General features: G+C 68.6%; 58 protein-coding genes and 2 pseudogenes (2 of these 60 running past the window's edge). 28 read left to right on the top strand and 32 right to left on the bottom strand.

All coding sequences use genetic code 11. From position 1 onward, the window contains the following. Together ACZ50N_RS00565 and ACZ50N_RS00560 are read right to left on the bottom strand one after the other, a co-directional pair. Positions 1-681: the 5' portion of an ABC transporter permease gene (locus ACZ50N_RS00565; RefSeq protein ID WP_464474326.1), read on the bottom strand. It extends 189 nt beyond the left edge of the window; the window shows 681 of its 870 coding nt (coding positions 1-681); its start codon is at positions 679-681; the stop codon falls past the left edge of the window. Between the two features lie 66 nt (positions 682-747). Beyond that, entirely contained in the window at positions 748-1,836 is a 1,089-nt protein-coding gene (locus tag ACZ50N_RS00560) for an NAD(P)-dependent alcohol dehydrogenase (RefSeq protein ID WP_464474325.1), read from the bottom strand. Between the two features lie 200 nt (positions 1,837-2,036). Here ACZ50N_RS00560 and ACZ50N_RS00555 point away from each other — a divergent pair, with 200 nt between their 5' ends. Together ACZ50N_RS00555 and pntB are read left to right on the top strand one after the other, a co-directional pair. Next, positions 2,037-3,560: a Re/Si-specific NAD(P)(+) transhydrogenase subunit alpha gene (locus ACZ50N_RS00555; protein ID WP_464474324.1), complete on the top strand. Its 1,524-nt coding sequence runs from the start codon at positions 2,037-2,039 to the stop codon at positions 3,558-3,560. A 3-nt stretch (positions 3,561-3,563) separates the two neighbouring features. After that, the gene (gene pntB / locus ACZ50N_RS00550) at positions 3,564-5,003 is read left to right on the top strand and encodes a Re/Si-specific NAD(P)(+) transhydrogenase subunit beta (protein ID WP_464474323.1); all 1,440 of its coding nucleotides are present in this window, start codon (positions 3,564-3,566) and stop codon (positions 5,001-5,003) included. Between the two features lie 123 nt (positions 5,004-5,126). Here pntB and ACZ50N_RS00545 read toward each other — a convergent pair whose 3' ends face one another. The 3 genes from ACZ50N_RS00545 to ACZ50N_RS00535 are packed head-to-tail and all read right to left on the bottom strand — an operon-like array spanning position 5,127 to position 8,521. After that, positions 5,127-6,320: a sensor histidine kinase gene (locus ACZ50N_RS00545; protein ID WP_464474322.1), complete on the bottom strand. Its 1,194-nt coding sequence runs from the start codon at positions 6,318-6,320 to the stop codon at positions 5,127-5,129. Between the two features lie 6 nt (positions 6,321-6,326). Next, positions 6,327-6,965, bottom strand: coding sequence for a response regulator (locus tag ACZ50N_RS00540; protein WP_237165413.1), 639 nt, complete (start codon positions 6,963-6,965; stop codon positions 6,327-6,329). Between the two features lie 38 nt (positions 6,966-7,003). Continuing rightward, positions 7,004-8,521: an FAD-dependent oxidoreductase gene (locus ACZ50N_RS00535; RefSeq protein ID WP_464474321.1), complete on the bottom strand. Its 1,518-nt coding sequence runs from the start codon at positions 8,519-8,521 to the stop codon at positions 7,004-7,006. Positions 8,522-8,606: 85 nt separating this feature from the next. On the opposite strand from ACZ50N_RS00535, the gene ACZ50N_RS00530 reads away from it, so the two are divergent. After that, positions 8,607-9,863, top strand: coding sequence for an acyl-CoA dehydrogenase family protein (locus ACZ50N_RS00530; RefSeq protein ID WP_464474320.1), 1,257 nt, complete (start codon positions 8,607-8,609; stop codon positions 9,861-9,863). After that, the gene (locus ACZ50N_RS00525) at positions 9,863-10,663 is read left to right on the top strand and encodes a tyrosine-protein phosphatase (protein WP_464474319.1); all 801 of its coding nucleotides are present in this window, start codon (positions 9,863-9,865) and stop codon (positions 10,661-10,663) included. The genes ACZ50N_RS00530 and ACZ50N_RS00525 overlap by 1 nt, the downstream gene beginning before the upstream one ends. Here the strand turns inward: ACZ50N_RS00525 and ACZ50N_RS00520 are convergent. The 9 genes from ACZ50N_RS00520 to ACZ50N_RS00480 form a co-directional block, all read right to left on the bottom strand. Beyond that, on the bottom strand, positions 10,660-11,007 hold the full coding sequence (locus ACZ50N_RS00520; protein ID WP_046364295.1) for a hypothetical protein: 348 nt from the start codon (positions 11,005-11,007) through the stop codon (positions 10,660-10,662). The genes ACZ50N_RS00525 and ACZ50N_RS00520 overlap by 4 nt on opposite strands. A 512-nt stretch (positions 11,008-11,519) precedes the next feature. Further along, positions 11,520-12,005 carry a DUF456 domain-containing protein gene (locus ACZ50N_RS00515; protein ID WP_046364284.1) on the bottom strand — a complete coding sequence of 162 codons (486 nt, stop codon included), beginning with the start codon at positions 12,003-12,005 and terminating at the stop codon, positions 11,520-11,522. A 6-nt stretch (positions 12,006-12,011) separates the two neighbouring features. After that, positions 12,012-12,419 carry a PPOX class F420-dependent oxidoreductase gene (locus tag ACZ50N_RS00510; RefSeq protein ID WP_048425083.1) on the bottom strand — a complete coding sequence of 136 codons (408 nt, stop codon included), beginning with the start codon at positions 12,417-12,419 and terminating at the stop codon, positions 12,012-12,014. A gap of 13 nt (positions 12,420-12,432) precedes the next feature. Next, positions 12,433-13,131 (bottom strand): haloacid dehalogenase type II, encoded by a 699-nt coding sequence (locus ACZ50N_RS00505; RefSeq protein ID WP_464474318.1) that lies wholly within the window; start codon positions 13,129-13,131, stop codon positions 12,433-12,435. Then, positions 13,128-14,090 carry an NADPH:quinone oxidoreductase family protein gene (locus ACZ50N_RS00500; protein WP_464474317.1) on the bottom strand — a complete coding sequence of 321 codons (963 nt, stop codon included), beginning with the start codon at positions 14,088-14,090 and terminating at the stop codon, positions 13,128-13,130. The genes ACZ50N_RS00505 and ACZ50N_RS00500 overlap by 4 nt, the downstream gene beginning before the upstream one ends. A 7-nt stretch (positions 14,091-14,097) precedes the next feature. Beyond that, the gene (locus ACZ50N_RS00495) at positions 14,098-14,961 is read right to left on the bottom strand and encodes an SDR family NAD(P)-dependent oxidoreductase (protein WP_046364287.1); all 864 of its coding nucleotides are present in this window, start codon (positions 14,959-14,961) and stop codon (positions 14,098-14,100) included. 12 nt (positions 14,962-14,973) lie between these two features. Beyond that, a complete protein-coding gene (locus ACZ50N_RS00490; RefSeq protein ID WP_464474316.1) occupies positions 14,974-16,383 on the bottom strand; it encodes an aldehyde dehydrogenase family protein in 1,410 nt (469 codons plus the stop codon). A 71-nt stretch (positions 16,384-16,454) separates the two neighbouring features. Further along, positions 16,455-17,384: a class I SAM-dependent methyltransferase gene (locus tag ACZ50N_RS00485; RefSeq protein ID WP_464474315.1), complete on the bottom strand. Its 930-nt coding sequence runs from the start codon at positions 17,382-17,384 to the stop codon at positions 16,455-16,457. A 35-nt stretch (positions 17,385-17,419) separates the two neighbouring features. Continuing rightward, the gene (locus tag ACZ50N_RS00480) at positions 17,420-18,055 is read right to left on the bottom strand and encodes a TetR/AcrR family transcriptional regulator (protein WP_048425082.1); all 636 of its coding nucleotides are present in this window, start codon (positions 18,053-18,055) and stop codon (positions 17,420-17,422) included. A 139-nt stretch (positions 18,056-18,194) separates the two neighbouring features. On the opposite strand from ACZ50N_RS00480, the gene ACZ50N_RS00475 reads away from it, so the two are divergent. From ACZ50N_RS00475 to ACZ50N_RS00465, 3 genes are read left to right on the top strand one after another with little or no spacing between them, the layout of a single operon-like run. Further along, positions 18,195-18,758 (top strand): TetR/AcrR family transcriptional regulator, encoded by a 564-nt coding sequence (locus ACZ50N_RS00475; protein WP_464474314.1) that lies wholly within the window; start codon positions 18,195-18,197, stop codon positions 18,756-18,758. A 49-nt stretch (positions 18,759-18,807) separates the two neighbouring features. Continuing rightward, positions 18,808-19,272, top strand: a complete 465-nt coding sequence (locus tag ACZ50N_RS00470; RefSeq protein ID WP_240431116.1) for a hypothetical protein — start codon at positions 18,808-18,810, stop codon at positions 19,270-19,272. 44 nt (positions 19,273-19,316) lie between these two features. Further along, a complete protein-coding gene (locus ACZ50N_RS00465; protein ID WP_464475739.1) occupies positions 19,317-21,422 on the top strand; it encodes an FUSC family protein in 2,106 nt (701 codons plus the stop codon). Here the strand turns inward: ACZ50N_RS00465 and ACZ50N_RS00460 are convergent. Next, positions 21,411-22,385, bottom strand: coding sequence for a pirin family protein (locus ACZ50N_RS00460; protein ID WP_464474313.1), 975 nt, complete (start codon positions 22,383-22,385; stop codon positions 21,411-21,413). The two genes, ACZ50N_RS00465 and ACZ50N_RS00460, sit on opposite strands and share 12 nt — an antisense overlap. A 42-nt stretch (positions 22,386-22,427) precedes the next feature. Next, positions 22,428-24,197: a phosphoenolpyruvate--protein phosphotransferase gene (ptsP, locus tag ACZ50N_RS00455; protein ID WP_464474312.1), complete on the bottom strand. Its 1,770-nt coding sequence runs from the start codon at positions 24,195-24,197 to the stop codon at positions 22,428-22,430. Positions 24,198-24,239: 42 nt separating this feature from the next. Between ptsP and ACZ50N_RS00450 the strand changes: the two genes are divergently transcribed. The 5 genes and pseudogenes from ACZ50N_RS00450 to ACZ50N_RS00430 form a co-directional block, all read left to right on the top strand. Then, positions 24,240-25,019: a DeoR/GlpR family DNA-binding transcription regulator gene (locus tag ACZ50N_RS00450; protein ID WP_046364645.1), complete on the top strand. Its 780-nt coding sequence runs from the start codon at positions 24,240-24,242 to the stop codon at positions 25,017-25,019. Then, positions 25,016-25,993, top strand: coding sequence for a 1-phosphofructokinase family hexose kinase (locus tag ACZ50N_RS00445; protein WP_048424890.1), 978 nt, complete (start codon positions 25,016-25,018; stop codon positions 25,991-25,993). The genes ACZ50N_RS00450 and ACZ50N_RS00445 overlap by 4 nt, the downstream gene beginning before the upstream one ends. 24 nt (positions 25,994-26,017) lie before the next feature. Then, on the top strand, positions 26,018-28,054 hold the full coding sequence (locus ACZ50N_RS00440; RefSeq protein ID WP_464474311.1) for a PTS fructose transporter subunit IIABC: 2,037 nt from the start codon (positions 26,018-26,020) through the stop codon (positions 28,052-28,054). 41 nt (positions 28,055-28,095) lie between these two features. Further along, complete coding sequence (locus ACZ50N_RS00435; protein WP_046364643.1) at positions 28,096-28,353, top strand: HPr family phosphocarrier protein; 258 nt, start codon at positions 28,096-28,098, stop codon at positions 28,351-28,353. A gap of 182 nt (positions 28,354-28,535) precedes the next feature. Further along, positions 28,536-29,160, top strand: a pseudogene (locus ACZ50N_RS00430) (S8 family serine peptidase); the annotation flags it as partial. Here the strand turns inward: ACZ50N_RS00430 and ACZ50N_RS00425 are convergent. The 3 genes and pseudogenes from ACZ50N_RS00425 to ACZ50N_RS00415 form a co-directional block, all read right to left on the bottom strand. After that, positions 29,143-29,502: pseudogene (locus ACZ50N_RS00425) on the bottom strand (ESX secretion-associated protein EspG); the annotation flags it as partial. The pseudogenes ACZ50N_RS00430 and ACZ50N_RS00425 overlap by 18 nt on opposite strands. Beyond that, positions 29,502-29,783, bottom strand: a complete 282-nt coding sequence (locus tag ACZ50N_RS00420) for a type VII secretion target (RefSeq protein ID WP_464474310.1) — start codon at positions 29,781-29,783, stop codon at positions 29,502-29,504. The gene ACZ50N_RS00420 and the pseudogene ACZ50N_RS00425, both read right to left, overlap by 1 nt. Positions 29,784-29,827: 44 nt before the next feature. After that, the gene (locus ACZ50N_RS00415) at positions 29,828-30,958 is read right to left on the bottom strand and encodes an EspA/EspE family type VII secretion system effector (RefSeq protein WP_464474309.1); all 1,131 of its coding nucleotides are present in this window, start codon (positions 30,956-30,958) and stop codon (positions 29,828-29,830) included. A 284-nt stretch (positions 30,959-31,242) separates the two neighbouring features. Here ACZ50N_RS00415 and ACZ50N_RS00410 point away from each other — a divergent pair, with 284 nt between their 5' ends. Further along, positions 31,243-32,388: a MinD/ParA family ATP-binding protein gene (locus ACZ50N_RS00410; RefSeq protein WP_464474308.1), complete on the top strand. Its 1,146-nt coding sequence runs from the start codon at positions 31,243-31,245 to the stop codon at positions 32,386-32,388. Between the two features lie 12 nt (positions 32,389-32,400). Here ACZ50N_RS00410 and ACZ50N_RS00405 read toward each other — a convergent pair whose 3' ends face one another. Further along, positions 32,401-33,129, bottom strand: a complete 729-nt coding sequence (locus tag ACZ50N_RS00405) for a transcriptional regulator (RefSeq protein ID WP_464474307.1) — start codon at positions 33,127-33,129, stop codon at positions 32,401-32,403. A gap of 313 nt (positions 33,130-33,442) precedes the next feature. Between ACZ50N_RS00405 and ACZ50N_RS00400 the strand changes: the two genes are divergently transcribed. Continuing rightward, positions 33,443-33,736 carry a WhiB family transcriptional regulator gene (locus ACZ50N_RS00400; RefSeq protein WP_046364638.1) on the top strand — a complete coding sequence of 98 codons (294 nt, stop codon included), beginning with the start codon at positions 33,443-33,445 and terminating at the stop codon, positions 33,734-33,736. Positions 33,737-33,877: 141 nt separating this feature from the next. Here the strand turns inward: ACZ50N_RS00400 and ACZ50N_RS00395 are convergent, their stop codons facing one another. Beyond that, positions 33,878-35,422: an acyl-CoA carboxylase subunit beta gene (locus tag ACZ50N_RS00395; protein ID WP_464474306.1), complete on the bottom strand. Its 1,545-nt coding sequence runs from the start codon at positions 35,420-35,422 to the stop codon at positions 33,878-33,880. A 118-nt stretch (positions 35,423-35,540) separates the two neighbouring features. Between ACZ50N_RS00395 and ACZ50N_RS00390 the strand changes: the two genes are divergently transcribed. The 4 genes from ACZ50N_RS00390 to ACZ50N_RS00375 are packed head-to-tail and all read left to right on the top strand — an operon-like array spanning position 35,541 to position 37,594. Continuing rightward, a complete protein-coding gene (locus ACZ50N_RS00390) occupies positions 35,541-35,984 on the top strand; it encodes an EVE domain-containing protein (protein ID WP_046364637.1) in 444 nt (147 codons plus the stop codon). Continuing rightward, entirely contained in the window at positions 35,981-36,955 is a 975-nt protein-coding gene (locus tag ACZ50N_RS00385) for a pirin family protein (RefSeq protein WP_464474305.1), read from the top strand. The genes ACZ50N_RS00390 and ACZ50N_RS00385 overlap by 4 nt, the downstream gene beginning before the upstream one ends. Before the next feature lie 7 nt (positions 36,956-36,962). Then, positions 36,963-37,265: a GNAT family N-acetyltransferase gene (locus ACZ50N_RS00380; protein ID WP_464474304.1), complete on the top strand. Its 303-nt coding sequence runs from the start codon at positions 36,963-36,965 to the stop codon at positions 37,263-37,265. After that, positions 37,262-37,594 (top strand): GNAT family N-acetyltransferase, encoded by a 333-nt coding sequence (locus ACZ50N_RS00375; RefSeq protein ID WP_073684535.1) that lies wholly within the window; start codon positions 37,262-37,264, stop codon positions 37,592-37,594. Before ACZ50N_RS00380 ends, ACZ50N_RS00375 begins: the two co-directional genes overlap by 4 nt. Positions 37,595-37,597: 3 nt before the next feature. On the opposite strand, the gene ACZ50N_RS00370 is transcribed toward ACZ50N_RS00375, so the two are convergent. Then, complete coding sequence (locus ACZ50N_RS00370) at positions 37,598-38,095, bottom strand: pyridoxamine 5'-phosphate oxidase family protein (protein WP_046364648.1); 498 nt, start codon at positions 38,093-38,095, stop codon at positions 37,598-37,600. A gap of 192 nt (positions 38,096-38,287) precedes the next feature. Here ACZ50N_RS00370 and ACZ50N_RS00365 point away from each other — a divergent pair, with 192 nt between their 5' ends. The 3 genes from ACZ50N_RS00365 to ACZ50N_RS00355 all read left to right on the top strand — a co-directional run bounded on the left by ACZ50N_RS00365 (position 38,288) and on the right by ACZ50N_RS00355 (position 40,067). Continuing rightward, positions 38,288-38,494: a DUF3072 domain-containing protein gene (locus ACZ50N_RS00365; RefSeq protein ID WP_046364633.1), complete on the top strand. Its 207-nt coding sequence runs from the start codon at positions 38,288-38,290 to the stop codon at positions 38,492-38,494. A 122-nt stretch (positions 38,495-38,616) separates the two neighbouring features. After that, positions 38,617-39,315, top strand: coding sequence for a cutinase family protein (locus ACZ50N_RS00360; protein ID WP_046364632.1), 699 nt, complete (start codon positions 38,617-38,619; stop codon positions 39,313-39,315). A 332-nt stretch (positions 39,316-39,647) separates the two neighbouring features. After that, positions 39,648-40,067 (top strand): ChaB family protein, encoded by a 420-nt coding sequence (locus tag ACZ50N_RS00355; RefSeq protein WP_464474303.1) that lies wholly within the window; start codon positions 39,648-39,650, stop codon positions 40,065-40,067. Here the strand turns inward: ACZ50N_RS00355 and ACZ50N_RS00350 are convergent. Both ACZ50N_RS00350 and ACZ50N_RS00345 read right to left on the bottom strand, forming a co-directional pair. Continuing rightward, positions 40,064-40,333 (bottom strand): YdeI/OmpD-associated family protein, encoded by a 270-nt coding sequence (locus ACZ50N_RS00350; RefSeq protein WP_046364630.1) that lies wholly within the window; start codon positions 40,331-40,333, stop codon positions 40,064-40,066. The two genes, ACZ50N_RS00355 and ACZ50N_RS00350, sit on opposite strands and share 4 nt — an antisense overlap. Positions 40,334-40,337: 4 nt before the next feature. After that, the gene (locus ACZ50N_RS00345) at positions 40,338-40,967 is read right to left on the bottom strand and encodes a pyridoxamine 5'-phosphate oxidase family protein (RefSeq protein WP_110798018.1); all 630 of its coding nucleotides are present in this window, start codon (positions 40,965-40,967) and stop codon (positions 40,338-40,340) included. 517 nt (positions 40,968-41,484) lie between these two features. Here ACZ50N_RS00345 and ACZ50N_RS00340 point away from each other — a divergent pair. Continuing rightward, positions 41,485-42,552: a GGDEF domain-containing protein gene (locus ACZ50N_RS00340; protein WP_046364628.1), complete on the top strand. Its 1,068-nt coding sequence runs from the start codon at positions 41,485-41,487 to the stop codon at positions 42,550-42,552. A 97-nt stretch (positions 42,553-42,649) separates the two neighbouring features. Beyond that, on the top strand, positions 42,650-43,024 hold the full coding sequence (locus ACZ50N_RS00335; RefSeq protein ID WP_131705554.1) for a hypothetical protein: 375 nt from the start codon (positions 42,650-42,652) through the stop codon (positions 43,022-43,024). Positions 43,025-43,066: 42 nt separating this feature from the next. Here ACZ50N_RS00335 and ACZ50N_RS00330 read toward each other — a convergent pair whose 3' ends face one another. From ACZ50N_RS00330 to ACZ50N_RS00305, 6 genes are all read right to left on the bottom strand, one after another. Further along, the gene (locus ACZ50N_RS00330; protein WP_464474302.1) at positions 43,067-44,026 is read right to left on the bottom strand and encodes a dipeptidase; all 960 of its coding nucleotides are present in this window, start codon (positions 44,024-44,026) and stop codon (positions 43,067-43,069) included. A 22-nt stretch (positions 44,027-44,048) separates the two neighbouring features. Beyond that, positions 44,049-44,414, bottom strand: coding sequence for a DUF1801 domain-containing protein (locus tag ACZ50N_RS00325; RefSeq protein WP_073684544.1), 366 nt, complete (start codon positions 44,412-44,414; stop codon positions 44,049-44,051). A gap of 2 nt (positions 44,415-44,416) precedes the next feature. Beyond that, positions 44,417-44,827 (bottom strand): VOC family protein, encoded by a 411-nt coding sequence (locus ACZ50N_RS00320; protein ID WP_073684545.1) that lies wholly within the window; start codon positions 44,825-44,827, stop codon positions 44,417-44,419. A gap of 5 nt (positions 44,828-44,832) precedes the next feature. Continuing rightward, positions 44,833-45,213 carry a helix-turn-helix transcriptional regulator gene (locus ACZ50N_RS00315; RefSeq protein ID WP_110798022.1) on the bottom strand — a complete coding sequence of 127 codons (381 nt, stop codon included), beginning with the start codon at positions 45,211-45,213 and terminating at the stop codon, positions 44,833-44,835. Positions 45,214-45,306: 93 nt separating this feature from the next. Then, positions 45,307-46,053, bottom strand: coding sequence for a dienelactone hydrolase family protein (locus ACZ50N_RS00310; RefSeq protein ID WP_464474301.1), 747 nt, complete (start codon positions 46,051-46,053; stop codon positions 45,307-45,309). A gap of 82 nt (positions 46,054-46,135) precedes the next feature. Beyond that, a complete protein-coding gene (locus ACZ50N_RS00305) occupies positions 46,136-46,462 on the bottom strand; it encodes a rhodanese-like domain-containing protein (protein ID WP_236694376.1) in 327 nt (108 codons plus the stop codon). Between ACZ50N_RS00305 and ACZ50N_RS00300 the strand changes: the two genes are divergently transcribed. The 3 genes from ACZ50N_RS00300 (at position 46,403) to ACZ50N_RS00290 (ending at position 48,378) form a co-directional block, all read left to right on the top strand. Beyond that, entirely contained in the window at positions 46,403-47,134 is a 732-nt protein-coding gene (locus ACZ50N_RS00300) for an Lrp/AsnC family transcriptional regulator (protein ID WP_236694375.1), read from the top strand. The two genes, ACZ50N_RS00305 and ACZ50N_RS00300, sit on opposite strands and share 60 nt — an antisense overlap. Before the next feature lie 155 nt (positions 47,135-47,289). Next, complete coding sequence (locus ACZ50N_RS00295) at positions 47,290-47,625, top strand: winged helix DNA-binding protein (RefSeq protein WP_464474300.1); 336 nt, start codon at positions 47,290-47,292, stop codon at positions 47,623-47,625. Between the two features lie 108 nt (positions 47,626-47,733). Then, positions 47,734-48,378 (top strand): GNAT family N-acetyltransferase, encoded by a 645-nt coding sequence (locus ACZ50N_RS00290; RefSeq protein WP_464474299.1) that lies wholly within the window; start codon positions 47,734-47,736, stop codon positions 48,376-48,378. An 18-nt stretch (positions 48,379-48,396) separates the two neighbouring features. Here the strand turns inward: ACZ50N_RS00290 and ACZ50N_RS00285 are convergent, their stop codons facing one another. Then, a complete protein-coding gene (locus ACZ50N_RS00285) occupies positions 48,397-49,734 on the bottom strand; it encodes an aminotransferase-like domain-containing protein (protein ID WP_464474298.1) in 1,338 nt (445 codons plus the stop codon). Positions 49,735-49,819: 85 nt separating this feature from the next. Here ACZ50N_RS00285 and ACZ50N_RS00280 point away from each other — a divergent pair, with 85 nt between their 5' ends. Beyond that, positions 49,820-50,437 carry a DJ-1/PfpI family protein gene (locus ACZ50N_RS00280; protein WP_464474297.1) on the top strand — a complete coding sequence of 206 codons (618 nt, stop codon included), beginning with the start codon at positions 49,820-49,822 and terminating at the stop codon, positions 50,435-50,437. Positions 50,438-50,693: 256 nt separating this feature from the next. Next, the gene (locus tag ACZ50N_RS00275) at positions 50,694-53,837 is read left to right on the top strand and encodes a PGRS repeat-containing protein (protein WP_464474296.1); all 3,144 of its coding nucleotides are present in this window, start codon (positions 50,694-50,696) and stop codon (positions 53,835-53,837) included. 401 nt (positions 53,838-54,238) lie between these two features. Here ACZ50N_RS00275 and ACZ50N_RS00270 read toward each other — a convergent pair whose 3' ends face one another. Then, a protein-coding gene (locus ACZ50N_RS00270) for a hypothetical protein (RefSeq protein ID WP_464474295.1) crosses the window boundary here: on the bottom strand, positions 54,239-55,155 show its 3' portion. 862 nt of this gene lie beyond the right edge of the window; 917 of the gene's 1,779 nt are visible here — the last part of the coding sequence; its start codon lies beyond the right edge, outside the window; it ends in the stop codon at positions 54,239-54,241.

Here is a 55,155-nt window from a genome sequence, read left to right as displayed (position 1 = left end):
TGAGTACGCCATCCCGACGGCCAGCCGAATCCCGGTGAACGTCTCGGGCAGTGCGGACGGGATCACGACGTCGCGGATCACCTGCCGCCGTGTCGCGCCGAGAGCTCGGGCGGCTTCCTGCAGCGCGACGGGCGCGGCGACGACGGCGGCCGTGGTGGCCACGGCGGCGGGCGGCAGCGCGGCCAGCGCCAGCAGCGTGATCTTGGGCGCCTCGTCGATGCCGAGCCAGATGATGAGCAGGAAGAAGTACGCCAGCGGTGGCAGCGCGCGCAGGAACGTCAGCCACGGCTCCAGGACCGAGCGCAGCCAGCTCACCGAGCCCATCAGCAGCCCGAGCACGACACCGAGTGCCACGCCGATCACGACACCGGCGAGCACGCGGCGCAGCGTCATGTAGAGGTGCTCCCACAGCAGATAGCCTGCATAGCCACGGGTTCCGTCGTGCGTGGTGGCGACATCGAGGAACGCCTTCCACACCGTGGCGGGGTACGGAACGAACGTCTGGTTCCAGATGCCACTGGCCGCGGCGAGCTGCCACACCGCGCCGAAGACGATGACCGACAGCAGCGGCAATGCCGTACGCGTCAGCCGGCCCCGCCACCGACCCCCGCGCGAGCGCGCGTCAGAGTCGGGCGCCGCGGTGGCGGCGTCCTCGGGCGTGATGTCGACGAAAACAGACACCGGCAGATGCTGACGGACACGTCAGCACCTGAGAAGCGCTGTGCTCAGCGCGAATTTAAGTGCTGTTCACCAGGTGAGCACGGGTTTGACGACACCTCCGCTGTGCTGTGCAGCCAGCGCGTCGTTGACCTCGGTGTGCGGGAACGCCGTGATCAGCCGGTCGATCGGCAGCCGCCCGTCGGCATGGAGCTCGATCAGCCGTGGGATGAACGTCACAGGTACCGAGTCGCCCTCCAGGCAGCCGTGCACGGTCTTGCCGCGCAGCACGAGGTCCCGCAGGTCGATCGCCGGCACCCCGGCGCCCAGCCCGACCGCCACCGCCGATCCGCCGACGGCCAGTGCGGCGACGGCGTCGGCGAGGACGTCAGGCCGGCCCGTGGTGTCCAGGGCGTGGTCGGCCCCTCCGCCGGTGAGATCGCGCACGGCGCTCACGACGTCGTCGCCGGGCGCCAGGCTGGCATGCGCTCCGAGGCTTTCCGCGAGGGCGCGGCGCTGCGGGGACGGTTCGACCACCACCACGGTCTGCGCATCGGCGGCCAGCGCGGCCAGCAGTCCCGCCAAACCGACTGCGCCACCGCCGAATACGACCATCGAACTGCCCGGGCGCGGTCGCATCAGGTTGAGCACCGCACCGGCCCCGGTCTGGAAGCCGCACCCGAGGGGCGCCGCCACCACGGGATCGACGTCGGCGCCCACCACCACGGTGTTGTCCGGCGTGCTCAATGCGTAACCCGCCAGGCTGGACTGACCGAAGAAACCGTCGAGCACCCGCGCCTCACCTGCCGTCACGCGCGCCGATCCATCGGTGCGTTGTCCGAAACCGTTGAGGCGCAATGCGTCGCGGCAGTACGCCGGTCTGTCTGCCCCGCAGTTGCGGCAGCGGCCGCAGGACCGGAACGTCAGCACGACCCGGTCGCCAGGCCGTACCCCGTCGACCGCTTCACCCACCGCCTCGACGATCCCGGCGCCCTCATGACCGAGCAGCACCGGCCGGTCTGCCGCTCCGACAGCACGATTCACCAGGTCGGTGTGGCAGATGCCCGACGCCTCGATGCGCACCAGGATCTCGTGACCGCGCGGTTCGTCGACGTGAACCTCAGTCAGGACGAAGGGATCGGCGGGGTCGTAGGACAGTGCCGCAGTCGTCGTCGGCATCAGAACATCAGCCGTCGAACAGCGGGAAATGGGGTGCGACGGATCACCGGGCGAGGCTATCCCCCGCGCCTCCCCCATGCGGGGGAGACCCTGCTCCGGGTTGTGAGCTGCACGGGGAGTCTCTTTAGACTGTCAACCTCCACGTCCAGCGACGTGCCTTCGGCGGCACGGTGCGCGAAGCCTAGATCGGATCGACATCGATGATCATCGGGATACCGAGAGAGTCCCTGCCCGGGGAGACGCGCGTCGCCGCGACCCCGCAGACCGTCGGGCAACTGCTCAAGCTCGGCTACGAGGTAGCCGTGGAGTCCGGGGCAGGTGCGGCCGCCAGTTTCTCCGATGCGGCGTACACCGAGGCCGGCGCCACCATCGGTGACCCGTGGGCCGGGGACATCATCCTCAAGGTCAACGCCCCGAACGACTACGAGATCGCCCTGCTGCGCGACGGCGCCACCCTCATCAGCCTGATCTCCCCGGCACTCAAGCCTGAGCTGGTGGAGAAACTGTCCGCGCGGCCCGTCACGGTGCTGGCGATGGACGCCGTACCCCGCATCTCGCGGGCGCAGTCCCTCGACGTGCTGTCCTCGATGGCCAACATCGCCGGGTATCGCGCGGTGGTCGAGGCCGCGCACCGTTTCGGCCGGTTCTTCACCGGGCAGGTCACCGCGGCGGGCAAGGTCCCCCCGGCCAAGGTCCTGGTCGTCGGCGCCGGCGTGGCCGGCCTCGCCGCGATCGGCGCGGCGGGCAGCCTGGGCGCCATCGTGCGCGCCACCGACCCGCGCCCCGAGGTCGCCGACCAGGTCAAGTCCCTGGGCGGTGAGTACCTGGCTGTCGATCCGGCCGCGGCCGAGGTGTCGGCGACCGGATACGCCAAGGAGATGGGCGACGACTACAAGGCCCGCGAGGCCGAGCTGTACGCCGACCAGGCCAAGGACGTCGACATCATCATCACCACGGCGCTGATCCCCGGACGGCCCGCGCCCCGGATCATCACCGCCGACATGGTCGCCTCGATGCGGCCCGGCAGCGTCATCGTCGACATGGCCGCCGCCAACGGCGGCAACGTCGAGGGCACGGTCAAGGACCAGGCCGTCGTCACCGACAACGGCGTCACGATCATCGGCTACACCGACCTCGCCGGCCGGTTGCCTGCCACCGCGTCGCAGCTCTACGGCACCAACCTGGTCAATCTGCTCAAGCTGGTCACGCCGGAGAAGGACGGCCAGCTCACCCTGGACTTCGACGACGTCGTGCAGCGGTCGGTGACCGTCGTCCGCGACGGCGAGCTCACCTGGCCGCCGCCGCCGGTGCAGGTCTCGGCCGCGCCCGCCGCGAAGGCCGCCGAGCCCGTCGCGCAGAAGCCCGCGAAGGAACCGATGTCGATGGGCCGGCGGCTGGGCATCACGTTCGCCGCCGCGGCCGTGCTGTTCGCGCTGATCGCCCTGTCCCCCGCCGCGCTGCAGGTCCACCTGACGGTGTTCGCGCTGGCGATCGTGATCGGCTACTACGTCATCGGCAACGTGCACCACGCGCTGCACACCCCGCTCATGTCGGTGACCAACGCGATCTCGGGCATCATCGTCGTCGGCGCTCTGCTGCAGATCGGACACGGCAACCCCGTCATCACCGCGGTCGCGTTCGCCGCGATCCTGCTCGCCAGCATCAACGTCTTCGGCGGCTTCGCGGTGACCCGCCGCATGCTGGCCATGTTCTCGAGGAGCTAAGTCATGTTCACCCTGGAGACCGCGGCCACTGCCGCCTATGTCGTCGCCGCGCTGCTGTTCATCCTGGCGCTGGCCGGCCTGTCCAAGCACGAGACGTCGCGCGCCGGTAATTCGTTCGGCATCGCCGGCATGGCGATCGCGCTGGTCGCGACGATCGTGCTGGCGCTGGCCCGCCACATCGAGCCGCTGGGGCTCGCGCTGCTGGTGGTCGCGATGGCCATCGGCGCCGCGATCGGTCTGTGGCGCGCCAAGGTCGTCGAGATGACGGGCATGCCGGAGCTGATCGCGCTGCTGCACAGCTTCGTCGGCCTGGCCGCCGTGCTGGTCGGCTGGAACGGCTACCTGCATGTCGAGCGGGATCTCGCCGGCGCCGAGGCCGTCCAGCTCGGCAGCGAGGGCATGCTCGGCATCCACTCGGCTGAGGTCGTGATCGGCGTGTTCATCGGCGCCGTGACGTTCACCGGCTCGATCGTCGCCAACCTGAAACTGTCGGCACGCATCAAGAGCGCGCCGATGATGCTGCCGGGCAAGAACGCGCTGAACGTGGGCGCGCTGGTGCTGTTCGCGGCGTTGACGGTGTGGTTCGTGATCGATCCGCAGCTGTGGCTGCTCGTCGTCGTCACGGCGCTGGCGCTGCTGCTGGGCTGGCACCTGGTCGCCTCGATCGGCGGCGGCGACATGCCGGTCGTGGTGTCGATGCTGAACAGCTACTCCGGCTGGGCCGCGGCGGCGTCGGGCTTCCTGCTGGGCAACGATCTGCTGATCATCACCGGTGCGCTGGTCGGCTCCTCGGGTGCCTACCTGTCCTACATCATGTGCAGGGCGATGAACCGGTCGTTCATCTCCGTCATCGCCGGCGGTTTCGGGATCGAGGCCGGCCCGTCCGAAGACAAGGACTACGGCGAACACCGCGAGATCACCGCCGACGGCGCCGCGGAGCTGCTGTCCAACGCCAGCAGCGTGATCATCACGCCGGGTTACGGCATGGCCGTCGCGCAGGCGCAGTACGGGGTGGCCGAGCTGACCCGCAAGCTGCGCGAGCGTGGTGTCGAGGTCCGCTTCGGTATCCACCCCGTCGCCGGCCGCCTGCCCGGGCACATGAACGTGCTACTGGCCGAGGCGAAGGTGCCCTACGACATCGTGCTCGAGATGGACGAGATCAACGACGACTTCGACGGCACGTCCGTCGTGCTGGTCATCGGCGCCAACGACACCGTCAACCCGGCGGCGTCGGAGGACCCGGGGTCACCGATCGCCGGTATGCCGGTGCTGACGGTGTGGAACGCCGACAACGTCATCGTGTTCAAGCGGTCGATGGCGTCGGGCTACGCCGGCGTGCAGAACCCACTGTTCTTCCGGGAGAACACGCAGATGCTGTTCGGCGACGCCAAAGACCGGGTCGACGCGATCAACGCGGCGCTGGGAGCGACTCAGACGGTCTGACGACGATCAAGCGGTGAGAGACGAGCCGCGTTGTGGGGGCACCTCCCGCTTGCGGGGGAGAGTCAGACAATCACGGCCACGTCTGACGGATCGACGTTCTGTAGCCCGCCACTCGCACTTCCGCTACACAACGTCGATCGGTTCGCGTGGTGACGTGGCGACGATCCGGCTGCCGCGTCCGTCGGCCGACTCGATGTGCATCGATCCGCCCATCGCGTCGAACCGGGCCTGCAGCGAGCCGAGTCCAATGTGGCCGGCCGCCAGCGAGCGGCCGACGACACCGGGATCGAAGCCACAGCCGTCGTCGGCGACGGTCAGGATGACGCGGTCGTCGCGACGTACGAGGTCGACGTGCACCCTTGTGGCACCCGCGTGCTTGCCGACGTTGGTGAGCAGCTCACGGGCCGCCCGGTACATCAGCGTCTGCGACGCCGGGTGGCCGACCTCGTCGAGTTCGGCGATGACGTCGACGTCGTGGCGAGTCTGGAACTGCCGCAACAGCTCTCGCACGCCCGCGGTGAGGCCGAGCTGCGCGAGCACCTGCGGGTGCAGCTCCGACACCGTCGAGCGCAGCCCGGCGGCCGTCTCCTGCAGCGCGGTGTAGACGAGGTCCAGCGCGGGGTCGGCGTGACGCTCGCGGGCCTCGTCGAGTTCCAGCCGGGCGGCGAGCAGCGTCTGCAGCGGCCCGTCGTGCAAGTGCTCGGCGACCTCGCGGTTGTGGCGCTCGTCGGACTGCATCGCCTCGGACACCAGCTGCCTGCGCACCTCCTGCAGCGCGGTCAGCCGGGCCGCGCGCCAGGCCAGCACGAGGCTCAGCGCGGTGGTGGCCACTGCCATCCACACCATGAAGCCGAAGTGCGTGTAGACCATGTTGGGCAGACCGACGCGGTCATCACGTTTGGAGTAGAAGATCCACACCGCGAGGTAGCCGAGCGCCGTCACCCCGCCGAAGATTGCCGACAATCCGGGCCGGTCCTGGAACGCCACCGAGATCGGCAGCAGGAAGAACACCGGCAGAAGTGCCGCTGTCGCGCCACCGGAGACCAAACACAGCGCGATGATGACCGTCAGGTCGATGACGATCGACGTCCAGTCGGCCCAGCGCGGCACCGGACCGCGCACCACCGCGATCAACCACACCACGGCGCCGATCGCGTAGACACCGAGGATCGCCGCGTAGAGCTGTGGCAGCCAGTGGTCGACGTCCCAGATCCACACGAGCACGGCGATCAGAGCGATCAGGGGAAGGCGCAGCAGCGCCGAGACGCGCACCGGCTCGGCGGCCAGGAAGTCGCGCCAGAGGCGCACCCGCTCCATCTCGGGTCAGTCCAGCAGCTTGCGACGCATCGCCTCGGCGACCGCGGCGGCCCGGTCGCTCACGCCGAGCTTCTCGTAGAGCCGCTGGACGTGGGTTTTCACCGTCGACGGTGCCAAAAACAGCTCCTTGGCCATCGCGGGGATGCTGGCGCCACCTGCGATGAGCACGAGGACTTCTCGTTCGCGCGGGCTCAGCGCCGGGGCGTCGGGTTCGGCGCGCCGCCGGATCTCGCCCGCGAGTCCCGCGGCGAGGCTCGGCGCGACCACGTCGCGGCCCTTCGCGCAGTCGAGCACCGCGTTGACCAGTTCGCTGCGGGTCGACTCCTTGGGCAGGAATCCGGCCGCCCCGTCCTGCAGCGCCCGGTACACGATCGCCGATTCGTCGTGCGCGGAGATGAGCAACACCCGGGTGGGCAGCGCGTCGCGGACCACAGCGGCGGCAACGGCGGCGCCGTCCATCCCCGGCATGCGGTAGTCGAGCAGCGCCACCTGGGGCCGGTGCTCGCGGATGGCGGCCAGCGCGGCGGTTCCGTCGTCGGCCTCGGCCACCACCTCGATGGAGCCGCTGGACTGCAACGCCCGGACCACGCCGTCGCGGAACATCGGGTGGTCATCGCCGACCACCACGCTGACCCGCTCCGCCATGGCGATCAGCATTCCATAGCGAATCCCCGGTGGCTGAGCTATCGGGACGCCGTCAACCCTCGGGTGGCCGGGCCCTCGATGAGCGCGCCGTCGGGTGCGAACCGCGAGCCGTGCAGCGGGCACTCCCAGGCGAGGTCGGAGTCGTTCCAGTTGACGACGCCGCCCAGGTGCGGGCACACCGGGGAGACCGTGCGGGTGACGCCGTCGACGACGCTGGTGGCCGTCATCTTCCACGGCGCACCGCTGACCACGCCCTGGCCCTCCTCGGGGACCTCCGACGACGCGGTGAGCGGGGAGATCCACCCCTTGGCGAGCTGGAACCCGACCTCCATGTTGAGCTGCAGCGCGGTCGGGATGCCGGTGAGTTCGTGCGGGCTCCAGCTGGCGAACGCCGCCGCCCAGTCCATGCGGCCGCCGAGGATGCGGGACGACAGCGCGAGCGCCGCGGCCACCCCGTTGGTCATTCCCCACTTGTCGAATCCCGTTGCCACGAGGATGTTTTCCATCTTCGGCAGCAGCGGCCCGACGTAGGGCAGTTCGTCGATCGGGTGGTAATCCTGCGCCGACCAGTAGTGGGTCTGTACGGCGCCGGGAAAGTGCAGGGCCGCCCAACGCGCCAGTTCGGTGACGGCGTTCTTCGGGTGCGAGGACCGCCCGACGGTGTGGCCGGCACCGCCGACGATGAGCTTGTCGCCGGTCTCGCCGGGTGCATACCGCACCGAGCGGCTCGGCGAGTCGACCGATAGGTACATCGATCGGGTGATGTCGCCGGGAACGTCAAAAGCCATGCAGTAGGAGCGTTTCGGCTCCATGCGAGCGAAGAAGAAGCCGCGGTCGAGGACCGGGATCCCAGTGGCCAGCACGACGCGCTGCGCGGTGACGGTGTGCTCGGCGGCGCGGGTGTCCTGCTCGCCGGCGGTCCGACGCAGGGCCACCCGCAGCGGCCCGCTGCCCGACACCGAGGTGGCGCGCACCCCCTGCAGCAGGATGCCGCCGTGGCGTTCGAATTCGGTGACCAGGCTGGACAGGTAGGGAATCGGGTCGATCTGCGCCTGATCGCGCAGCCGCACCCCGCCGGCGAACGGGAACGGCACATCGGCCTCGTCGACCCATTGCGCATCCAGTCCGGCCTCGCGGCACGCCGCGTGGACGTCGCGCACCGTGCTGAGCCCCTGCGCGTTCTGTGCGTACGCGTGGTCGTCCTCGCGCTGGTAGCTGAGCCCGTGTTCCTCGCAGTGCCGCACGAGCCAGTCCCGGCCCTCGGTGTTGCCGGTGACATAGGCGCGCAACGTGTCGGTGCCGTGCTTTCCGGCGATGCTGGCCAGCTTGCTGCCCTGCAGCACGCTCACCTTGCCGGTGGTGTTGCCGGTCGTCGCCGCTCCCACGTGGCGGGCTTCGACCACGACCACCGACTTGCCGGCGCGCGACAGCAACAGCGCGGTGGTCAGGCCGGTGATCCCCGCGCCGACCACGACGACATCGGCGGCGGTGACGCCGTCGATCCCGCCGGCCGAGGTGGGGGCTTCCAGACGCCCGTCCGTCCATAGAGAAGGCATGGCGCGCCGGGTACCCGCGGCCTTTCCGGTCAAACGATGTCGCCTCGTCGCTGCTTGGTTTTACACGTGTCATATCGTGGCGGGCATGGACTTCGCGATGTCTGCCAAAGGGGCCGAATACCACGCGCGGTTGACCGAGTTCATGGTCGAGCGCGTCATCCCCGCCGAGGAGTCCTACGAGAGGTACCGCCGAGAGGCCGGTCCCGACGATCACACGGTGCCGCCGGTGGTCGAGGAGTTGAAGGCCGAAGCCAAGAAGCGCGGCCTGTGGAATCTGTTCCTGCCCGCCGAATCCGGGCTCACCAACCTCGAATACGCGCCGCTAGCGGAGCTGACGGGCTGGAGCATGGAGATCGGCCCGGAGGTCACCAACTGCGCGGCCCCCGACACCGGCAACATGGAGACGCTGCATCTGTTCGCCACCGAAGAGCAGCGCAAGGAGTGGCTCGAACCGCTGCTGGCCGGCGAGATCCGCAGCGCGTTCGCGATGACCGAACCGGCGGTGGCCTCCAGCGATGCGCGCAACATCGAGACCACGATGCTGCGCGACGGGGACGACTACGTCATCAACGGCCGCAAGTGGTGGATCTCGGGTGCCGCCGATCCGCGGTGCAAGATCCTGATCGTGATGGGTCGTACCAACCCGGATGCGGCCAGTCACCAGCAGCAGTCGATGATCCTGGTGCCTGTCGACACCCCGGGGGTGTCGATCGAGCGGTCGCTGCCGGTGTTCGGCTGGCAGGACCAGCACGGCCACTGCGAGGTTTCCTTCGACAACGTGCGAGTGCCGTCGTCGAACCTGCTCGATTCCGAGGGCAGCGGGTTCGCGATCGCCCAAGCCCGGTTGGGCCCGGGCCGCATCCACCACTGCATGCGCGCGATCGGCGTGGCCGAGCGGGCGCTGGCGCTGATGATCGACCGGGTGCAGAGCCGCGTCGCGTTCGGCAAGCCGCTGGCCGAGCAGGGCGTGGTGCGGGAGCAGATTGCATTGTCGCGCAACCAGATCGATCAGACACGCATGCTGTGCCACAAGGCGGCGTGGACTATCGACCAGGTCGGCAACAAGCACAAGGACGCCCAGCTGCTGGTCGCGCAGATCAAGGCGGTGGCGCCGAAGATGGCGTGCGACGTCATCGACCGCGCGATCCAGGTGCACGGCGGGATGGGCATCTGTGACGATGTGCCGCTGGCCCGCATGTACGGCTGGCATCGAGCGATGCGGCTGTTCGACGGGCCCGACGAGGTGCACATGCGCACGATCGCCAGAGCCGAGTTGGGCAAAGAGAAGTCGGCGCTGGCCGCGGCGGCATGCCGCCCGACGGGCGTGGCGGTGACCAGCTAGTGGCTTCGGCCGGCGACGAGCTGTCGGGCGCCTGGAACTTCCGCGATGTCGCCGAGCAGACCGGCATCGTGCCCGGCCGCTTCTTCCGCGCCAGCGAGCTGTCCAAGCTCGACGACGCCGGGCGTGCCGCGTTGAGCGGGTTCGGCGTGACCGACGTCGCCGATCTGCGCACGCTGCGCGAGCTGGAGCGTCATGGTCCCGGGCTGGTGCCCGACGGGGTCGACATCCATCATCTGCCGTTCGTCGAGACGACGGCGTCTGATGACGAGGCGCCTCACGAGCACGCGTTCAAGCGGATGATGACCGAGAAGTCCGACGGTGAGTCGGTCGCCGACGCGGCGGCGCGCTACATGACCGAGGAGTACGGGCGGATCGCGAGCGCTCCGCTGGCGCAGCGGGCGGTCCGCGAGGTGGTGACGCTGCTTGGCTCGGGGCGACGCGTGTTGGCGCACTGCTTCGCGGGTAAGGATCGCACGGGCTTCACGACCGCGGTGGTGCTCGAGGCGGCAGGCGTGGGGCGCGAGGCGGTGATGGCGGACTACCTGCGCAGCAATGAGGCGGTGCCCCAGCTGCGGGAGAGCATCCTGGCGAATCTGAGGGCCCGGGCGGCGGAGTCGCCGGAGGTGCTGGATCTCGCGGAGGCCCGGCTCACGGATTCGGTGCTGGGGGTGCGCGAGCAGTACCTGGCAGCGGCGCTGGGCACGGTGGATGACCAATTCGGTTCTCTCACAGGCTATCTGGAGGCCAGCGGGCTCACGGCGGCGGATCTGCAGCGGTTGCGCACGCAGCTACAGGGCTAGTCCAGGTAGAGCGCCACCCGGTCCCAGAAGTGTTCGTCGTCGCGGCCTGCGGCGATCCCAGCGCGGGCGCGCAATTCCATGGCGCGGCGGTGGATGCGTTGCTCGGTCGTCCGAGGCATCTCGGCCGGCGCGTACTTGCCGCGGCGGACCAGCCGCACGCGGCCCCGTTCGCGCTCCCACCGCAAAGCGTCGGACACCGTCTTGGCGGGGCGGCCCGCGACGGTGAAGCCCTGGTACTCGAGCGCGTCGAGCAGGTCGGGGATGGTCTGTGGGCCGACGCGGAACAGGTGGTCGGTGATGACGGACCGCAGGCCGATTCCGCGGATTTCGTAGAGCTCGGACATGAGCGCAATCTCGCACGGCGCACCGACAGTGCACGGCATCGCGCACGAGACGGAGTTACTCGCCGGCCCACCCCGAGCGACACTGTCGGCGGATACACAGCCCCTTTAACGAGACACCGACACTGTCGCTGACACTGGGCCACCGGCATACATGCCCGTCAGACCGTCAGATACACCCCAACCGCCCACACCACCGTCGCCAACAGCGCGCGGCATCGCGCGCGAGACAGAGTCATTCGCCGGCCCACCCCGAGCGACACTGTCGGCGGATACACAGCCCCACTAACCAGACACCGACACTGTCGCTGACGCTGGGCCACCGGCACACATGCCCGTCAGACCGTCAGATACACCCCAACCGCCCACACCACTGTCCCCGACAGCGCGCGGCATCGCGCGCGAGACAGAGTCACTCGCCGGCCCACCCCGAGCGACACTGTCGGCGAATACACAGCCCCACTAACCAGACACCGACACTGTCGCTGACGCTGGGCCACCGGCACACATGCCCGTCAGACCGTCAGATACACCCCAACCGCCCACGCGACCGTCGCCAACAGCGCCCCCGTCAACTCCACGCCCACCGACAACGCCACCCCTTTGACCGCGTGCACCGTCGACGCCCACGCACGCCTCAGATCGCCCCGCGACACCAGTTCAGCGCCGAACACCCCGCCGACGAAGCCGATCACCAGCCCGACGACCGGGATCACGAAGAAGCCGACGATGCCGGCCAGCGCCCCCACCACCAATACCGACGTCCGCACCTGGGCGTCGCGCATACGCCGCGCCGGCCACACGTACTTCACAACTGCCGCCGCAGCGAAACACGCCGCCGCGATGCCGAACGTCACCCACGCGACGGCCCCGCCTTCGACGAACGCCCACACCCCGATCGCCGCGATCACCAGAATCCCGCCGGGCAGGATCGGCACCAGGATGCCCACCAGACCCACCGCGATCACCAGCCCGACCAGGACGATGCCGGCAGCGCTCACGCCCGATCAGCCCGCCATCGGGGTGTTGACCTTGTCCGCCTCGATCGTCACGATCAGCCGGGTCTCATCCGGGTTGCCGCTGAAATAGGGATACGGGATGCCCAGGTATTTCTGCGACAACTCGTCGATGTGTTCTTTGCCGCCCTCGCTGGTCATCGACGTCACGCGGCCGCGCACCTCGTAGAACCGGGAGACGTTGTCGGGGTCGGCGACGTTGACCGCGATGCGCGGATCGCGCCGCAGGTTCTTCTCCTTCTGCATCCCGCCGACGATGTTGAGCACGACGTTGGCGCCGTCGGTGGTCACCCACGTCTCGGTGAGCTGCGGTGAGCCGTCGGCCATCAGCGTGGCAACGAAACACGGGCTCGGCTTGCCGAGCAGTTCGATCAGATCATCGGGCAATGCGACGGCCATGGTCACAATCCTCTCAAGCTCCGAGTTGCTCGGCGAGATCACCGAAATCATCTGCCACGACGTCGAATTCGTCGTCAGCAGGCTTGCGCAGCGAACGCTCGGGACCGTACTCGGCAGGCCGGAACACGAAGCCCGTGCGCAGACCGGCGCCTCGGGCCGCCTGCAGGTCCGACGGGTGCGCAGCCACCATCATCAGCTCATCCGGCGCCACGTCGAGGATGTCGGCACAGCCGCGATACGTCTCCGGGTCGGGCTTGTAGTGCCGGAAGATCTCCGCCGACAGCACGCAGTCCCACGGCAGCCCTGCGTATTTGGCCATGTTCGTCAGCAGAGACACGTTGCCGTTGGACAGCGTGGTGATGACGAATCGCTTCTTGAGCCGCGTCAGCCCCGCCACCGCATCCGGCCACGGATCCAACCGATGCCACGTCCGGTTCAGGTCGTCGATCTCCGCGTCGTCGACGTCGATCCCGCGGTCATTGAGCAGCTCCACGAGGCGCCCGCGATGCAGGTCGTCGATCCGGGTCCACGGCAGCTCCCCGCGGCGCACCCGATCCATCGCGGGGACGTAGCCGGCCCGCCAGTCGTCGGCGAACGCCGACCAGTCGTCGGAGATTCCATGCCGGGCGCCGAACGCCGCGAGTTCACGGGCCACGCTGGAGCGCCAGTCGACGACGGTGCCGAACACGTCGAACGCCAGCGCGCGAATCACGTTTCGAGAACCAGCTTCCCGTTGATCGCGCCGTCGGCCAGCTTCTGCAGCGCCTCCGCCCCGTTCGAGAGCGGAAACCGCACCGGCTCAGGGGGTCTCAGGCCCTGCGCCACCAGCTCGGCCAAGCCGGCACCGACCTCGGCCTGGGCGCTCGGGGTGCGTCTGACGAATTCGCCCCAGCCGACCCCGACCACGCTGACATTGCGCAGCAACAGCCGGTTCACCTTGACCGTCGGGATGCCGCCGGCCGCGAAACCGATCACCAGCAGCCGACCCTCGGTGGCCAGCGCTCGGACGGCGTCGTCGAAGGCGGACCCACCGATCGGGTCCACCACGACGTCGACTCCGCGGCCGCCGGTGTGCTCCTTGACCGCATCCAGCCATCCGTCGGTCAGCGGCAGAACGACGTCGGCACCGAGGGATTCGACGAACTCCACCGCCGACGGACGGTGCACCATCGCGACCACGCGAGCGCCAAGACCTTTCGCGATCTGCACCGCCGCGGTTCCGACGCCGCCGCCCGAGCCGAGCACCAGCACCGTTTCCCCGGCGCGCAGCGCCGCGCGACGCTGCAGCGCGAAATACATCGTGTAGTAATTGCCCAGCAGGGCCGCCGCGGCCGCGTCGTCCACGTCGGGCGGTGTGGGCACCACGCTGCCCGGGTCGACGGCCACCTGCTCGGCGTACCCGCCGAGCATCGTGAAGGCCGAGACCCGTTGTCCGACAGTCAGAGACGAACCCGCCGGCGCGGACCGCACCGTGCCTGCGACCTCCATGCCCGGCACGAACGGCGGATCCAGCCGCAGCTGGTACTCACCGCGCAGCAGCAGAAGATCCGGGAAGCACACCCCGGCCGCACGTACGTCGAGCACCACCTGCCCGTTGCCCGCGGGGTCTGGCATGTCCGTGTAGGACAACCCCGCGGGCCCGGACAACTCCTGCGCGACAAGCGCTTTCATGCAGTGCTCAGCCGAGGTTGAACGACGCGCGTTCGGCCGCGGACAGATCGGTGATCTCGCCCCACTTGCCCGCGACGTCGTCGACCGACGGCACCTCGGTGAACGTGACACCCTTGTTCTGGAACAGTGCCACCCGCTGGACCTTGCCGCCACCGACGATGAACACCGACGCGGTGTCGGGCACCTCCTCGGTGCACAGGTAGGCCACCACCGGGGCGACGTACTCGGGCGTCAGCTTCTCGAAGACCTCGGGCGGCAGGATGTCCTGCGTCATCCGGGTGGCCGCGATCGGGGCGATCGCATTGGTCTTGATGTTGTACTTTGCGCCTTCCTGGGCCAGCGTGTTGATCATGCCGACGAGGCCGAGCTTGGCAGCGCCGTAGTTGGCCTGGCCGAAGTTGCCGAACAGTCCGCTGGTCGAGGTCGCGACGACGACGCGGCCGAATCCGTTCTCCCGGAAGTGCGGCCACGCGGCCCGGACGACGTTGTAGCCGCCGTACAGGTGCACCTTCAGCACGGCGTCCCAGTTCGCGAACTCCATCTTGTGGAAGGTGCCGTCGCGCAGGATGCCCGCGTTGCTGACCACGCCGTCGACCTTGCCGAACTCGTCGACCGCGGTCTTGATGATGTTGGCCGCACCCTCGGGCTCGGCGACGGAGTCGTAGTTGGCGACCGCGCGCCCACCGGCGTCGGTGATCTCCTTGACGACCTCGTCGGCCATGTTGTGGCCGGCGCCGGTGCCGTCGCGTGCGCCACCGAGGTCGTTGACGACCACGCTGGCGCCTTCGCGGGCCAACGTCAGCGCGTATTCGCGGCCGAGACCGCCTCCGGCGCCGGTGACCACGACGACGCGATCCTGCACTCCTGGCATGTCTATCCCCTTTCAGAACAACCGACGGGCGAGCTTCCAAGCCTTCTCTGTATACGGGGGATAGATGAAGCCGCCGACGTCGGGTCGGGTCGTCTTGGTCATCACCGTCTTGCGGTGGCTGAACGTCTCGAACCCGTACTTGCCGTGATAGGCGCCCATACCGGACGGGCCGACGCCGCCGAACGGCAGCTTGTGGGTGGCGAAGTGGAACAGCAGGTGGTTGATCACCATGCCGCCGGCGGCGACGTCACGGATCACGCGCTCCCGCACGGCTTTGGTCTTGGTGAACAGATACGCCGCCAGCGGCTTGGGCCGCGCATTGACGAAAGTGATTGCCTCGTCCAGGGATCTGACGGTGACCACGGGCAGGATCGGACCGAAGATCTCGTCGGTCATCAGCGGCTCGGCGGGGTCGGGATCGACGACGACCGTCGGCTGGATCCTGATGTCGGCGGCACTCGAGCCGCCGCCCACCGCCACGGTGCCCTTGGTGGCCGCCAGTGCGTTGACCAGCCGGTTGAAGTGGCGCTCGTTGACGATGCGCTTGCCGCCGGGGTTACCGGCCTCGAACTCGTCGACGGCCGCGCGCAGTTTGTCGACCAGCTGGTCGCGGATGGACGCCTCGGCGAGCACGTAGTCCGGTGCGATGCAGATCTGCCCGGAGTTGATCAGCTTGGTCCAGGCGATGCGCTTGGCGGCGACGTCGATGTCGGCGTCGGCCGACACGATCACCGGGCTCTTGCCGCCGAGTTCGAGCGTCACCGGGGTCAGGTGCGCGGCCGCGCTCTCGTACACCTTGCGGCCGATCTCGGTGCCGCCGGTGAACAGCAGGTAATCGAAGCCCTGCTCGATGAGCTCCTGGCTGACCACACCGTCGCCCTCGATGACCGCGATCGCGTCGTTGTCGAGGTATCGCGGCACCAGCTCGGCCATCAGCGCCGACGACGCCGGTGCGATCTCCGACGGCTTGAGCACCACCGTGTTGCCGGCCGCGATGGCGCCGACGGCGGGGCCCAGTGTCAGCGCGAACGGGAAGTTCCATGCGCCGATGATCAGCACGGTGCCGTACGGCTCGTACTCGACCCAGCCGCGGCCGGGCAGCTGGGAGAACTCCAGCATCCGGTAGCGACGCTTCATCCACTTACCGACGCTCTTGGCGGCCGACGCAGCCTCACCGGCGGTGCTGGCAACGTCGGCCAGCCACGCCTCGAACGGCTTGCGGTCCAGGTCTTTGGCCAACGCGTCGGCGATCGCCGCTTCGTTCTCGGTCATCAACCGTTCGAGCGCTTGCAGCTGCTGTTTGCGCCATTCGACGCTGCGGGTGCGGCCGGAGGCGAAGGTGTCGCGGAGCCGGCGGACGGTGGCCGCGATGTCGGGGGTGTCGGCGCCCAGGTCGACGGGCACGGCGGAATCGGTGGTCATGAAGGGTCTCCTTGGTCTGACCGGCGAGTACCCCGAATCGTAGCCAACCATCCAGTTGGTGAACAGGCCGCTCAGAGTCGCTCTGCGGTGGTGAACGTCGAGAACGACTCGTTGTCACTGTCCTCGAGTTCCACATATCGGTTCAGTCGCCGCATCTCGTCCTGCGACGGGATCGCGTGTGCGCGCCAGCCGTGCGCGCCGAGCCAGTCGGCGACCTCGGCCCGGTCCGGGTCCTCGTAGGTGAGCTCGCTGATGTCCATCGGCTGCACGTCGAACTGGGCGGTGATCTTGGCGAACCGCTCGCGCATCCGCTCGCGGCGGTCGTCGGCGTGGACACCCATGGATTCCGCGGCGACGCGGCTGCCCGGGGCGCTCAGCTCGGTCACACGCTCGAACAGCAGATCCTGCGCCTCGGACGGCAGATACATCAGGAGACCCTCGGCCAACCACGCCGTGGGCTGGGCGGGATCGAAGCCGGCGCTGCGCAATGCGGCGGGCCAGTCCTGCCGCAGATCGATCGGCACGGCACGGCGGTCGGCGCTCGGCTCGACCTGGTGCGCGGCCAACGTCTTCGCTTTGTAGTCGAGCACTTTGGGCTGGTCGAGTTCGTAGACGGCGGTGCCGCTCGGCCACGGCAGCCGGAAGGCGCGCGAGTCGAGGCCGGAGGCCAGGATCACCACCTGACGGATGCCGGCGTCGACGGCCTCGGTGAAGAAGGCGTCGAAGAAGTGGGTGCGCACCGCCTGGTAGTTGTTCATGTTCTCGAACATCGCCGCGACCTCCGGGTCGGATGCGGCCACCGTGTCGAGGAATCCGTCGTCGAGCATCAGCTCCCACACCCCGGTGCCGGCGTCGGCGATCAGGATCTTGGCGTAGGGATCTCGGATGAGGGCGTCGTCGCGGCGGCTCTCCGCCGCCCGGGCGGCGGCGACCATGACGGCGGTGCTGCCGACGCTGGTGCTGATGTCCCACGTGTCGTCGTCAGTGCGCGCTGAGCTCATACTTCGGCAGTCTATCTATCGACTGCACGCCGGTTCTAGGAACCGAGATGCCACAGCTTGTTGGCGAGCAGGAGCTCGAGCTTGTGGACGACGGCGCCGAGCGCCGCCCGGTCCCCGACGAATCCCGCGTAGAAGCCCATGCCCCACAGCACCGCGACCAGCATCTCGACCAGGTGGTCGACGTCGGTGTCGGAGCTGAGCTCCCCCCGAGCGATCGCGTCGCCGACCGCCCACGCGACGAACGAGCGCGAGTTCTTCAGCGGATCGTGGTCGTCGCTGACCAGCTCGGGATGACGCTGGGTCTCCAACACCGAGGTGACCAGGAACGCCGCCGCGGAGCGATCCTCGGTGTCGACCTGCGTGGTGGCCGCGAGAAAGGCCGCCAGCCGGTCGACCAGGCCGGTGCGTTCGCGGGCGCGAGACACTCCGGTGCTGACGATCGTCGCGTTGGTCTGCTCGACGACTTCGCCCCACAACACACGCTTGCTGGCAAAGTAGTGATTGATGGCTGGTCGGGTCAGATCGGCCCGGACGGCGATCGCCTGGAACGTCGCGGCGTCGTATCCGAGCTCGCTGAACACCTCGCGCGCAGCCAGCAGAATGCGCTCCCGCGTCTCGGCGGCCTTCGCCGCGGGGGGACGACCTGGGCCTCTACTCGCCGTGTAAGGCACCCCGAAATTGTGCCACACGTCACCGGCAGTACCGGCACGCCGTCGTTTTCAGCCCCGCAGGGCCGATTCGAGCAAACTACGGACCACATTCTCCGGGTCACGGCGGTCATGTACCCGCGAGTCGATTTAGAGTTTGAACATGGGGGCAACGGGGTCACGGGAATTGTTTTTTCAGGCGGGGTTCGACGTGCTGGCCGAATCCGGGTACGGCGGGCTGAAGCTGGCATCGGTGTGCAATCGGCTCGGCGTCACCAGCGGGTCGTTCTACCACCACTTCGCCAGCTGGTCGGAGTACACGCGTCAGCTCGTCACGGACTGGCGGGACAGGATGACGGTCCGCGTCGAAGAGGTGGGCGACGATCCCGATCCGCGGCGCCGGCTGAACCGGTTGATCGAGGGCGGGTTGACGCTGCCGCACGGCGCGGAGGCGGCGATCCGCGTCTGGGGGTCGATCGATCCGCTCGTGCGCGACACTCAGGCCGCGGTGGACCGGCACCGTTTCGACGCGGTGTTCGAGTCGGCTTTGCAAGTATTGGGGCACAGACGGCAGGCTGAGCTGTTCGCATCGTGGTCGATCTACCTGCTCGTCGGGTACGAGCAGGCGCTTCTGCCGCGCGACCCGGAGGGATTGGAGTGGCTGGTGACCCAATTGCTCGAGAGTTTGGATGCCGGGCGGTTCGCGTCGGTGCCCGACAGTGACTGAAACGGCCGGCAGCGAGGTCGAGGAGGCGCCCGTCGAACACGTCGTGGCGATGCTGCGGGAGCGTCTCTACGGGGCCATCTCGTGTCTCGCCACGCTGGTGGTCCTGACGCGCTACACCGAAGACGACACCAGCGGCTGGGCCCGGATGCTCGATGTCGCGGTGACCATGGGTGGGTTGTGGGCGGCCAGCCTGTTGGCCGACTGGGTCGCTCACCTGGCCGTGCACGAGCAGGCGCCGCACGGTATGGAGCGCTGGCGGATCCTGCAGGCGTCGGGGCAGATCCTGCAGGCCGCGGCGCTGCCCCTGGCGGCGCTGGCGACCGCCGGATTCGGGCTTCTCGACACCGACACCGCCATGTGGGTCGCGAAATGGATCCTCGTCGGCGAGCTCGGGTTGATCGCGTTGCTGGCGGTACGCCGCACCCGGTTGCCCTGGTGGCAGCAAATCCTCACCGTCGCCACCCTGGTCGCGGTCGGCCTGCTCGTCATCGCCGTCAAGGTGCTCGCGCATTGACGACTGCGCCGACGCTCGACGTACGCGCCCGCATCGTTCGCCGGATGCATCAGCGCGATCCGGACAACGATGCGCTGCGCCGGGCTGTGCGGGCGGCGACGGTGGTGCCGATCGCCGCGGGTACGAGCTTCCTGATCGGCGGCGGGAACCCGCAGACGGCGCTGTTCACGCTGTTCGGTTCTGTCGCACTGCTGGTGTTCTCCGATTTCCCGGGCAATCGGCAGAACCGTGCCGTGGCCTATGCGGGCCTGGGCCTCAACGGGTTCGTGCTGATCACGCTGGGCACGCTGATCGCGCCGTATCCGTGGCCCGCGGTGGCGCTGATGTTCGCCCTCGGTGTGGCGGTGACGTTCTCGGGGGTGTTGAGCGAGACGGTCGCGGCCGGGCAGCGGGCCACGCTGCTGACGTTCGTGTTGCCGGCCTGCACGCCGCCCGGGCCGATCGGTGAGCGGCTGGCGGGCTGGGCGATCGCCCTGGCCGTCTGCGTGCCCGCGGCTCTGTTCGTCCTGCCGCCGCGCCATCACGGGCAGTTGCGGAGGCGCGCCGCGCGGGCGTGCCACACGCTGGCCGACCGGATCGAGGGCACGGCGAGCCCGGGCGATGTGCGCCGCGCGATGGACCGGCTGCGGGAGACGTTCCTGGGGGCCGATTTTCGGCCGGTCGGACTGACTGCGGGCAGCAGGGCGTTGGTCCGGGTGGTCGACGACCTCGAGTGGGTGTCCGATCGGGTGGGGCAGGACCCCGGGGTGACGCTGCGCGACCAGAAAGCGGTGGTGCATGTGCTGCGGTGCGCCGCGGCCGTGCTGCGGATCTCGCGCCGGCCCGCCAGGGACGTGGCTCGCATGGAGTTGGACGCAGCGCTCGAGGTGCTGCGCACCACCGCGCGGGGTCGCTGGCGGGAGGACCTCGACGAGATCCTCAGCGCTTCCGACGACGACTGCGCCGTCGAGTTGGGCCGTGCGTTGTTGCGTCGGCGCACCATCGCCGCCACGATCGGCGCGACGGGGCGCATCATCGCGGCCGCCGCGGCGGCGGACGCGCGCCCGGTGTGGGCCCGCGCTCTCGGGCTACGACTGCCGCCGACCGGTGCGTCGGACCGGCTGCTCCCGGAAGCCGCGGCGGCTGCGCAGATCACCTCGGGTTTCCTCGCCAATCGCGCGGTGGCGGTACGCAACAGCGTCAGGACGGGCCTCGGGTTGGCCATCGCGGTGGCTGTCACGCACATCTTCCCCGTCGAGCACGGTTTCTGGGTGGTGCTGGGGGCACTGTCGGTGTTGCGCAGCAGCGCTCTGTCCACCGGGACACGGGTCTGGCGGGCGGTGACGGGGACGGCGATCGGGTTCTTGCTCGGCGCCCTGCTGATCGGTCTGGTCGGGGTGGATCCAGTCGTGCTGTGGGTGCTGATGCCGCTCGCGGTGTTCGGCTCGGCCTACGTTCCCGAGATCGCCTCGTTCACCGCCGCGCAGGCCGCGTTCACGATGATGGTGCTGATCTTCTTCAACCTGATCGTGCCCACGGGGTGGCAGGTCGGGCTGATCCGGGTAGAGGACGTGATCGTCGGCGCGCTGGTCGGAGTCGTCGTGTCGGTTTTGCTGTGGCCGCGGGGGGCGTCGGCGTCGGTGACCCGGGCGATCGATTCGGCGCGGGCGATTTTCGCCGGCTACCTGTGGGCGGCCGTGCTGCGCATCACCCGCGGCGCGTTCGAGGAACGCAACGACGAGGTGGCCACGCTGAGCCATCGCGCGCTGGCGGCGTCTCGAGTCATCGATGATGCTGTGCGCCAATATCTTTCGGAGGGCGGTGGCGACTCAGATTTCCGGGCGCCGGTGGTGCGGTCGTTCCACCGGGCGATCCGGCTGCGCGCCGCGGCCGATCTGATCGCCGACATTCCGACGCCGCCGCCGCTCGCGGCCTACCCGGCGGTGCGCGAGGTCGTGGAGTCGCATGCCGAGGCGATCCGCGATCGAGTGATCGGCGGCACGGCCAGCTCGCCGCCACCGGTCAGCGACGACTTCGTGCGGGCTCTGCGCGCCGAGACGCGCGAGAAGGCCGCGGACAACGATCTCGGCATCTCGGCGGCGCTCCCGTTGCTCACCGTCGCCGCCCTGCTGGGCGAACTGGAGCTGATCTACCCCGCGTCAGCGGATTGACCGATGCGGCATCAGCGCGTTCGGCGGGATGGTCCCGAACCGGCCGGCGTTGAAGTCCTCGACCGCCGTGATGAGTTCGGACTTCGAGTTCATCACGAAGGGGCCGTACTGGAACACCGGTTCCCGCAGCGGGCGGCCGCCGAGCAGCAGCACCTCCAGCGCGGGGCGATGCGCCTCCTGGGTCGGCGCGGCTGACACGGTGATGCGGTCGCCGGGGCCGAGGACCGCCAGCTGCCCCTGTTCGATCGGGTGGTCGACGGGACCGACGGACCCGCGGCCGGAGAGCACGTAGACGAGGGCGTTGAAGTCGCGGTTCCACGGCACGTCGAGCCGGGCGCCGGGCTGAACGGTGGCGTGCGCCAACGTGATCGGGGTGTGGGTGGCTCCGGGGCCGGCGTGCCCGCCGACGTCGCCGGCGATCACGCGGACCAGCGCACCGCCGTCCTCGGAGGCGACCAGACCGACCTGCGGGCCCTCGATGGACTGGTACTTGGGGGCTGCGAACTTGTCGCTGCGTGGCAGGTTCACCCACAGCTGGATGCCATGGAAGAGGCCGCCGCTCTCGACCAGTTCGGCCGGTGGGGTCTCGATGTGCAGGATGCCGGAGCCCGCGGTCATCCACTGGGTGGCGCCGTCGGTGATCATGCCGCCGCCCCCGTGCGAGTCCTGGTGGGCGAAGCGGCCGTCGATCATGTAGGTCACGGTCTCGAAGCCGCGGTGGGGGTGCCAGTCGGTGCCGCGGGGTTCGCCGGGCTGGTACTCCACCTCCCCCATCTGGTCCATGTGGACGAACGGGTCGAGGTCGCGGGCGTTGACGCCGGCGAAGGCGCGGACGACGGGAAAGCCCTCCCCCTCGTAGCCGCGAGGGCCGGTGGTCACCGAGCGCACGGGTCGTTCGATATCGGCGGGCGTCGGCCCGGACAACCGGGGCAGAGTCAGGGTGTCGGCTGTGATTGCGGGCATGCTCTCCTCAACCGGACCGTAGTCCGATTCATTCCGTGGAACCTAGCCCAGCACCTCGAGCGCGGCGGCCCGCGCCTCGGCGGCACTGGCGGTGGCCAGCACGGCGTCGGCGGCGTCACGGCACTGCTCGAGCGTCACCTGTGCGAGTTTCGCCCCCACACCCTGCACTGCGGCGGCCGCTGCGGACAGGGACGTCACGCCCAGGCCGGTGAGCACACACGCGAGCAGCGGGTCGGCCGCGGCCTCGCCGCACACTCCGACCGGCTTGCCCGCGGCCGCTCCGGCGCGCACGGCCATCGCCACCAAGGCCACGACGGCGGGCTGCCACGGGTCGGTGAGAGTGGCCAGATCGGCGGACATCCGGTCGGCGGCCATCGTGTACTGCGCGAGGTCATTGGTGCCGATCGACAGGAAGTCGACGTGTTCGAGGATGCGGTCGGCCAGCAATGCTGCGGCCGGCACCTCGATCATGACGCCGGGGGTGAGACCGCGGCTGCGCACCTGCTCGGCGAAGTTCTGCGCCTCCAAGGCGGTCGCGATCATCGGCGCCATCACCCAGGGCTGCTGGCCGGTGCGCTCGGCGGCGGCGGCGATCGCGTCGAGCTGGTTGGCGAGCAGGCCGGGGTTGTTCTCGGCGATCCGGATGCCGCGCACGCCGAGCGCCGGGTTGGCCTCGTCGGGGTGGCCGGCGAACTTCAGCGGCTTGTCCGAGCCGGCGTCGAGCGTGCGGATCACCACCTTGTGGCCGGCGAACGCCTCGAGCACCTCGCCGTAGATCTGCGCCTGCTCGTCGACGGTGGGCTCAGCATCGGTGTTCAGGAAGCACAGTTCGGTACGGAACAAACCCACACCCTCGGCCGGGGTCTCGCGTGCGGCGCGGGCAGCAGCACCGTCCTGCACGTTGGCCAGCACCGCGACCTGATGGCCGTCGGCCGTCGCGCCCGGTCCCGTCCACCCGGCGGCCGCGGCGGCCACGCGTGCGGCGTCGTCCACGGCGGCTAGCGCCTCCGCCTCGTCGGGGGTCACGGTCACGGTGCCCCGGGTGCCGTCGACCAGCACGGTCGCGCCCGCGGGCACGTCGTCCAGCCCGGCGACCGCGACGACGCAGGGAATGCCCAACTGCCGGGCGATGATCGCGGTGTGGCTGGTGGGCCCGCCCAGCGTGGTGGCGAGCGCGACGATCAGTGAGGGATCGAGCCCGGCCGTGTCGGCGGGGGCGAGGTCCTCGGCGCATAGCACCGACGGCTCGTCGGGCAGCGGCACACCCGGTTCGGGCAGTCCGTCGAGCTCGGCGATCACCCGGTCGCGGATGTCGCGCAGGTCGGTCACCCGCTCGGCCATCAGGCCACCCAGCTTGGTGAACATGTCGACGAACTGGTCGATCGCCCCGGTCACCGCGCGGACTGCGGGCGCGCCGTCGGAGATGCGTTTCTCGGCGGCGCCGAGCCAGCCGCGGTCCTGCGCGAGGGTCGCCGTCGCGGCGAGGACTTCTGACGCCGCCCCGGTCGCGTGCGCAGCGCGCTCGCGCAGTCGGGTGGCTACGGTCGCGGCGGCCGCGCCAAAGCGTTCCTTCTCGGCGGGCCGGTCGGCCTCCGCGATGTCGGGCAGGGCGCCGACGTCGACCTTGGGCAGCGTGCCCGGGCGGATCACCGGTGCGTAGGCGACCCCGGTCACGACGGGGACCCCGTGCAGAACAGTGCCGGATGCGGTCGAGTCGGTGACCTGTGAGCTAGACAGAGACGTCGCAGTCATGTGAACCAGGTTACAACAAACCGTTGACAAGTCAACACGTTCAAGAGTAAAACCAAACATATCAACAACGAATCGCACATATCCCCACACAAACGGAGCTCCATGTACCCCGAAGAGCGTCAGCAGGCGATCGCCTCGCTGGTGATGGCCAAAGGCCGCGCCTCGGTGACCGAGCTCGCCGCGGCCTACGACGTCACCACCGAGACGGTGCGCCGCGACCTCGCGGTCCTGGACAAGGCGGGCATCGTGCGACGGGTGCACGGCGGCGCCGTGCCGGTGCGGGCGCTGCACCTCGTCGAGCCCGGCGTCGGCGAGCGCGACGTCACCCGCTCCGAATACAAGGATGCGATCGCCGCGGCGGCAGCCGAGTTCTTCCCGCTCAGCGGCGCGACCGTGCTCCTCGACGCGGGCACCACCACCATGCGGATCGCCGCGCACCTACCCACCGACCGCGAACTCGTCGTCGTCACCAACTCCGTGCCGATCGCCGCGCGCCTGGCCACCATGCCCACGGTGTCGCTGCAGCTGCTGGGCGGACGGGTACGCGGGGTCACCCAGGCCGCCGTCGGCGAGCAGACGCTGCGGGTGCTCGACACCCTGCGGGTGGACATCGCGTTCATCGGCACCAACGCCATCAGCGTGCGGCACGGGCTGTCCACTCCCGACAGCGACGAGGCCGCCGTCAAGCGCGCCATGGTGCGGGCCGCCAATTACGTTGTCGTCGCCGCGGATTCGTCCAAGGTGGGTCGGGAGGACTTCGTCAGCTTCGCACCCATCACCAGTGTCGACACCCTCATCACGGACCCGGAGATCAGCGCCACCGACCGGTCCGCGCTGACCGATCAGGGCATCGAAATCGTCTGCGCAGGAGACCAGCTGTGATCGTCACCGTCACCCCGAATCCGAGTATCGACCGCACGGCGTCGCTGCCGTCGCCGCTGACCCGCGGTGCGGTGCACCGGGTCACCTCGGTGACCGATCAGGCCGGCGGCAAGGGCGTCAACGTCGCCCGGGCGCTGACGCTCGCCGGCCTCGACGCCCTCGCCGTCCTGCCCGCAGCCACCAATGACCCGTTGATCACCGCACTGCAGGCCGCGGCGGTGTCCTTCCGTGTGGTGACCTCTGCCGAGCCCGCGCGGACGAATCTGACGATCACCGAACCCGACGGCACCACCACCAAGATCAACGAACCGGGCGCGACGCTCGACGCGGCGACGGTGACGGCGCTGACCGATGCGGTGCTGGCCGCCGCCGACGGCGCCGACTGGGTGGTGATGTCCGGTTCGCTGCCGCCGGGGATGCCGACGTCCTGGTACGGCGACGTCGTGGCGATGCTCGCCTCGTACCGCTGCCGAGTCGCCGTCGACACGTCTGACGCGCCCCTGGGCGCCCTCGTCGAGTCACTCGAGCGCGGCGCCCCCGACCTGATCAAGCCCAACGCCGAGGAACTGGCCGGCGTGCTGGGCCTCTCCCCCGAGCTTCTCGAAGAGGCCGTCGCACAGGGTGATCCGGAGCCGGTCGTGGCCGCCGCACGCCAACTCGTCGACCGCGGGGTGGGCGCAGTGCTCGCCACGCTGGGCGCAGAAGGTGCCGTGCTGGTCGACGCCAACGGCGCCTGGATGGCGACCCCGCCGCCGATCGTGCCGCGCAGCACCGTCGGCGCCGGCGACTCCTCGCTGGCCGGCTACATCCGCGCCGAAGTCGGTGGCGCCGTCTCCCCGCAACGGCTACAGATGGCCGTCGCCTACGGCAGCGCCGCCGCGGCGCTGCCCGGAACCACCCTGCCCTCGCCCGCCGAGATCGACCTGGCTGCCGTACACGTCGCGCCGATCTCTCCGATTCCCGCCACCCAGTAACACTCGACGACGAAAGTAGTCATCATGTCCAGCTCCACCACTGCACCGCCGATCATCACCTCCGATCTGGTTCTCCTCGACGTCGCCGTCGACGGTGACAAGCAAGCCGTCATCGAGCGGATGGCCGGCGCCCTCGGCGCGGCCGGTCGCGCAAACGACACCGACGGGCTCGTCGGTGCCGCGATGGCCCGCGAGCAGCAGTCGGCCACCGGCCTGCCGGGCGGCATCGCGATCCCGCACTGCCGCTCGCCTTACGTCGACACCCCCACCATCGGGTTCGCCCGGCTCAGTCCCGCAGTGGATTTCGGCGCCCCCGACGGCCCCGCCGATCTGGCGTTCCTCATCGCCGCGCCGGATTCCGGCGGCCAGGAGCACATGAAGCTGCTGTCGAGCCTGGCGCGGGCGCTGGTGCGCAAGGACTTCGTCGAATCGCTGCGCAACGCGTCCTCGGCCGACGAGGTCGTGAGCCTGGTCAACGCGGTGGTGAACCCGGCACCGGCCGCTCCGGTCGCTCCGGCTGCCGCTGCTCCCGCCGCTGCGCCCGCTGAGAAGCCGGCCACCAAGACGCTGATCGCCATCACCGCCTGCCCGACCGGCATCGCCCACACCTACATGGCCGCCGATGCGCTGGCCGCGGCGGCCAAAGAGGCCGGCGTCACGATGGTCGTCGAGACGCAGGGGTCGTCCGGCAGCACCCCGGTGCCCGCGGAGACGATCGCCAAGGCCGACGCCGTCATCTTCGCCACCGACGTGGGCGTCAAGGATCGCGGTCGCTTCGCCGGCAAGCCGGTGATTGCCTCCGGGGTCAAGCGTGCGATCAACGAGCCGGCCAAGATGGTCGCCGAAGCCGTTGCCGCAGCGGATGATCCGAACGCGCCGCGGGTTGAGGGGTCCGCGGCGACGGCATCGGCAGGGTCCGCACCCGGCGGCAACGTCGGGTGGGGAACCCGTACTCGGCAGATCCTGCTGACCGGTGTGAGCTACATGATCCCGTTCGTCGCCGCGGGCGGTCTGCTGATCGCGCTGGGCTTCCTGTTCGCCGGGTACGAGATCGCGAACAAGCCCGAGGGTGAGACGCAGTCGCTGGGCAACATCATCGCGCTCAACAACTCACTGACCAACCTGCCCAGCGGTGGCTTCGCCCAATACCTGGGCGCGATTCTGTTCAGCCTCGGCGGCCTGGCGTTCAGCTTCCTCATTCCCGCCTTGGCCGGCTACATCGCCTTCGCCATCGCCGACCGGCCCGGCCTCGCGCCCGGCTTCACCGCGGGTGCGCTCGCCGGCTTTGTCGGCGGCGGTTTCATCGGCGGCATCGTCGGCGGTGTGATCGCCGGGTTCGCCGCGCTGTGGATCAGCAATATCAAGGTGCCGCAATGGTTCCGCGGGCTGATGCCGGTCGTCATCACACCACTCGGCGCGTCGCTGGTGGTCGGTCTCATCATGTTCTTCCTCGTCGGCCGTCCGCTGGCCCTGATCAACACCGGCCTGACCAACTGGCTCAGCAGCATGTCCGGCACCTCGGCGATCCTGCTCGGCGTGATCCTCGGCCTGATGATGTGCTTCGACCTCGGCGGCCCGGTGAACAAGGCGGCCTACGCGTTCGCCACCGCCGGACTCGCCGCCTCGACCACCGCGTCGATCCAGATCATGGCCGCCGTGATGGCCGCCGGCATGGTGCCGCCGCTCGCCATGGCGCTGGCCACCACGATCCGGCCCGGGCTGTTCAGTGAGCCCGAGCGCGAGAACGGCCGCGCCGCATGGCTTCTCGGTGCGTCGTTCATCTCCGAGGGCGCCATCCCGTTCGCCGCGGCCGACCCGCTGCGGGTCATCCCGTCGATGATGTTCGGCGGCGCCATCACCGGCGCGCTGTCCATGGCGTTCGGAGCGACGTCGCGGGCACCCCACGGCGGCATCTTCGTGCTGTTCGCGATCGACAACAAGCTGGGCTTCGTCATCGCCCTGCTGGCCGGCACCGTCGCGGCCGCGATCGCCGTCATCGCGGCCAAGCAGTTCCTCAAGCCCAGTGCGGCGAAAGCCGAGCGCGAGCTCGTCGCCGCCTGACCATTACCGTCCACTCACCACCCACCGAAAGAGGAGAGTTCATGCCCACCAAGACCGTCATCGTCGGCTCGTCCATCGGACTGCACGCCCGACCCGCGGCGATCATCGCCGAGGCCGTGGTCAACGCCGGTGTACCCGTCACGCTCTCGGTCGACGGCGGTGAGCCGGTGGACGCCGGCTCGGCGCTGATGATCATGACCCTCGGCGCGGGCAACGGCGCGCAGGTCACCGTCGCCTCCGACGACGAGGCCGCGGTGAACACGATCGCCGAACTGGTGCAGAAGGACCTCGACGCGTAAGGGGCGCCACGCGCCAAAAGAAAGCGGAACGACCTCCCTCCGCGGGACCTTAGGCTTGCCCATGTGCCCGCACCGCAGACCTCTGACGTGACCTTTTGCGCCGCGATCGAGGCGGCGCTATGTTTGCTGACATCGGTACGTACCGTGCCGGTCAGCGAACAGGGAGCGGGGGGTGACCAGTAGTGCGGCGACTGTCTTCTCTGTTTGCTGCACTACTGCTGGTCGTTCTGCTGGCACCGCCCACCGCACAGGCCATCGAACCGCCGATCATCGATCCAGCCGCGATCCCTCCTGATGAGACCGGTCCTGATCAGCCGATGGAGCAGCGCCGGGTGTGTGCTGCGCCCACAGTCTTTCCCAATTCGAACTTCGCTGACCGGCCGTGGGCCAGCGACTACCTGCGGCTGGCCGACGCGCAGCGGTTCGCAACGGGAGCCGGGATAACTGTTGCTGTGATCGACACCGGGGTCAACGGGTCGCCGCGGGTCCCCGCCGAGCCGGGCGGCGACTTCGTCGATCAGGCCGGCAACGGCATGTCCGACTGTGACGCGCACGGCACTCTGACCGCAGCAGTGATCGCCGGTCGGCCCGCCCCCACCGACGCCTTCGTCGGCGTCGCTCCCGACGCCCGCATCCTGTCGCTGCGGCAGACCTCCGACAGCTTCCAGCCGGTCGGCACGCGGACCGACCCCAACGATCCCAACGCGACACAGACCGCGGGGTCGCTGCGCAGTCTGGCCCGCGCGATCGTGCATGCGGCCAACCTCGGCGCACAGGTGATCAACATCAGCGAGGCCGCTTCCTGCAGACGACGAAGCGCACCATTCGTCCGCCGATGTCCCGGCGCCACCACCGGCAGTCGAGCGTGCGGTCCGGCCGGCTCAGAACGTCCGCCATGGCCGCCACCTCGGGATGCGGATCGCCGAAGGCGGTCAGGATGCCTTGGGCAGTGAGGTCACGGGTGACCTGCTCGGCGACGATGCGACGCTGGTCTTCGTACGGGATGTTGGGCCGAATCCCCAGCGCCAGAGGGAAATCCACCAGGTGGAGCAGATCCGCGATGACGAGCATCCCGTCGATGGTCACCTCGACGCCGACGACGTCGTCGTAGTGGGTGGGCTCGGCGTCGCCGAAGAGCGGACTGGCCATCACTGCAGCCGTCGGCTCGATGCGTGGTCGGTGGCCTCGTAGCGGTGGGCCGCACCCACCAGGTGGTCACGCAGCGATCCCGCCTGCGCACTGATGTCTGCGACCGCGTCGGCACGCGCCTGCTGCACCGCCCGCAACGCCGCGACGGTGGCCGATGCGATCGGCCCGTGAGACGCCAGGACGGGGACGTCACCGTCGAGCGCGCGGCAGCCGGCGGCGACAACCTCCGTCGCGACCCGGTGCTGGACGGCTGCGAGGTCGCGAAGGTGCGTGGGCGTCACTGCGAGGTGTCCGTGCGACATGACCGATTCGTCTCCTGCTGTCGTCACTGCGGTGGGCGGGTGGGTGCCGGAGCCGGTGGTGGACTGGGTGCCCGTTCCGGCGAAGCGGCTGGCTCGGGCACCGCGGCGCGCACCGGGTCGGCGGGTTGGGGATCGTCCGCGGCGGGCGGATCGTCCCGGTCTGTATCGGGTTCGTCCTTTTGGGTGTCGCGGACGTCCTTCTCGGCGTTCGGTACATCCATCTGCGGCGCGGACGCCTGCGTGGCGAGCGACGGGAGCTGACCGGCGGCCGTGACCACTCCACTCAGTACCGCGGCCAACGGGGCCACCGCGGCGCCGATCATCCCGCCGACCGCGCCGAACGCCGACGTCAGACCCGACATCGGGTCGCCCTGCATCGGTGGCTGCTCGGCGGCGGTGGTCGGAGCGGGAGCCGGGCACATCGACGGCGCAGGCGGCGTGACCGGCGCCGGCGAGGGTGCGTCGAGGACGGGATGGGAACCCGTCGGCTTGTCGGCGGGCGCAACGCCTGCCGCATCGTCGGGGGGCAGGTCTTCGGCGGGTGCGTCCTCGTCGACCGGTTCTGTCGCGTCGACGATCGACGCGTAATCCTCCGCGATGCGGCGCAGCAGGTGGGCGTTGTCCGCGGTCTCGGCCGCGAGGTGGTGCAGCTCGGTCCCGCACACGCCGACCGCCGCGACCACGGCGGCCAACTCGATGGACGACGTCATCGCGGTCCCGACACCGGGGATCGTCGCGAGCGAGCCCGTGACGCGGCGCAGTGACGAGAGCTGCAGGGCCTGATCGTCCAATGTCTCGCGGCGGCGGATGATCTGGTTGGCCTCGCGGTCGATGACGGTGTGCACGTCTCGATCGAGCACTGCCAGAGTCTCGGTCGCACCGGCGAGGCGGCGGGCGGCCGCGGCGTACGACCGAGCGCCAGACCCTTCCCACTCTTCTCGCGGGTAGGCGTCAGCAATGCTCTGGACAGCGGCGAGAAAGCCGGTCGCGCCGTGCGCGAAGGCCTCCCCTGCATCGGGACGGCCGTGTCCCGTCGTCGAGCGCATTTCAGCGATCACACGCTGCCCGGCGCCGAGCACGTCGGTCGCGCCGAGCGCTCCGCAGGCGCCATCGCCGACTTTGCCGAGTGCACCGGCAACATCGGACACATCCATGCTCGACCACCCCTTCCCCCGGGCAGCCTACCAGCGCTTCACCCCCTGCCCGGACACTAATTTTCCACATCGTCGACCCGTCGGCGGCCGGGAAGAACCGGGCCGACCTGGCACAACACCCTGGCAAGGGTCTGGAGTCACACCCAGACCCCGCTCCGGCGGACAGGGCTGCTCACCCGCATCGCAACTCTCGAGAGCACCGGCGGCCGACGGTTGAACACTTCTTTGCTCGCGCGGCTGACCCGTACTCTGAGCCGCGGACCATATCGAGGAGGAGACCCGCCGTGACCGACCGCGACGAGGTGGTGCGCAGGGAACCGGATCGACCCGACGACACCCCGCCGACTGCCCAGCCGCCCGTGTTCGGGTCGCAGCCTCCGGCTGACGGGGCCACCGGACCGGTGCCGCGACTGCGGCCGCCCACCTGGCCGCCGCAGGGTCCGCCGCCGCCCTCGTGGCCGGCCGGTCCGCCCGACCCCGACACGACGGTGCTGCCCATGCAACCGAGTTCGTACGCCGAGCGGATCCGTCCCGCCGATCTGGTGCCGGCACGCAAGAGCGTCCCGGCGCGGGGGTGGCGACGGGTGCTGTACAAAGCCACCTTCGGCGCCGTCAACCTGGGCCCGTCACCCGCCGAGCGACATGTCGCGGCCCTCGAAGCAGCTATCCGCGCACCGCTGCGGGGACACTTCAAAGTCGGAGTGCTCGGCAAGGGCGGCGTCGGGAAGACCACCGTCTCGGCCTGCATCGGTTCGGTGTTCGCCGAACTCCGCCAGGACGATCGTGTGGTGGCCGTCGACGCCGACACCGCCTTCGGGAAGCTGGGCAGCCGTGTCGATCCCCGCGTGCAGGGCTCGTTCTGGGAGCTGGCCACCGATCGGCACCTCGACTCCTTCGCCGACGTCCGCAACCGTGTCGGCAGCAACGCCGCGGGGTTGTTCGTGCTCGCCGGCGAAGCGACCCCGGCACGGCGCCGCGTGCTCGATCCCCCGCTGTATCGCGAGGCGGTGGCAAGGCTCGACCGGTACTTCACGATCGCCGTCGTCGACTGCAGCTCGACGATGGACGCTCCGGTCACCCAGGAGGCGATGCGTGATCTGGACGCGCTCGTCGTGGTGTCCTCCCCCTGGGTCGACGGCGCCGCCGCGGCGGGTCAGACCCTGGACTGGCTGGCCGCCCACGGGATGACCAGTCTGCTGCAGCGCACCATCGTGGTACTCAACGACTCCGACGGTCACGCCAGCAAGAGAACGAGAACGATTCTCGCGCAACAGTTCTCAGGGCACGGCCAGCGAGTGGTGGAAGTCCCCTTCGACGGCAATCTGCGGCCGGGCGGAATCATCGACGGCACCGGCGACATGTCCCCCGCAGCCCGGGTCAAGTTCGTCGAGATCTGCGCAGCGCTTGCCGCTCACTTCCCCCCGCGCTGAGCCTCGCCGACCTCAGAAGATCTGTGCGATCAGCGTTTCCAGAGCCGCGGCGTCAGTGGACGCAATCTGCTCGCCGGCCTCCGCCTGGGATACGACGTGCTCGGCAACCCCTGCGGCCTGCGCGGTTTCCGCGACGGTCAGATTGGCCCCGCGGCGTGCGGCGTACAGGCGGGGACCCAGCGCCGCGCCGGGCGCGTTGGATGCGCGCACCATCAGATCGTCGTACAGGGTGCGCACCCTGCCCAACGCCTTGATCAGGGGCGGGGTGACCCGTCCGATGCGGGCAGCACGCGCGGCGACGGCCTCGAGCTGACGCAGATCGTCGAGCATCGCTGAAACCCGGACGGGGAACGACGGGTCCTCGTCCGGCGGGAGCGACGAGACGGTGCTCGACAGCGTGCCCAGAGCCGTGAGAACAGCCTGGGCGATCAGCGAGGTCTCATCTCCACTCGGCGCAGGGGCGGACTCTCGACGGCGTTCCGGCGCACCGGTGCGCAGTCGCTCGATCGTGCCCGGGGGCCATTGGAGCACCTCTTCGAGCTTGGCGCGCGTGCGTTCGCGCGGCCAACTGCGGCCCTTCTCGAAGGCGATCAGCGCGCCGGCGTTGATGATGCCCTCGGCGGCCAGTCGACGTTGGCTGATGTCGAGCTCGCGCCGGCGTGCAGCCGCCGCTGCTCCAGCCCGGACCATTCCGGCGTCGGCAGCATCGGCGTGCGCGCCGACCGACTCCGCGTTGGTCATGTACCGGCAATCCTCGATGTCGTCGGGCGGCGATGTCGCGTGCGCTCAGCGCTACGGCTGGAGCGTGCACTGCAACGGTTCCTCCGTAAAACTACACCTCCTGCGCGCAATCAACCGCATCATTGCGACACCGATTCTGTGACGCCAGAATTTCCTGGATCAACGCCTTGACGTGGACGTTTACCGCCACAACGGCGTGGGAGCAGACCCCGCCGCGATAGTTTCAAAGCACAAACTGTTGCAACGCTACGGTTTGTCGGTTAGCTTTCCTTCCATCGCGGCCGACGCGCCGCCCAGGCACAAGGAGCTACCCATGACCGCAACCCCGTGGGACGAAGGCCCGATCGGTGAATGCACCCGGGATCCCGACCGGTGGACCACCACAGCCGATGACGAGGCCAAGGCGATCTGCCGGTCCTGCCCCCGGCGATGGCTGTGCGCCAAAGAGGCGTGCGAGTCACCGCGAGCAGAGGGGCTGTGGGCGGGGATCTACGTACCCGAGGCGGGCCGCGGGCGCACCTTCGCGCTGCGCCAGCTCAAGTCGCTGGCTGAACTGAACGGCCATCCCGTCGGCGAGCGTCGCGTCTACTACGCCGACATCGCCTGAAGATCGGTCAGGGAATAGTCCGGCCACCCCGCCCGTTGAGATCCTCAGCGGTGCCGGACATGCCCCGGGCTCCATCTGATTTCGTCGCTTCGAGCGACCACTCGCCGAGAGGCGCCATGCCGGTACCGCCCACCGAGACGCTCACCACGTGTCGACGAACCGCCCGTCACTGCGGTGCGGAAGGTCGGCCGCGGTGAGCGTTGCGGCGATCACCGATCGCGTCTCTGCCGGATCGATCACGTCGTCGATCTCGAACAGCATGGCCGCGTTGATCGCTTTGGCATTCTCCTGGGCCACAGCGGTCACCTCCCGGACACGGTCCTCCCGTTCCGCTTCGTCGGCGATCGCCTCGAGTTCTTTGCGCAAACCGAGACGCACCGCGCCCTCCAGACCCATCGGACCCAGATGCGCCCCCGGCCACGCGACCGTCAGCACCGGTTCGTGCAGACTTCCGCCGGCCATCGCCTGCGCGCCCAGACCATAGCCTCGGCGCAGCACCACCGCGATCATCGGAACCTGCAGCGCTGCCCCGGCGACGAGCATCCGCGACGCCCGCCGCACCAGCGACTCCGCCTCCGCGGCCTGTCCCACCATGTACCCGGGGCAGTCGACCAGCGAGATGACGGGAAGCCCGAAGCCGTTGCACAGCTGCAGAAATCGGGCGGCCTTGTCCGACGCAGCGGCGGTGATCGCGCCGGCCATGAACCGCGTGTCGTTGGCCAGTATCCCCACCGGGCGGCCCTCGATCCGCGCCAGCGCGGTGACCATCTCACGCGCGAACCTCGGCCGGAGAAACGTCACCGAGTCCGTGTCAGCGAGCGTCTCGATGATCGGGGCCACGTCGTAGGCGCGGCGTTCCCGCTCGGGAACGGCGGTGCGTAGCACTGTCTGATCACCGGCAGTCCACTCGCTGCGGCCGGGCCGGAAGTAGGCGAGCAGTTTCTTCGTCACCTCGACTGCGGCCGCTTCGTCGTCGACGACGACGTCGACGTTGCCGTTGGGTTCCTGCACACTCATCGGACCGACGTCGTCGGGTGCCACGTCCCCGAGTCCGCCGCCGGCGATCATCGCGGGCCCACCCATCCCCAAGGACGCATCGCGCGTCGCGACGATCAGGTCCGACATGCCGGCCAGCACGGCGTTGCCCGCGAAGCAGCGGCCCTTCACCACGGCGATCCGCGGGACGATGCCCGACAGCCGCGCCCACAGCGCGAACGCGCGCGTGTCGAGCGCGGAGACGACCGGGTAGTCGGTGTCCCCCGGCCTGCCGCCCCCACCCTCGGCGAACAGAACCGTCGGTAATCGCATCCGCTCGATGAGCTCGAACAACCGGTCCTTCTTCCGATGGCCCAGCGCGCCTTGGGTTCCCGCGAGCACCGTGTAGTCGTAGGAGAGCACCGCGCACGGGTTGCCCGCGACCCGCGCTGTCCCTCCGATCAGACCGTCGGCCGGGGTCCTGGTGATCAGATCGTCGAGATCACGGCGCATTCTCTGCGGAGCGATGGCGAACCGTCCGTACTCGACGAACGATCCCGGGTCGACGAGATCGGCGACGTTCTCGCGCGCGGTGCGGCCCCCTCGGTCGTGCCGACGGGCCACCGCGTCGGGGCGTGCCGCATCTTGTGTCAGCGCACGGCGACGCAACAACTCGGCCAGTTCGGGACGCACCGCGTCGGAGTCAGACATCGAGATCGTCGGCCGTCACACCGTGGTCACCACCCATGGCGTCCGACTCTAGCCAGTTGTCCACAGGGCCTGTGCACAACCGGTATCGACCGTCGGTGGGTGTCCCTACGTTGGCGGTATGACGAACTGGATCAACACGGTCAGCCGTGACCATGTCGAGCGCGGGGTCCGCGGACGCTTCACGCAGGCCAACCACGGCAAACCGCACATGTTGCGCAAGATGGCCCGGGGCGACTGGCTGATTTTCTATTCACCCCGGACGGTCTACCCCGACGGTCCGCCGCTGCAGGCGTTCACGGCCATCGGTCAGGTCGCTGACGACGAGCCCTACCAGGTCGAGATGGCGGAGGGCTTCACGCCGTGGCGGCGCAACGTCGACTTCCTCGTGTGCAGCGAAGTCCCCATCCGGCCCCTGATCGAGCATCTCGATTTCATCGAGGACAAATCCCGGTGGGGCTACAAGTTCCGGTTCGGGGTGTTCCGCATCGACGACCACGACCTCGAGGTCATCCGTTCGGCGATGGTCGCGCCCCTGCCGAAGGAGACTACGGTGAAGGGGTGAGCAACACGGATGCCTCCCCGGTCGAACTCGATTGTGACCCTTCGACATTCGCAGCGTTCGATGGCGTGCTGCACCCACGCGAGGTACCGCTGGGTGGGCCGCGCGCGATCCGGGTCCGCCGGACCCTGCCGCAGCGGGAGCGGTCGCTGATCGGGGCATGGTGTTTCGCTGACCACTACGGTCCGCACGATCTGCGGGGCGGACGGGGCATGGATGTGCCGCCGCATCCGCATACCGGACTGCAGACGGTGAGCTGGTTGTTCAGCGGACTGATCGAACACCGGGACAGCAATGGGGTGCACGCGATGGTGCGCCCGGGAGAGCTGAACCTGATGACGGCCGGCGCGGGCATCTGCCACTCCGAGGTGTCGATGGCCAGCAGCCCCGTGTTGCACGGTGTGCAGTTGTGGGTGGCACTCCCGGACTCCGACCGACACACCGCCCGCGATTTCGCCCATCACGTGCCGCAGCCCCGCACCCGAGGCGGACTCACCGCGCGGGTGTTTCTCGGTGAACTCGACGGCGAGCGGTCGCCGGTGCACGCCTTCACCCCGCTTCTCGGTGCCCAGCTCGATCTGGCACCTGGAACGCGGGTGGCGCTCGACATCGACGGCGCATTCGAGCACGGTGTCCTCGTCGACCAGGGCAGCGTGGACGCGTGCGGTGCGGAGCTCGGGATCGCCGATATGGGGTTCCAGGGCGCCGGTCACGACAGTCTGCACCTGCTCAACCGCGGCGACGGTCCGGCCCGGGTCGTGCTGCTCGGCGGTGTGCCGTTCACCGAAGACCTGCTGATGTGGTGGAACTTCGTCGGGCGCAGCCATGACGAGATCGTCGGCTACCGCGAGGAGTGGCAGAACCACGATGCCCGCTTCGGGGCAGTCACCGGCTACCAGGGCGACACCGTCCGGCTGCCGGCGCCGCCACTGCCGCACGCCACCTTGAAGCCCCGACCCCAACCTGGGGTATAGAAAGCCCATGACCCAGGACAGAACAGGTGCGCCCACCGAGGTCGTCGCCGAATCCGACCGCTTCACGATCTCCGTCGACGGACAGCAGGTCGGCCTGGCCGATTTCTACGACCGTGAGGGCGTGCGCGTCTTCCCGCACACCGAAGTGGATCCGAGCTATCAGGGCCGAGGGTTGGCGACCATCCTCGTCCGTGAAGCCCTGACCGCCACACGCGCGGCGGGGCTGCGGGTTGTGCCGCAATGCTGGATGGTCGCGGAATTCATCGAGAAGAACCCCGAGTTCGCCGATATGACAGGAGAGCGTTCGTGACGACGGACAAGACGGGTGCGCCCACAGAGGTCGCCGAGGAGCAGGACCGGTTCACGATTTCCGTCGACGGACAGCAGGCCGGCTTCACGGAGTTCATCGATCACGACGGTCAGCGCATTTTCCCGCACACCGTCGTCGACGAGGAGTTCTCCGGGCGGGGTCTGGCGACCATTCTCGTGCGTGAGGCGTTGGAGTCCACCCGTGATGCGGGGTTGCGCATCGTGCCGGTCTGCTCCATGGTCGCCGGGTTCGTCGAGAAGAACCCTGAGTTCAACGCCATCGTGGACCCGATCACCATCGACGTGAAACGGGTCCTCTCGCGTCGCTGAACCTCAGAGATACTGCGCGGTGCTGCCCGAGACCGGCATCGCACCCATGCCGAGCTTGCGATGGTCCCAGCTGCGCAACCGCGACGGCACCACCCGCACACTGACGCGGTTGTTCATCATCTGATCGACGAAGGGCCGCATGTCCTCGGTGTAGGGCCCGGTGTAGCGCTCCCAGACGCTGATCCCGACCCGGAGATTCGTTTCCGGGTCGTCGTGGATCTCGGCCGTGCCGTCGATCGACACTCCCCGCAGCGTGTCGTAGGTCAGGCCGTCCTCGACCATCACCGTGACGGTCGGATCGCGACGGATGTTGACCGCCTTCTGCGACTTGGCTTTGGTCTCGAACCAGATCTCGCCGTCGATCACGGCGTACCACATCGCCACCAGATGCGGCCGCCCGCTCGGCAGCACAGTCGCCAGGGTCGCCGTGCGACTCCGGTCGATGAACTCGGTGATCTCATCGTCGGTCATGACGATCTTCGCGCGTTCGTTCTTGCCCACGACTCGCATACTTCCAGGTGGCCTGCGCCGGCGACCGTTGGGTCGTTTGATATCGCGCTGCGGTGGTACGCGTCGCCCGGGGTAGCTACGGGGCGGCCGTAGTCCCAAGGCCTCGCGGGTTCAGCACCAGCCCGCGAGGCCGCCTCATATCCACAGGTTTCGAACGCCTGTGCGACGGGCATTCCCCGGTGCATGACCGATAACCAAGCGCCACAGGAGAATCCCGAGAAGGACCCGTCGCAGTGGGTGACGGGCGACGAGCCCATGACCGGGGCGCAACGCAGCTATCTGCACACGCTCGCACAGGAGGCGGACACCGAGGTCCCCGAGGACGTCACGAAAGCGCAGGCCTCAGAGATGATCGACGAGCTTCAGCAGCAGACCGGCCGCGGTGCGTGAGGTCGACTCAGTAGAGGGCCACAGAGCAAGCGGGTCGCATCGCCCGCCGCTGCGACCCGCGGTTCAGGTCGGCGAAGCGCACATATTCGTGACACGATTATTAGATGGTCTCTGTTCACTGCATGCGCTTCGCCGCGGCGGTCGCCGCGGGCCTGCTCCTGACCACCGCCGCTCCGGCAGTCGCCCAACCCGACGCCCCTGCCCCGCCCCCGCCGGGGTGTCCGGACGTGCAGGTGCTGTTCGCGCGCGGGACGACGGAGCCCCCCGGACTCGGGGCGGTCGGTGACGCTTTCGTAGACGACCTGAAATCGCGTGTCGCACCGAAGTCGGTCGCCGTCTATCCCGTCAACTATCCGGCGAGTCCGGACTTCCCCACCGCACTGCAGGGCGTCGTCGACGCCAGCACCCAGATCCAGAACACCGCCAACGCGTGCCCGAAGACGTCGATGGTGCTGGGCGGATATTCACAGGGCGCGGCGGTCATGGGGTTCGTCACCTCCGATGCGATCCCCGACGGGGTCACCGCCGCGGACGTACCGCCGGTGATGCCGCCTACCGTCGCCGACCACATCGCCGCCGTCGCACTGCTCGGCACCCCGTCAGACCGGTTCATGGGCGTCATCAACCAACCCACCATCAAGATCGGCTCCATGTATCAACCCAAGACCGTCGAGCTCTGCGTGCCGGACGACTTCGTCTGCTCGGCCGGCAACGACATCGGCGCCCACGCCCGCTACATCTCCGACGGCCTGGTGAACCAGGCGGCCGACTTCGCGGCCACCAAGGTCGCCGAGCACCCCGAAACGCAACCGACGCGCTGACTCGCGGCCGCAACGCGACCCGACGTAGTTCATCGCCACGGCATCCAATTGCTCTGCTAGAGAACGCCTCTCAAGAGTGCGGTCGATAGCGACGGCGCGATCCACTGGTTGAGCAATGCCTTGCGTGCCGCCATCAGGCCCCCGTCACCGACCGACATCCGCAGAAGTCTCGCTTACGCGGGTGTCGATCCACCACACTCGGGTAACCGAACCGGGGTGCACCCGCATCGGTCCGCTGGTCGACGAGCGACATCGACTCGAAACGGCGGCACCGTGCGCTCGCCTGGCCAATAGCATTGCACGACAATACTTTTCGAGGAAGGACCGATACCATGCCGAAGACCACCAAGTCGGGTGAGCCGAAACGGAGCGAGCTACCCAGCACCCTGCAGAAGTCCGACGACAAAGCTCAGCGCACCTTCGCCAAAACCCATGATGCGGCTGCCGAGGAGTACGGCGAAGGGGAACGCGCCCACCGGACTGCCTACAGCGCGCTCAAGCACAGCTTCGAAAAGGTCGGCGACCATTGGGAGGAAAAGGATCAGCGCGGCCCGTCCGACGAAAGGGCAGAAAGCGGCGGCCCGAACGCGTCCGGGGAGACCGCCGAAGGCGTCAACGCCAACGCCACCAAGAAGCACCTCACGGACCTGGCGAAGCGGCTCGACATCACCGGTCGCTCCAGGATGAGCAAGGAAGAACTCGTCGAGGAGATCAAGAAGGCGAACCGGCGGGAGAGCCGCCGCGACGCCTAGGGCTTCCCGGTGCGTTCGCGATGCTTGCACCCTGGCCAGCAGCAGGGCCGGCGCTTACCTTCCTCGAGCTCTTCCTGCGTGCGCCGGATGCGCCGTTCCCGCGTCCCAGCCTGCTTCGCGTCGGTGACCCAGCAGATGAATTCGTTGCGTGCCAGCGGTGTGATGTCATTCCATGCGCTCAACGCGACCGGGTTGTCTTCCAGCGCCACCTTCAAGTCGTCGGGCAGCTCATGCACCACACCGCCGAGAACCTCGCCGACCGCCATGGCGTCAGGGTAAACCGGTCCGCGCGACGACGGCCGAAACCGAGGCGGGGATGTCCCGGTGCGAGTTCGATACCGGAGTCGTGTACGTCTGTCTGACCGGGATCACGCCCGTCCACGCGTCGCCCTCGGGTTCTGCGGCCGGCCCGCTGCGCTGCTTGGCCACCCAATTGTCCTCGGCGATCGACAATTCCAACACCAGCGTGGCGGCCACCTCACTCGCGGAGTGGGGCGGGCACTCGGTGGGACGGCCCGGCAGTAGCGCATCGGTGAAGACGTCGAGCGCCGCTGAGCGTTCGGTCTTGTCGACGACGCGGCAGGTACCGCGCACCACCGCCGAGCGGTAGTTCGCGGAGTGGTCGAACTGACGCTCAGCGACGACGATGCCGTCGAGGAGGAACGCACTGACAGCGACCGGAGCACCGGCAGCGGCATGGCGCAGCGCGCCCGCTCCCGTCGAGCCGTGGATCAGCAGGCGGTCACCGTCGCGGACCACCAGCGTCGGGATCACCCACGGCTGACCGTCGATGACCGTCGAGACAGTGGCGACCACGCATTCGTCGAACACGGCGTCGACCAGGTGCCGATCGCCACCCCGGTCGGGCTTGCGCGTCAGGTCACTCAGCACGTTGCTCACGTCCGTCAGTCAAACGTGTGCCCGTCGTGCGGAGCAACAGATTTCTGCAGAAGATGAATTGCCGTCCGCGTCCGCAGACTCCGGCCATATGCTGGGCGGCACGCCCTCGCAGTCTTGCGGGGGCGAACTGAGGGGGAACACGCCTGTGTCGACCAGTTACCTGGCGCTCGAGCTCGCCGCGGCGGAGCATCCGGGGCGGTGGGTGGGTTATATGGTCGCGCAACTGGCTGTCGTGGGTGGCGTGGTCTGGCTGGTGGTGTGGGCCGTTCGCAAGTCTCGAGCACCCAGATACCCACGCCCTCCACAGCAGCCCTTCCCCGGTGGGTATTACCAACAGCCACCGCCCGGCCAGTGGCCGCAGCAACCTCCCCCGCCGGCATATTTGCCGCAGCAACCGCCGCCACCGCCGGGATACTGGCCGCCGCAGCAGCAGCCGCCCGGCCCGTGGCCGCAGCAACCTCCCCCCTGGCCTCCCGCCGGGGGCGGCACCCCGCCGGACCGGCCGTAGCGAGGGGGCGTGGAGCGGCTCCTGCGGTCCGTCGAGCACTACGACTGGATCACCGATTTCCTCGAGACACGCGGCCTGAAAGATCGGACGCGGTTCTGGCTGGCGGCCACCACGGCGGCGATGACGGCCGGCGTGCTGACGCTGCTGTTCGGCGCCGGGCACCCCAACAGCGCCATCGGTCGAACGATGATGTGGCTGGCGGTAGCAGGCGGGGTCTTCGGCACGGTGCTCTTCCTGTGGCGCTGGCCGTCTCGCCAGTGGTCGCAGGTCTACGTGGCCGCGACCACCTTATCGATCACGCTTGCCTGCCTCGCCTATCCGGACCCGTTGGCTGCGCTGCTGGGCTGTATCGCCTTCGCCACGGTCGTCAGCTACGCCGCGTTCTTCCACTCACCCCGCGTGGTGCTGGGCGTCTTGCTGCTGGTCACCGGCGTGGCGATCAGTCAGACCGTGGCGGTCTCGCTCCAGGGGCGCCCGGCGATGGCGTTGGTCGACCTCTTCTTGATCCTGCAGTGCAGCTACGGTGTCGGACTGACCTTCTACACCCTGGTGCGAACACTGCGCGGCGATCTCGCGATCGCCGACCTCGACCCACTGACCGGTCTGCTCAACCGTCGGGCATTCCGCACCATGGTGCAGACCCGGATCCTGCACCACCGCGACGATGAGGGTTACCTGCTCGCCGCGTTGCTTGACCTGGATCGGTTCAAAGCGGTCAACGACACCCGCGGCCACGCTGCGGGGGATCAGGCCCTGGTCGCGGTTGCCGAAGCGCTGCGCTCGACCGCGACGTCCAGCACCGTCATCGCCCGCAGCGGCGGGGAGGAGTTCCTCTTCGCCGACATCGTGGCATCCGAAGACGCCGCCCTGCGCTACGAGCAGGTGTGCGCAGCCATCGCAGGGCTGCCCTGTGAGATCACCGGGAGCATCGGTACCGCGCTGGTGGAGGTGAGCCTGGTGAGCGAGGACTCGTTCGACGTGATGATGGATCAGCTCATCACCGCCGCCGACAAGGCCATGTACGACGCCAAGCACGACGGGGGCAACCAATGCCGCCACCATGGCTCCGTCATCTGACCTCGCTGACGACGAACTGCCCACAGGCCCGAAAATCGGTGCACCGACCAGGTACCTCGGCCTCCTAAGCTTGTGGGAGCGCGGCGGAGGAGGGCGAATGGGTGGCGAACCGGTGACCAGCTGGCATTCCCCGCAGTCGAGTCCGCACGCCAACCCGTACGCGAATTACCCTCCTCCCCCGGCGGTGCCGATCTTCGAGGTGACGGCGATGACGCACATCGGCGCGTTGATCTTCTGGTTCACGCAGAGACGGACGGTGCGTGCGACCTACGCACAGTGCGATAGCGTTCTGCGCTCAGCGCAGACCCAAAATCTCCTTGTCGGGTGGTGGAGTCCGCTTTCGCTGCTGCTCCTCAACTGGATTGCCATCGGCCACAATTCGTCGGCGCGCAAGCAATTGCGCCAGGATTTGCAGCAAGCACAAGCGTATGCACATTGGTGGCATACCTATGTCGGCTCGACGGGGGCGTGACGCCACACTGTTCTGACGCGATTCCGTGACAGATAAGACTCTTCAGCGGGTATCGGTCCACGCCTGCGTGGCGACGCGGTGGAAGTTCCCGCCGAGGACAGCCTGGATGTCGCGGTCTGCCCAGCCCTGGCCGTGGAGATGCTCCCCGAGCGTGATGAACGTTTCGGGGGGCATCCACTGGATCGGACCCCAGCGAGTGTAACTGTCATCGAAACACTCTGGGTTGCGGGACATCTCGTCATTGAAGTCGGCGTGATCGAAGGAATGATCGCTACTGACCCCGACGTGATCGATGCCGACCAGATCTATGGCGTGGTCGAGATGGCGTTGCATCGCCTCCAACGTCGGGGTGTTCGGCCCGAGAAAGATCCCCACCCCGGTGATCCCGACGACGCCGCCGGTGTCCGCGCAGGCCCGGGCTTGGTCGTCGGTGATGTTGCGCGGGTGGTCCCACACCGCAGCCATACACGAATGGCTGTACACCACCGGCTTGTTCGACACCCGACACAGATCGAGACCGGTCCGTCTGCTGCAGTGCGATCCATCCGCGACCATGCCCACCGCATTCATCTCGGCGACGATGGCCTCGCCCCACGGTGTCAGTCCGCCGTCGTGGACGTCCAGGCATCCACTGCCCGCGCGGTTGGCGTGGTTGTAGGTCGGGAGCAGGGTTCGGACGCCGAGACCCGCCAGAGTCGCGAGGTTGTCGAGGTCGTCATCAAGCGGATGCGAATCCTCCAGATCGAACACCACCGCGATCCGGCCGGCGGCCGTGATGCGCTCGACATCGTCGACACCGGCGACCAATTCGAGACCGGGATGGTCCTCGACGGCTGACCGGAAGTGCGTCAGAAGTGCGACCGAGTCGGCGAACGACTGCGGCGAATAGCCGACGTTGACCGAGACGAATGAGCCACCGGGACGCTGAAAGCGTGTCAGCGGAGCCACATCCGCATCGACCTTCAACGGCAGACAGGCGTGTTGATCCCACAGCAGCGCCACGACTACCGACGCTCCCCGATCGTCACTGCGCGTTGAGCGCCACCGCGGCGCGAATCAGAGCCACGAAAGCGTCCTCGTCGAGGTTGTCGCCTTCAGCGATGTCAATGGCTCGCCGGGTGTTGCCACCCAGACTCGAGTTGAACAGACCCGCCGGGTCATCGAGTGAGGCGCCCTTGGCGAAGGTGACCTTCACTTTGTCCTTGTATGTCTCGCCGGTGCAGATCATTCCGTCGTGGTACCACGTCGGGACACCGCGCCACTTCCATTCTTCGGTTACGTCCGGGACGGCCTTCTTGATGAGCGTACGAACGAGTGCGAGAGTGTCACCACGCCAATCTCCCAGCTCATCGATCCTCGCGTCGATCTTGTCGGACGGTGAATCGGTCATGACTAACGCACCTCCTGGATGCGGATCATCGTGCCCGCCGGATCACGCAGGGCACAGTCGCGGACACCGTAGGGCTGCTCGATCGGCTCCTGGACGATGTCGACGTCACTGGCCTGGAGCCGTTCGAAGGTGCGGTCCAGATCCTTGGTGGCCAGCACGATGATCGAGTAGGTGCCCTTGGCCATCATCTCGGCGATCACGCGGCGCTCGTCGTCGGTGGCGCCCGGGTCGGCTGCGGGCGGGTGCAGGACGATGGACGTCTCGGGCTGATCGGGCGGACCCACCGTGATCCACCGCATCGTGCCGCCGCCGACGTCGAGACGGACCTCGAATCCCAGGACATCGCGGTAGAAGGCGAGCGAGGCCTCCGGATCCTCGTGGGGCAGAAACGTGGTGTGAATGGTCAAATCCATGGCTGTCACGCTAGATCCAGTGATGCCGCCGGTGCTTCTCGATTCCTGATCGGTCTGGTCACGTTCTTCTCCATGCAGGAGGGCAACCCGGCGGCAGTGTCCGCCGTGCGGGCTCGGTAGGCGCTCGGTGACATCCCGACCAGCTCGGTGAAGCGCGTGCTGAACGTTCCCAGCGACGAGCAGCCGACGGCGAAGCACACCTCGGTGACGCTGAGATCGCCGCGCCGCAGCAGGGCCATGGCCCGCTCGATGCGCCTCGTCATCAAATACGCATAGGGCGATTCTCCGTAGGCGGCCTTGAAGCGGCGGCTGAGATGGCCGGCCGACATGTTGACGCCTCGGGCGAGGCTTTCGACGTCGAGCGGTTGCGCGTACTCACGATCCATCCTGTCGCGCACACGGCGGAGCAGCCTCAGCTCGGCGAGATGTCCTGCGTCCGCGGACTCGGTGCTCACTCTGCCCAGCCTGCCACCGTGTCCCTAGGACGGCATAGCGTCACGGAGCAATTCCAGCACTGCCTGCCACGCTCGTCGCGACTGCACGGCGTGGTAGCCCACCCCGGGAACGGTCGCCATCGGACCGCCGGCGTCACCCTCGGGTGAGGCCTCGACAGCCCAGAAGGCGTGTTGGGCACCGCCGAGGACGGTGACGCGCCAATCCACCCCGGCGCTCTGCAACGCGGTACCGAAGGTGAGGAGCTGCGCGGGTGTGCAGATGGGATCCTCGGAGCCGGTGCACAACAACACTGTTCCACCGACGCCAGCCCAGTCCTCGGGGTGCGCATCCCGCGGCAGACCGGGGTGAATTGCCGCGAGCGCGGCGAAAGGCGCTCCGGCACGGGCAAGTTCGAGGACGATCCGGCCGCCTGCACCGAATCCGAGCGCAGCGAGCCGCTTGTGGTCGACATCGGGTGCCGCCAAAAGCACGTCGATCGCCTTCTTCCCGATTGCGAGCATGCGCCCCGGGTCGTCCAACAACGGCATCACTCGGGCCAGCATGGCCTCTGGCCGCCCGAAGTACGTCTGCCCACCGTGGTAGTCCATGGCGAAGGCGACGTAGCCGTGCTCGGCGAGGATATCGGCGCGCGAACGCTGATACCCGTCGAGACCGACCCCGTCGTGACCGATCAGCACGGCGGGCCACGGGCCCGCGCCATCGGGCCGGGCCAGGTAGCCGACCATCGTCATCCCGTCGACGACGTACGTGACATCTCCTGCGGCGGTCATGAACTCACCCTAGGAACCGGCCGATGCGGCCTGCATCGACTTTCGCCCTGGGCACAAATTGCGGTTCACGACCGGGGTGGCTTCAGCATTCGCACGTTATCGCGTCCACGGGTGCTGTCAGCGGGTCTATGGCGCGGACGACGGGGCCGTGGTCGTTCTCGACGGGATAGCCTTCTCGGGCCCAGTACTCGAACCCGCCGATCATCTCTCTGACGTGATAACCCAGCCTCGCGAATTCCAGCGCAGCACGCGTGGCGCCGTTGCAGCCCGGCCCCCAGCAGTACGTCACAACCGGCACCTCCCTCGGGATCTCGCCTGGTGCTCGGGCGGCGATCTCTCCCGTCGGCATGTGAACGGCTCCGACGGCCCGACCCTGGACCCACGCGTGCTCACCGCGGGAATCGACCACGACGACACCGGCGCCGCGTATCTGGTCGGCATGGACATCCGAGGCATCCGTTTCGAACGCGAGCTTGCCGGCGAAATGAGCGATGCGGAGGTCAGTCGAGGCGTCCGTTGGTGTCATGGACCAAAGGCTATTGGCGGCCGTGGGCCACGAACAGGCCGATTTCACTGCATCTCGGCGGCTTCGGCGCCATTTTTGTGGCAGTCTCGCTATGTGGCCGCGATTATCCCTTTCGAACCCGACAGGGTCGATACAGCCATTCTGAAAGCGTTGCAGGCCAACGGAAGACAGAGCATCGCTGAGCTGGCCAGACACATCAACATGAGCCACAGCGCCGCCGCCGAACGCGTCCGCCGACTGGAGGAATCCGGTGTGATCAGCGGATACGGGGCCCACGTCGATCCCGAACGACTCGGATTCACGATCCTGGCGTTTCTTCGACTGCGCTACCCCAGCAGCAGCTACGGTCCGCTGCATCGGCTCCTCGCCGACCTCCCCGAGGTCACTGAGGCGCACCACGTCACCGGAGACGACTGCTTCATCATGAAGGTCGTCGCCACCAACATGAAGCACCTCGAGCAGATCAGCGGTCGGATCGGCGCACTCGGCAGCGTCACGACCAGCGTGGTCTATTCCTCGCCACTTCCGCCCAGACCGTTGTTGCCACCGAACTGAGCACTCACCCTTGACCTCAATGGTGGTTGAGTTTCTAGCGTGTGGGCATGAGACCAGAGATGCAGCCCGCCGCGCTACAACCATTGGGGTTCTGGACCGTACGCGCAGGAGAGGCCATCCGTGCACGCACTCGCGGGAGATTGGCAGAACTCGCTGTGACCCAGCCAGAGTGGTGGGTGCTACATCAACTGTCGATGCACCCGAGCGGTATGGAAGAGAACGAGATCATCGCCATCGTGGGCTCGAACGAGTCCGACGAGAGCATCGTCGACGCGATCGCGGCCGGCGTCGGCAAAGGGTGGATCGATCGCGCGGGCAGCCGAGTTCGCCTGACCGACGATGGCGCGGACCGTTTTCACGCTGCTGCCGAGGTCCAGCGGCAGCTGAACGACGAACGGCGCCAGGGGATCTCCGACCGCGAGTACGCCACCACGATCGAGGTGTTGCAGCGAACCATCACCAACGTCGGAGGCGACGCGTGGCACTGGTGATGGGTACTTGACGCCGGACTATGCCAGTGGTGTGCCCCGGTCCTCGGCAACGGCTGTCGATCGTCAAATCAATCGACCGATGGCAGCCTGCCGTGCTCCCATGACCTGATGGATGAGTCGATCTGGCCGCTTGCCGGGCTGGCAGTGAGGACCCCGCGGCTGCGGCTGCGCTATGTGACCGACGAGTTGGCTGCCGGGCTCGCACAGCTCGCCGCTCGTGGAGTTCATGACCCTGCGACCATGCCCTTCACCACGCCCTGGACCGACGTCGCGCCACCTGAGCTCGAACAGAACACACTGCGATATTTCTGGCGGAATCGGTCGGAGACAAGCGCGGAACACTGGGACCTGAATTTGGCTGCCGATGTCGACGGGACACTCGTGGGAGTCTGCTCGATATCGACCGACGGGTTCAGCCAGCACCGCAGTGCCGAGACCGGGTCATGGATCGGAATCCGTTACCAGCGTCTCGGTCTAGGGCACGAGATGCGGCAGGCAGCGCTGCACCTCATCTTCGACGGATTCGGCGCCGAGCAGGCCACCACCAAGGCGTGGCATGACAACGCCGCATCGCTCGCGGTCACCCGTTCACTTCCGTACGTGCAGAATGGCTCGTCCCAACACACCCGAAGAGACTGCACTGACCTGCTGCTCCATTTCGCGATGAGCCGCGAGCGCTGGCTCATCGTCCGGCGAGATGACATCAGCCTCCGTGGCATTGAAGCGGTCCGGACTTTACTTGGTCTGCCCTAGTGTCCGGGATCGCTCGCGTCAGCGGCAGATGTCAGCCTCGATCAGTCGCCGCACGGTGGTGAGTGCACCCGGGAGGGAATCCAGACTGGTGGAACCCAAGGCCAGGCGCAACGCCTGCGGCGTATCGGTTGTCGTGCTGAAGGGTTCCGCGGTACTGACGGAAACACCGGCGTGCTCCAGGGCCGTGGCGATCCGGTCAGCCCGAGCACCGGGCGGCAGCGGTACCCAGCTGAAATAGGAAGAGCGATGGGCAATGTGGCGGAGGGGCGCAAGTACTTTTTTGGCGATTGCCTGTCTGGCGGCGGCATCGCGTCGCTTCTGCGTTTCGAGTCGCGTGACAGTGCCGTCCTGCAGCCACCGCGAGGCGATCGCGGTGGTGATCGCCGGCGTGTTCCACGTCGTCGCGCGGATGGTCCGTTCGATGGCGGTCATCCGCGAAAGCGAAGTGACGACGAAGCCGACGCGAATTCCAGTGGCGACGTTCTTGGACAACCCGGAGACGTACACCGTGACGTCGGGGGCGAAGGCCGCCAGCGGGGGCGGCGGATTTTCGTCGAGGTAGGCATAAGAGGCGTCTTCGATCACCAGCAGCCCGTGTCGCCGCGCGATCGCGATCAGCTGACGCCGGGCACCACGGTCCATGACCCAGCCGAGAGGATTGTGCAGTGTGGGCATGCAGTAGATCGCGCGCACGGCCCGGCGGTTGCACAGCGTGGCCAGTGCATCGAGATCCGGACCGGTCGATGTCGTTGGCAGCGGGTGTAATTCGAGGTGTAGCGCTTCGGCCAGCACCTTGAAGCCGGGATAGGTCAATGCGTCGACCGCGACAACGTCCCCTGGTCTCAGCAGCGCCATCGCGGTGACGGTGAGGCCGTGTTGGGCGCCGTTGACCAGTGCCACGCAATCGGGAGTGACGTCGAGACCTCGATCCAACAGGTGGGTGGCGACCGCGGCTCTGTCGCGTTCCCGGCCTCCATGGGGCTGGTAACGCAAGAGCGAATCCAGATCTCCAGCTCCGGCCAGTTCACGCAACGCCTGGCGTAGCAAGTCCGCCTGCCCCGGCAGCGCCGGATAGTTGAAGTTCAGGTCGACGGCGTCAGGGGCAACGACCCGCTGATCGACACCGTGACCGGGAGGAAGGGCGACATCGCGCACGAATGTGCCCCGGCCCCGTTCACAGCTGACCAGACCCATGGCCTCGAGCTCGGCGTACACGCGGGAGGCGGTGACCACCGCGATGCCACTGTCGGCTGCGAGCTGACGGTGAGTTGGCAATCGCGTTCCGGCGTAGAGCTTTCCAGATCGGATGTCGGCGGCGAAGACGTCGACGACGGACTTGTACCGGGCGGTGGGCACCACCACAGTGTATGCAGGACAATTTCTTGGTCGTCATGCACCGCGGTTCTACGGTGACATCACCACACGCGGAGAGGACCCCGGTATGCACATCGCCATCCTGACGTTCGAGGGCTACAACGAGCTGGACTCACTGATCGCCCTGGGCCTGCTCAACCGGATCGCCGACGACGACTGGCGGGTCACCATCGCCACCCCGGCACCGAGGGTGAGGTCGATGAACGGCGTCGTCATCGAACAGATGTCGAGCCTGCACGAGGCAGTCGGGGCCGACGCCGTCATCGTCGGTAGCGGTATCGCGACCCGCGAGGTCGTCGAGGACCCCGCCATCATGGGTGTGCTGAAAGAGCTCGATCCCCAGCGCCAACTCATCGCTGCGCAGTGCTCGGGAGCGCTCGTGCTGGCCAAGCTCGGCCTCCTGAGCGACGTGCCGGCGTGCACCGATCTGACGACGAAGCCGTGGGTCATCGCAGCGGGCATCGACGTACTGAATCAGCCGTTCTTCGCCAGCGGAAACATCGCCACCGCTGGTGGCTGTCTTGCCTCGCAGTATCTCGCGGCCTGGGTCATCGCGAGGATGCGCGGGAAGGACGCCGCTGTCGCAGCACTTCACTACGTCGCTCCGGTCGGCGAGAAGGAGGAGTACGTCGAGCGGGCCTGGCGCAACATCTCGGCGTACCTCCCCGCCGGGGTGCCCTGCTGATCAGCGCCCTGCTGATCAGCACGAGACGCGTCACAAACAACTTCTACGCGTTTGCGACCATTCGGCTGTTGCAGCCTTTACTGTGACTGACGAGTGCGCTGGCAAATTTGCTCTCCAGTCGATCGATTCGTTCTGCTGCGTCGTGCGGGGAAGCGTGATCGCGGTCAGCGTTCACGGTTGACCGATCCCTGTCTCTGAAAGGCGTTGCGCTGTGGCTGAACACCGTCGAAAGTCCGATTCCCGTGTACTCCATCTGATGGGTTCAGGTTTCGGAGGCGCCGCTCTGGTCGGAGCGGGCCTGTGGGTGTTCGGTGTTGCTGGCGTTGCATCGCCGCTCAACCCTCACATGGGTGCGGTGTCGGCCGACGTCATCCTCGCCTCTAACGAGTTGCCGCTGTCCCCCGTCGACGAAGAGGAGCTCTGGTGGCAGGTCGACCAGGCCAGTGGAGCCAAGCACTCCGCAGCGGTGCCGTCACCGACCTCACTTCTGGCTGCCGCGCCGAACCGCGCCCTGCGACCGATGGTCGGCCCGGGAGGCTGGCTGATCGGCGACGGCGTGGATGCGGCTGCGGACTGCGCGGGCGCGGCCTGCAACGGCGGTAATGGCGGGCTGCTGCTCGGCAACGGAGGACAGGGAGCCAACGGCGGCGCGGGCGGCAATGCGGGGTTCATCGGCAACGGCGGTGCCGGAGGTGCCGGAGGTATCGGACAGGCCGGTGGTGACGGTGGCCGGGGCGGGACCTTCTTCGGCACGGGCGGCACCGGCGGAGCAGGCGGTATCGGGATGCGGGGCGCCGACGCTCTGGTGGCCGGCGGTACCGGTGGAACCGGATCGACCGGTGGGCGCGGTGGCGCAGGCGGAGCGGGTGGCCTCTTCGGTACCGGCGGCACCGGTGGCGCGGGTGGATCCGGAGGCACCGGTGGCGACGGACGGGCCGGAGCCGCCGGCGATGATGCGACCGCGGCAGGTGCCGCCGGCCAAGGCGGACAAGCCGGAGGCAGTGGCGGCAACGGCGGCGCTGGAGGCAACGCCGGCAAGGCCGGTAAGCGGGGGCTCTTCGGTAAAGCTGGTTCGGCCGGTGTGAACGGTTCGGGCGGCGCGGGCGGCAACGGTGCGGTCGGCGGCGCAGGCGGTGACGGCGCGGACGGACTCGGCGGCGGCAACGGGTCTGACGGCGCTGCTACCGGGGCGGTCGGCGAACGGTCGGGCGGCGTAGGCGGTCAAGGTCAGGACGGTGGCCGTGGCGGCGACGGCGGAGCCGGCGGTCAGGCGGGTAAGGGCGGCGCGGCAGGCACTGGAGGCACCGGTGGACTGATCGGTTCGGCCGGAACTGACGCCGCCCAGGGAGCCGGTGGCAGCGGCGGGAACGGCGGAGTCGGTGGGCGTGGCGGTAACGGCACAGCCGGCGCTTCCGGCCTAAACGCGACCGCTCCCGGCGCAGCGGGCGGCGACGGCCAGGACGGTGGCAACGGTGGTGCCGGCGGACGCGGTGGAGCCGGCGGCCTCGCCGGTGCCGGCGGGGGCGGTACCGCCGGTGAGCGTGGCGATGGCGGTGCCGGTGGGAATGGCGCCACCGGCGGTGCGGGTGGCGACGGCGCGGCCGGCTCAGCCGGTGCGGATGCCACCACGGCCGGAGCTGCGGGTGCGGGCGGAGTCGCAGGCGGCGCAGGCGGATCGGGCGGGCGCGGCGGAAATGCCGGTGCCGCAGGTGGTTTGGCAGACACCGGGACCGGTGGGCAGATCGGCGCCGTCGGTATGAACGGGGATGGCGGCGCGGGGGGTGACGGCGCACGCGGTGGTGACGGAGGAGACGGCGCCGATGGCGCAGCCGGCAGCGTCGGGGCTGACGGATTCGGCGACGGACCCGATCAATCGCTCACGGAGCGATCCGGTCAGGCAGGCGAGGCCGGGCAGAGCGGTGGGGCCGGCGGCGACGGTGGCACGGGCGGCGCGGCAGGCACCGCGGGTGCGGCGGGCACCGGTGGCACAGGCGGTAGCGCCGGAGCGATCGGAACTGCGGGATCCCAGGGCGCCGGCGGCGACGGCGGGAATGGCGGCCGCGGAGGCAATGGAGGTAATGGAGTCGCCGGAGGCAATGGTGCCGACGGCGTCGCCGCGGGCGAGTCCGGACAGCAGGGACAAGACGGTGGTGCCGGCGGTGCGGGTGGCCGAGGCGGCGATGCCGGACGTGGCGGCTCCGGTTCCAGCACCGGTGCCACCGGCAGGTCCGGCAGCGGAGGCGATGGCGGCAACGGAAGCAACGGTGGCAATGGCGGCGACGGCGTCGACGGCGCGAACGGCGCAGTCGGCGCCAACGGAACCGCTGAGGGAGCACCGGGTGGTGACGGCGAGGCCGGGCAGCGCGGAGGCAATGGCGGTAACGGCGGCGCCGTGGGCGCTGCCGGCCAAGGGGGCGAGGCCGGATCCGGCGACGGCGGGCCGGGCAACGGCGTCAACGGCGTCAACGGCACAGCCGGGTCCGTCCGCGGCAACGGCGGCGACGCCGGCAGTGGCGGCAACGGCGGCAACGGCGGTACGGCGTTCCGCGGAATAGAGGTCCCCAACGGGGCGGCGGGCAACGGTGGCGACGGCGGAGACGGTGGTACCGGCGGTGCCGGCGCGGTTGGCGGTGCAGACGGCAATGGCGGCAGAGGCGGTAACGGCGCCTCCTACAACAGCACTGTCGCCGGAAGTGGCGGCGCCGGAGGTGACGGGGGCAGCGGAGCCGCCGGCGGCGACGGCGGTAACGGGGGTCTCTCCTTCAGCTTCGGGCCTGGCGCGGGTATCGGTGGTGCCGGCGGCAACGGCGGGACGGGCACCACCGGCAACGGTGGCAACGGCGGCAACGGCGGTGGTCTGAACGGATCGGCTGAAACCCTGAACAGTTCCACCGGCGGCACCGGCGGTGCCGGCGGGTCCTCTCAGTCGGGCAACGGCGGCAGTGGCGGCAACGGTGGCTTCGCCGGCGGCGGCCCGATCGGGAATGTCACCGGCGGTTCTGGGGGTGCCGGTGGTTCTTCTAGTTCCGGCGATGGTGGCGCCGGTGGCACCGGCGGCAACACGTTGCGAAGCAGCAGCCCGGGTGTGAGCAACGCTGGGGCCGGCGGCACCGGTGGCTCGTCGCAGACCGGCACCGGTGGCCGTGGCGGAGATGGCGGCCGGGCTCAGATCGGCCTTCCCAACTACGGTGTGGACGGCGATGCCACCGGAGGTCACGGCGGCGACGGCGGCAACGGCGCGCGCGGTGGCGACGGCGGTACCGGTGGGAATGCGACTCGGATCGGTGGCTCCGGCTCAACTACCGGCGGAAACGGCGGCAACGGCGGATCTCCGGGCGGTACCGGTGGCGCCGGCGGAACCGGTGCCTCCGCGAACGGGTCGTCCGGCTCCGACGGCTGAGCACTCCGTCTGGCCGCCGCAACGACAAAGGTCACGAACTCGTATGAGTCCGTGACCTTTGTCGAGCGGCTCGTCGACCGCTCAAGTGTGTGGGGTACGTTTCGACTGTTCAGAGCGCCCTTTGCGAAATCGGTTCCAGCGGTTTTATGTGGAATCTCCAGCGATTTATTCGGCACACGCAGCGCGAACTGGATGACCCCGCGGTGCGGGTTGACGAGGCCATGGTGCGGCTTCTTGTGTGGGTTCGGCGCCGATGCAGGGTCGCGGATCTGCCGCGGGAGACAGCGCTGCCGGCGACCTTCCCTTGACAGGTAATTTTTGGCCGGGATTTATCTGGCTCATCGGACATGCCGAAGCGGGCCGGCGCGTTGTTCGCGCGGCCCGCTGCTGGTTGCGTCTCGTCAGGTCAGGGGCGGTGTCTTGGCAGGTTCGTGTCCGAGGTGGTCGCGGAGCTGGCGTCGGCGGACGTCTATGGATTCTTCGCGAGCCTGGCGTGACCGGTAGGTCTTCTGGATGCGGTGATTCGTGCTGGCCACGGCGAGCGCCATCAGGAGCTTGACCATGGGTTCGCGTCGGGGGCCCCATTTGAGGTCGACGAGCTTGGTGACGTGGGCCGACTTAAGGATGCTGAAGGTCTGCTCGGTTCGAGCGCGCGCTGCCTCGAAGTACAGCGTGTGCTCCCAGCTGGCGCCGACCGGTCCCCATTGGGCCTTCTTGAGCTGACTGGGTGTGAGAGTGACGGTGACGATCGACTGGGCGCAGCTTTGCCGGTCGCCTGCTTGCCAGGTCGGCGCTGCCGTGGGGGCGCCAAAGGCGGCACGTGTCAACGAGGCCGGTTTGAGTGGGCATTGGACGCGCAGTTGCACGGCAGGGCAGACCAGCTCCGCCTTCACGTCGAGTCGTGGTTCGACTCCCAGGGGTGGGCGTCCACGTGGTTGGCTCAGTCGCGGCCGGGAGTTCAGGCCCATCAGGAAGGGCAGGACACTGGCCAGGCGGCGGTCGTGCGCCTCCCACCCGTTGTCGGCCAGCAGGTCGCGGGTTTTGGGCATGTGGTGTTGGGCAAGTAGGTCGACTGCGGCCGGGCAGTAGAACGAGCCGGCGAACTGGATGGGTCCCGGCGGGACGTCTGCGGTGGCGCCGGGTGGATTGGCCGCGGTATCGGTGAGCGTCCAGTGCTGTGGGTACCGCACGACGGCGGCGTACTGGTGGTCGAGCATGAGGCGTGCGAAACCGTCTTTGGGGTTGTAGCCCATGTCGACGGTAAGGCGGGGTAGGCGTGCCCGTCCCGCGCGCCGCGTGTCGAGGCCATTGCGTTTGG

The sequence above is a fragment of the Mycolicibacterium obuense genome (assembly GCF_055397605.1).
Note: the sequence above shows the minus strand (reverse complement) of the source record. Positions and strands in the feature narration are given on the sequence as shown.

Coding starts and splice junctions, on each gene's coding strand:
- ACZ50N_RS00560 (WP_464474325.1), bottom strand. CDS start 1,836: ATGCCGACGACGACTGCGGCACTGTCCTACGACCCCGCCGATCCCTTC.
- ACZ50N_RS00555 (WP_464474324.1), top strand. CDS start 2,037: ATGATCATCGGGATACCGAGAGAGTCCCTGCCCGGGGAGACGCGCGTC.
- pntB (WP_464474323.1), top strand. CDS start 3,564: ATGTTCACCCTGGAGACCGCGGCCACTGCCGCCTATGTCGTCGCCGCG.
- ACZ50N_RS00545 (WP_464474322.1), bottom strand. CDS start 6,320: ATGGAGCGGGTGCGCCTCTGGCGCGACTTCCTGGCCGCCGAGCCGGTG.
- ACZ50N_RS00540 (WP_237165413.1), bottom strand. CDS start 6,965: ATGGCGGAGCGGGTCAGCGTGGTGGTCGGCGATGACCACCCGATGTTC.
- ACZ50N_RS00535 (WP_464474321.1), bottom strand. CDS start 8,521: ATGCCTTCTCTATGGACGGACGGGCGTCTGGAAGCCCCCACCTCGGCC.
- ACZ50N_RS00530 (WP_464474320.1), top strand. CDS start 8,607: ATGGACTTCGCGATGTCTGCCAAAGGGGCCGAATACCACGCGCGGTTG.
- ACZ50N_RS00520 (WP_046364295.1), bottom strand. CDS start 11,007: ATGTCCGAGCTCTACGAAATCCGCGGAATCGGCCTGCGGTCCGTCATC.
- ACZ50N_RS00510 (WP_048425083.1), bottom strand. CDS start 12,419: ATGGCCGTCGCATTGCCCGATGATCTGATCGAACTGCTCGGCAAGCCG.
- ACZ50N_RS00500 (WP_464474317.1), bottom strand. CDS start 14,090: ATGAAAGCGCTTGTCGCGCAGGAGTTGTCCGGGCCCGCGGGGTTGTCC.
- ACZ50N_RS00495 (WP_046364287.1), bottom strand. CDS start 14,961: ATGCCAGGAGTGCAGGATCGCGTCGTCGTGGTCACCGGCGCCGGAGGC.
- ACZ50N_RS00490 (WP_464474316.1), bottom strand. CDS start 16,383: ATGACCACCGATTCCGCCGTGCCCGTCGACCTGGGCGCCGACACCCCC.
- ACZ50N_RS00485 (WP_464474315.1), bottom strand. CDS start 17,384: ATGAGCTCAGCGCGCACTGACGACGACACGTGGGACATCAGCACCAGC.
- ACZ50N_RS00475 (WP_464474314.1), top strand. CDS start 18,195: ATGGGGGCAACGGGGTCACGGGAATTGTTTTTTCAGGCGGGGTTCGAC.
- ACZ50N_RS00470 (WP_240431116.1), top strand. CDS start 18,808: ATGCTGCGGGAGCGTCTCTACGGGGCCATCTCGTGTCTCGCCACGCTG.
- ACZ50N_RS00465 (WP_464475739.1), top strand. CDS start 19,317: ATGCATCAGCGCGATCCGGACAACGATGCGCTGCGCCGGGCTGTGCGG.
- ACZ50N_RS00460 (WP_464474313.1), bottom strand. CDS start 22,385: ATGCCCGCAATCACAGCCGACACCCTGACTCTGCCCCGGTTGTCCGGG.
- ptsP (WP_464474312.1), bottom strand. CDS start 24,197: ATGTTTGGTTTTACTCTTGAACGTGTTGACTTGTCAACGGTTTGTTGT.
- ACZ50N_RS00450 (WP_046364645.1), top strand. CDS start 24,240: ATGTACCCCGAAGAGCGTCAGCAGGCGATCGCCTCGCTGGTGATGGCC.
- ACZ50N_RS00440 (WP_464474311.1), top strand. CDS start 26,018: ATGTCCAGCTCCACCACTGCACCGCCGATCATCACCTCCGATCTGGTT.
- ACZ50N_RS00435 (WP_046364643.1), top strand. CDS start 28,096: ATGCCCACCAAGACCGTCATCGTCGGCTCGTCCATCGGACTGCACGCC.
- ACZ50N_RS00415 (WP_464474309.1), bottom strand. CDS start 30,958: ATGGATGTGTCCGATGTTGCCGGTGCACTCGGCAAAGTCGGCGATGGC.
- ACZ50N_RS00405 (WP_464474307.1), bottom strand. CDS start 33,129: ATGACCAACGCGGAGTCGGTCGGCGCGCACGCCGATGCTGCCGACGCC.
- ACZ50N_RS00400 (WP_046364638.1), top strand. CDS start 33,443: ATGACCGCAACCCCGTGGGACGAAGGCCCGATCGGTGAATGCACCCGG.
- ACZ50N_RS00395 (WP_464474306.1), bottom strand. CDS start 35,422: ATGTCTGACTCCGACGCGGTGCGTCCCGAACTGGCCGAGTTGTTGCGT.
- ACZ50N_RS00390 (WP_046364637.1), top strand. CDS start 35,541: ATGACGAACTGGATCAACACGGTCAGCCGTGACCATGTCGAGCGCGGG.
- ACZ50N_RS00380 (WP_464474304.1), top strand. CDS start 36,963: ATGACCCAGGACAGAACAGGTGCGCCCACCGAGGTCGTCGCCGAATCC.
- ACZ50N_RS00365 (WP_046364633.1), top strand. CDS start 38,288: ATGACCGATAACCAAGCGCCACAGGAGAATCCCGAGAAGGACCCGTCG.
- ACZ50N_RS00360 (WP_046364632.1), top strand. CDS start 38,617: ATGCGCTTCGCCGCGGCGGTCGCCGCGGGCCTGCTCCTGACCACCGCC.
- ACZ50N_RS00355 (WP_464474303.1), top strand. CDS start 39,648: ATGCCGAAGACCACCAAGTCGGGTGAGCCGAAACGGAGCGAGCTACCC.
- ACZ50N_RS00350 (WP_046364630.1), bottom strand. CDS start 40,333: ATGGCGGTCGGCGAGGTTCTCGGCGGTGTGGTGCATGAGCTGCCCGAC.
- ACZ50N_RS00335 (WP_131705554.1), top strand. CDS start 42,650: ATGGGTGGCGAACCGGTGACCAGCTGGCATTCCCCGCAGTCGAGTCCG.
- ACZ50N_RS00325 (WP_073684544.1), bottom strand. CDS start 44,414: ATGACCGATTCACCGTCCGACAAGATCGACGCGAGGATCGATGAGCTG.
- ACZ50N_RS00320 (WP_073684545.1), bottom strand. CDS start 44,827: ATGGATTTGACCATTCACACCACGTTTCTGCCCCACGAGGATCCGGAG.
- ACZ50N_RS00315 (WP_110798022.1), bottom strand. CDS start 45,213: ATGGATCGTGAGTACGCGCAACCGCTCGACGTCGAAAGCCTCGCCCGA.
- ACZ50N_RS00310 (WP_464474301.1), bottom strand. CDS start 46,053: ATGACCGCCGCAGGAGATGTCACGTACGTCGTCGACGGGATGACGATG.
- ACZ50N_RS00290 (WP_464474299.1), top strand. CDS start 47,734: ATGGATGAGTCGATCTGGCCGCTTGCCGGGCTGGCAGTGAGGACCCCG.
- ACZ50N_RS00280 (WP_464474297.1), top strand. CDS start 49,820: ATGCACATCGCCATCCTGACGTTCGAGGGCTACAACGAGCTGGACTCA.
- ACZ50N_RS00275 (WP_464474296.1), top strand. CDS start 50,694: ATGGGTTCAGGTTTCGGAGGCGCCGCTCTGGTCGGAGCGGGCCTGTGG.